The organism is Dysosmobacter sp. (genome assembly GCF_052306735.1).
Classification (GTDB): Bacteria; Bacillota; Clostridia; order Oscillospirales; family Oscillospiraceae; genus Oscillibacter.
This window is the reverse complement of sequence record NZ_DAWBAJ010000017.1, coordinates 1-43,681: the sequence shown is the minus strand read 5'-3', so window position 1 is coordinate 43,681 and position 43,681 is coordinate 1. Positions and strand designations below refer to the sequence as shown.

At 62.4% G+C, this 43,681-nt stretch carries 43 protein-coding genes and 4 tRNA genes; 31 read left to right on the top strand and 16 right to left on the bottom strand.

Annotated features, from left to right (window positions below; all coding sequences use genetic code 11):
- Positions 1–342 precede the first annotated feature (342 nt).
- From ACT67G_RS06285 to ACT67G_RS06230, 12 genes are all read left to right on the top strand, one after another.
- The gene (locus ACT67G_RS06285; protein ID WP_326214936.1) at positions 343–756 is read left to right on the top strand and encodes an EamA family transporter; all 414 of its coding nucleotides are present in this window, start codon (positions 343–345) and stop codon (positions 754–756) included.
- A gap of 51 nt (positions 757–807) precedes the next feature.
- Positions 808–1,572, top strand: a complete 765-nt coding sequence (locus ACT67G_RS06280) for a hypothetical protein (RefSeq protein ID WP_443663541.1) — start codon at positions 808–810, stop codon at positions 1,570–1,572.
- 34 nt (positions 1,573–1,606) lie between these two features.
- Entirely contained in the window at positions 1,607–3,019 is a 1,413-nt protein-coding gene (locus ACT67G_RS06275) for an MBOAT family O-acyltransferase (protein ID WP_443663539.1), read from the top strand.
- Between the two features lie 16 nt (positions 3,020–3,035).
- Entirely contained in the window at positions 3,036–4,229 is a 1,194-nt protein-coding gene (locus tag ACT67G_RS06270; protein ID WP_443663537.1) for an alginate O-acetyltransferase AlgX-related protein, read from the top strand.
- Between the two features lie 7 nt (positions 4,230–4,236).
- Positions 4,237–5,112 (top strand): DMT family transporter, encoded by an 876-nt coding sequence (locus tag ACT67G_RS06265; RefSeq protein WP_443663536.1) that lies wholly within the window; start codon positions 4,237–4,239, stop codon positions 5,110–5,112.
- 3 nt (positions 5,113–5,115) lie between these two features.
- Positions 5,116–5,616, top strand: coding sequence for a Cys-tRNA(Pro) deacylase (gene ybaK / locus ACT67G_RS06260; protein ID WP_326214941.1), 501 nt, complete (start codon positions 5,116–5,118; stop codon positions 5,614–5,616).
- A gap of 84 nt (positions 5,617–5,700) precedes the next feature.
- Positions 5,701–8,529: an excinuclease ABC subunit UvrA gene (uvrA, locus tag ACT67G_RS06255; RefSeq protein WP_443663534.1), complete on the top strand. Its 2,829-nt coding sequence runs from the start codon at positions 5,701–5,703 to the stop codon at positions 8,527–8,529.
- A gap of 69 nt (positions 8,530–8,598) precedes the next feature.
- Positions 8,599–9,498 (top strand): GTPase Era, encoded by a 900-nt coding sequence (gene era / locus ACT67G_RS06250; protein ID WP_443663533.1) that lies wholly within the window; start codon positions 8,599–8,601, stop codon positions 9,496–9,498.
- A gap of 257 nt (positions 9,499–9,755) precedes the next feature.
- Positions 9,756–10,532 (top strand): DNA repair protein RecO, encoded by a 777-nt coding sequence (recO, locus tag ACT67G_RS06245; RefSeq protein ID WP_443663531.1) that lies wholly within the window; start codon positions 9,756–9,758, stop codon positions 10,530–10,532.
- Positions 10,533–10,580: 48 nt separating this feature from the next.
- On the top strand, positions 10,581–11,048 hold the full coding sequence (locus ACT67G_RS06240; protein WP_443663529.1) for a hypothetical protein: 468 nt from the start codon (positions 10,581–10,583) through the stop codon (positions 11,046–11,048).
- A 35-nt stretch (positions 11,049–11,083) separates the two neighbouring features.
- A complete protein-coding gene (locus tag ACT67G_RS06235; RefSeq protein ID WP_443663527.1) occupies positions 11,084–13,477 on the top strand; it encodes an endonuclease MutS2 in 2,394 nt (797 codons plus the stop codon).
- 58 nt (positions 13,478–13,535) lie between these two features.
- Entirely contained in the window at positions 13,536–14,027 is a 492-nt protein-coding gene (locus tag ACT67G_RS06230; protein ID WP_443663526.1) for a GNAT family N-acetyltransferase, read from the top strand.
- A 75-nt stretch (positions 14,028–14,102) separates the two neighbouring features.
- Here ACT67G_RS06230 and ACT67G_RS06225 read toward each other — a convergent pair whose 3' ends face one another.
- The 5 genes from ACT67G_RS06225 to ACT67G_RS06205 are packed head-to-tail and all read right to left on the bottom strand — an operon-like array spanning position 14,103 to position 18,849.
- Positions 14,103–15,539: a DUF4340 domain-containing protein gene (locus tag ACT67G_RS06225; RefSeq protein WP_443663524.1), complete on the bottom strand. Its 1,437-nt coding sequence runs from the start codon at positions 15,537–15,539 to the stop codon at positions 14,103–14,105.
- Entirely contained in the window at positions 15,526–16,242 is a 717-nt protein-coding gene (locus ACT67G_RS06220) for a hypothetical protein (protein WP_443663522.1), read from the bottom strand. The genes ACT67G_RS06225 and ACT67G_RS06220 overlap by 14 nt, the downstream gene beginning before the upstream one ends.
- Positions 16,200–16,982 carry a DUF7088 domain-containing protein gene (locus ACT67G_RS06215; protein WP_443663520.1) on the bottom strand — a complete coding sequence of 261 codons (783 nt, stop codon included), beginning with the start codon at positions 16,980–16,982 and terminating at the stop codon, positions 16,200–16,202. The genes ACT67G_RS06220 and ACT67G_RS06215 overlap by 43 nt, the downstream gene beginning before the upstream one ends.
- Positions 16,982–17,845 (bottom strand): ABC transporter permease, encoded by an 864-nt coding sequence (locus ACT67G_RS06210; RefSeq protein ID WP_325246968.1) that lies wholly within the window; start codon positions 17,843–17,845, stop codon positions 16,982–16,984. Before ACT67G_RS06210 ends, ACT67G_RS06215 begins: the two co-directional genes overlap by 1 nt.
- Positions 17,842–18,849, bottom strand: a complete 1,008-nt coding sequence (locus ACT67G_RS06205) for an ABC transporter ATP-binding protein (protein ID WP_443663518.1) — start codon at positions 18,847–18,849, stop codon at positions 17,842–17,844. The genes ACT67G_RS06210 and ACT67G_RS06205 overlap by 4 nt, the downstream gene beginning before the upstream one ends.
- 202 nt (positions 18,850–19,051) lie before the next feature.
- Here ACT67G_RS06205 and ACT67G_RS06200 point away from each other — a divergent pair, with 202 nt between their 5' ends.
- From ACT67G_RS06200 to ftsH, 3 genes are all read left to right on the top strand, one after another.
- A complete protein-coding gene (locus ACT67G_RS06200; RefSeq protein ID WP_326214953.1) occupies positions 19,052–19,567 on the top strand; it encodes a TetR/AcrR family transcriptional regulator C-terminal domain-containing protein in 516 nt (171 codons plus the stop codon).
- A gap of 147 nt (positions 19,568–19,714) precedes the next feature.
- Entirely contained in the window at positions 19,715–20,170 is a 456-nt protein-coding gene (locus ACT67G_RS06195) for a hypothetical protein (RefSeq protein ID WP_443663516.1), read from the top strand.
- Positions 20,167–21,981, top strand: coding sequence for an ATP-dependent zinc metalloprotease FtsH (gene ftsH / locus ACT67G_RS06190; RefSeq protein WP_443663515.1), 1,815 nt, complete (start codon positions 20,167–20,169; stop codon positions 21,979–21,981). Before ACT67G_RS06195 ends, ftsH begins: the two co-directional genes overlap by 4 nt.
- A gap of 77 nt (positions 21,982–22,058) precedes the next feature.
- Here the strand turns inward: ftsH and bilS are convergent, their stop codons facing one another.
- The 9 genes from bilS to ACT67G_RS06145 all read right to left on the bottom strand — a co-directional run bounded on the left by bilS (position 22,059) and on the right by ACT67G_RS06145 (position 27,141).
- Positions 22,059–22,541: a flavodoxin family protein BilS gene (gene bilS, locus ACT67G_RS06185; protein ID WP_443663514.1), complete on the bottom strand. Its 483-nt coding sequence runs from the start codon at positions 22,539–22,541 to the stop codon at positions 22,059–22,061.
- A complete protein-coding gene (gene bilR / locus ACT67G_RS06180; protein ID WP_443663512.1) occupies positions 22,538–23,650 on the bottom strand; it encodes a bilirubin reductase in 1,113 nt (370 codons plus the stop codon). Before bilR ends, bilS begins: the two co-directional genes overlap by 4 nt.
- On the bottom strand, positions 23,623–24,060 hold the full coding sequence (gene bilQ, locus ACT67G_RS06175) for a bilirubin utilization transcriptional regulator BilQ (protein WP_443663510.1): 438 nt from the start codon (positions 24,058–24,060) through the stop codon (positions 23,623–23,625). The genes bilR and bilQ overlap by 28 nt, the downstream gene beginning before the upstream one ends.
- 110 nt (positions 24,061–24,170) lie before the next feature.
- A tRNA-Leu gene (locus tag ACT67G_RS06170) sits at positions 24,171–24,258 on the bottom strand.
- Positions 24,259–24,326: 68 nt separating this feature from the next.
- Positions 24,327–24,414: transfer RNA gene (locus tag ACT67G_RS06165), tRNA-Leu, on the bottom strand.
- 68 nt (positions 24,415–24,482) lie between these two features.
- A tRNA-Leu gene (locus ACT67G_RS06160) sits at positions 24,483–24,570 on the bottom strand.
- 32 nt (positions 24,571–24,602) lie between these two features.
- Positions 24,603–24,688: transfer RNA gene (locus ACT67G_RS06155), tRNA-Leu, on the bottom strand.
- A gap of 136 nt (positions 24,689–24,824) precedes the next feature.
- The gene (locus ACT67G_RS06150) at positions 24,825–26,198 is read right to left on the bottom strand and encodes a citrate/2-methylcitrate synthase (protein WP_326214959.1); all 1,374 of its coding nucleotides are present in this window, start codon (positions 26,196–26,198) and stop codon (positions 24,825–24,827) included.
- Between the two features lie 226 nt (positions 26,199–26,424).
- Entirely contained in the window at positions 26,425–27,141 is a 717-nt protein-coding gene (locus ACT67G_RS06145) for an NAD-dependent protein deacylase (protein WP_443663508.1), read from the bottom strand.
- Between the two features lie 60 nt (positions 27,142–27,201).
- On the opposite strand from ACT67G_RS06145, the gene ACT67G_RS06140 reads away from it, so the two are divergent.
- The 12 genes from ACT67G_RS06140 to ACT67G_RS06085 all read left to right on the top strand — a co-directional run bounded on the left by ACT67G_RS06140 (position 27,202) and on the right by ACT67G_RS06085 (position 38,163).
- Positions 27,202–27,537 (top strand): arsenate reductase family protein, encoded by a 336-nt coding sequence (locus ACT67G_RS06140; protein ID WP_325244503.1) that lies wholly within the window; start codon positions 27,202–27,204, stop codon positions 27,535–27,537.
- Positions 27,538–27,593: 56 nt separating this feature from the next.
- Positions 27,594–28,466 (top strand): YihY/virulence factor BrkB family protein, encoded by an 873-nt coding sequence (locus ACT67G_RS06135; RefSeq protein ID WP_443663506.1) that lies wholly within the window; start codon positions 27,594–27,596, stop codon positions 28,464–28,466.
- A gap of 103 nt (positions 28,467–28,569) precedes the next feature.
- The gene (locus ACT67G_RS06130; RefSeq protein WP_443663504.1) at positions 28,570–29,802 is read left to right on the top strand and encodes an aminopeptidase; all 1,233 of its coding nucleotides are present in this window, start codon (positions 28,570–28,572) and stop codon (positions 29,800–29,802) included.
- A gap of 51 nt (positions 29,803–29,853) precedes the next feature.
- The gene (locus tag ACT67G_RS06125) at positions 29,854–30,336 is read left to right on the top strand and encodes a gamma carbonic anhydrase family protein (RefSeq protein ID WP_325246099.1); all 483 of its coding nucleotides are present in this window, start codon (positions 29,854–29,856) and stop codon (positions 30,334–30,336) included.
- A 134-nt stretch (positions 30,337–30,470) separates the two neighbouring features.
- Positions 30,471–31,820, top strand: a complete 1,350-nt coding sequence (locus tag ACT67G_RS06120) for an MATE family efflux transporter (RefSeq protein WP_443663503.1) — start codon at positions 30,471–30,473, stop codon at positions 31,818–31,820.
- A 16-nt stretch (positions 31,821–31,836) separates the two neighbouring features.
- The gene (locus tag ACT67G_RS06115) at positions 31,837–33,018 is read left to right on the top strand and encodes an AI-2E family transporter (RefSeq protein WP_443663502.1); all 1,182 of its coding nucleotides are present in this window, start codon (positions 31,837–31,839) and stop codon (positions 33,016–33,018) included.
- Positions 33,019–33,179: 161 nt separating this feature from the next.
- Complete coding sequence (locus ACT67G_RS06110; RefSeq protein WP_325247163.1) at positions 33,180–33,410, top strand: helix-turn-helix transcriptional regulator; 231 nt, start codon at positions 33,180–33,182, stop codon at positions 33,408–33,410.
- On the top strand, positions 33,388–34,167 hold the full coding sequence (locus ACT67G_RS06105; protein ID WP_443663500.1) for a DUF3169 family protein: 780 nt from the start codon (positions 33,388–33,390) through the stop codon (positions 34,165–34,167). Before ACT67G_RS06110 ends, ACT67G_RS06105 begins: the two co-directional genes overlap by 23 nt.
- Positions 34,168–34,275: 108 nt before the next feature.
- Entirely contained in the window at positions 34,276–35,079 is an 804-nt protein-coding gene (locus ACT67G_RS06100; protein ID WP_443663498.1) for an HAD-IIA family hydrolase, read from the top strand.
- Complete coding sequence (locus ACT67G_RS06095; protein ID WP_443663496.1) at positions 35,076–36,386, top strand: MFS transporter; 1,311 nt, start codon at positions 35,076–35,078, stop codon at positions 36,384–36,386. Before ACT67G_RS06100 ends, ACT67G_RS06095 begins: the two co-directional genes overlap by 4 nt.
- The gene (locus ACT67G_RS06090) at positions 36,383–37,216 is read left to right on the top strand and encodes a glycerophosphodiester phosphodiesterase family protein (protein WP_443663495.1); all 834 of its coding nucleotides are present in this window, start codon (positions 36,383–36,385) and stop codon (positions 37,214–37,216) included. Before ACT67G_RS06095 ends, ACT67G_RS06090 begins: the two co-directional genes overlap by 4 nt.
- On the top strand, positions 37,213–38,163 hold the full coding sequence (locus tag ACT67G_RS06085) for a hypothetical protein (protein WP_443663494.1): 951 nt from the start codon (positions 37,213–37,215) through the stop codon (positions 38,161–38,163). The genes ACT67G_RS06090 and ACT67G_RS06085 overlap by 4 nt, the downstream gene beginning before the upstream one ends.
- A gap of 61 nt (positions 38,164–38,224) precedes the next feature.
- Here ACT67G_RS06085 and ACT67G_RS06080 read toward each other — a convergent pair whose 3' ends face one another.
- Positions 38,225–39,679 carry an anti-sigma-I factor RsgI family protein gene (locus tag ACT67G_RS06080; protein WP_443663493.1) on the bottom strand — a complete coding sequence of 485 codons (1,455 nt, stop codon included), beginning with the start codon at positions 39,677–39,679 and terminating at the stop codon, positions 38,225–38,227.
- Position 39,680: 1 nt separating this feature from the next.
- Positions 39,681–40,247: an RNA polymerase sigma factor gene (locus tag ACT67G_RS06075; RefSeq protein ID WP_326214972.1), complete on the bottom strand. Its 567-nt coding sequence runs from the start codon at positions 40,245–40,247 to the stop codon at positions 39,681–39,683.
- 304 nt (positions 40,248–40,551) lie between these two features.
- On the opposite strand from ACT67G_RS06075, the gene ACT67G_RS06070 reads away from it, so the two are divergent.
- From ACT67G_RS06070 to ACT67G_RS06055, 4 genes are all read left to right on the top strand, one after another.
- Positions 40,552–41,421, top strand: coding sequence for a phosphate ABC transporter substrate-binding protein (locus tag ACT67G_RS06070; RefSeq protein WP_326214973.1), 870 nt, complete (start codon positions 40,552–40,554; stop codon positions 41,419–41,421).
- Between the two features lie 227 nt (positions 41,422–41,648).
- Positions 41,649–42,485: a phosphate ABC transporter permease subunit PstC gene (gene pstC / locus ACT67G_RS06065; protein ID WP_325245567.1), complete on the top strand. Its 837-nt coding sequence runs from the start codon at positions 41,649–41,651 to the stop codon at positions 42,483–42,485.
- Positions 42,486–42,488: 3 nt separating this feature from the next.
- Positions 42,489–43,340: a phosphate ABC transporter permease PstA gene (pstA, locus tag ACT67G_RS06060; protein WP_443663491.1), complete on the top strand. Its 852-nt coding sequence runs from the start codon at positions 42,489–42,491 to the stop codon at positions 43,338–43,340.
- Between the two features lie 16 nt (positions 43,341–43,356).
- Positions 43,357–43,681: phosphate ABC transporter ATP-binding protein (locus ACT67G_RS06055; RefSeq protein WP_443663489.1), on the top strand; the 325-nt coding region annotated here is incomplete at its 3' end.

The following is a 43,681-nucleotide window of genomic DNA, read 5'->3' as shown; positions in this document are numbered from 1 at the left end:
GGGGAAAAGTAGCTTCCTTCCCGGACCGGGAGACTCGGGCCACGGACTCGAACCGCCGGGAGTCCGGCGTACAAGCGCTTTGCCGGAGGCAAAGCCTTGAACCGGACGGAATTCACTTCCGGCCGGTTGGTGAAATGACAGGGCTCCCGCCCGCGAAGCCGAGTGGGATGGTACGCAGCTGTGCTGCGTGACCGGATCATTGAGCTGCGGGGGGAGAAGTAAGGGGCTTCCCGGCGGCAGAAAGCGCGCTCCAATGTACCAGTGAAACGCAACCGACCAGGGATCCACGACCGTCCCTCGGGATGGCCCGGAGATAAATAAATCAAACGGGGAGTTGGTATCATGTGGTTCGTATTTGCCATGCTGTCGGCGGTGTTTGCCGCCCTCACGTCTATCCTGGCCAAGATCGGCATTGAAAATGTCAATTCCAATCTGGCCACTGCCATCCGCACCTTGGTGGTGCTGGTGATGGCCTGGGGGATCGTGCTCATCACCGGAAAAATCGGAGAGATCTCCAATATTTCGGGGCGCAGCTGGCTGTTTCTGGTGCTCTCCGGGGTGGCCACGGGTCTTTCCTGGCTGTGCTATTACTACGCCCTCCAGCAGGGGGACGCCAGCAAGGTGGTGCCGGTGGACAAGTTCAGCGTGGTGATCTCCCTGGTGCTGGCCTTTGTGGTGCTCCATGAGCAGGTGGACGCCAAGACCATTCTGGGGGGCGCCCTCATCACCGCCGGCACGTTCGTGATGATTTTGTGAAACAAGCCAGTGTGTTCCCTTGAAATCCAGTGCCCTGATTAGGAGGACGTTATGGAAGAAGAGCGCACCCGATTACAGAAGATCGTTCTGCTGGCCCTGGCAGTCATGGCGGTGGTGTTTGGAATTTTGATGATCGTTTCCAAGCTCCACCCCGGCCTCCTGCTGGACGGCGCCCTTTTAAGACCCACAGAAACTGCGGACACTGTGACTTACGCGGGAAAGCTCCACGGGGAGCAGGTCTCCCTCTCCGTCCGGACCGAGAGCGACACCGTCACCGTCATTAGCTGCGAGACGGAAAGCGGCGGCAGTGACGTCTACCGGATGGAATACCCCCTGGCACCCATTTTGGCGGTGGACGGCTTTGCCCAGGGGGAGATGGTGGACGGCATTCGTATCACGAAAAACGAGGCCGTGCTCTTTACCGGCGGCTATGACCGGAAGGTCAAGCCCAGTGAAGCGGGCTGGTATGATACCCAAGGCCGGTGGGATCAGGGCGCTTTCGGGGAGATCACGGTGGGGAGTGTGGGGCAGAGCAGCCCTCTGGACCTGAACATACAGGACGTGGTGTGGTTAGGCAACGGCCCGGAGCTGACGGCCCGGGGCAGCTGGGCGCTCTATGCCGTGATGCTCCTTTGTTCTCTGGTGCTGGCGCTGGACGCGGCGTTCCCCCTGGCCCTGTTCTACTGGCAGCACATGTGCGACGTCCGGGATCCGGAGCCGTCGGATTTTTACCTGATGATGCAGCGGATCGGCTGGGTGGTTTACCCTGTTTTGATTTTCATCGGCTACATCTGGGCACTGCGGTATCTGCCGTAGGGTCCGCAACCTTCCACAAAGGAGACGCAAAACCATGGCCTTTAACTCAATGGCGTTTTTATTCGGATTGCTGCCGGCGGTGCTGGTGTGCTACTTTCTGCTGCCCGCCCGTTGGCGCACCGGGCGCAACTGGGTGCTGCTGGTGTTCAGCCTGGCCTTCTATGCCTGGGGCGGCGTGCGGATGGTGCCCTTCCTGGTGTTGAGCATCCTGCTCTACTGGGGCGGCGGACTGCTGGTAGCGCCGGGACGATCCCACCGGAAGGGGTGGCTCATGGCCTCCCTGGTGGTGAACGTGGGCATCCTGGCCTACTTCAAGTACACCGGCTTTCTGCTGGAGAATCTGAACGCCCTGGGCCTTGGGGTGACGGTGCCGGAGATCCTGATGCCCGCGGGCATCTCCTTCTACACGTTCCAGGGCATCTCCTACCTGGTGGACGTATACCGGGGCACCGTGGCCGCGGAGCGGAATTTGCCCCGCCTGGCGCTGTACTTCGCCTTCTTCCCCCAGATGATCCAGGGCCCCATCCTCCGCTACGGCGACATGGCGGCGGAGCTGCGGCAGCGGCGGGAGAGCCTGGAGGACGTAACAGCGGGCCTCACCCGGTTCTGCTTCGGCCTTGCCAAGAAGCTGCTGCTGGCGGACGCCCTGGGCCAGGCGGCGGACGCGGCCTTTGCCTCCGGCGACCGGCTGACGGTGGGCCTTGCCTGGATCGGCGCCGTGGGGTACACCCTACAGCTCTACTTTGACTTCTCCGGCTATACGGACATGGCCATCGGCCTGGGCCGGGTGTTCGGCTTCCGCTTGCCGGAAAACTTCAACTATCCCTACATCACCCGCTCCGCCGGGGAGTTCTGGCGCCGCTGGCACATGACCCTCTCCTTCTGGTTCCGGGACTATGTGTACATCCCCCTGGGCGGCAACCGCTGCGCCCGGGGCCGCCAGATCGTGAACATCCTGGTGGTGTGGATGCTGACGGGCCTGTGGCACGGGTCCGCCTGGACCTTTGTGGCCTGGGGCCTCTATTACGCGGCGCTGCTGCTGGGGGAGCGGTTCCTCTGGGGCAAGGCGCTGGAAAAGCTGCCGGGGGCGGTGCGCCACCTCTACGCCCTGGTGCTGGTGATCGTGGGCTGGGTGTTCTTCCGCTCCGCCACCCTCACCCAGGCCGGGCAGATGATCGCCGGCATGTTCGGCTTTGCCCCCGGCGGTGCCTGGAGCGGGGAGACCACCTACTACCTGTTGCAGTTCCGGTGGGAGTGGATCCTAGCCATCCCGGCGGCCCTGCCCGTCAAGCCCTGGCTGGAGGGAAAGCTCACAAAGGCCGATACCGCCCTTACCCGGGGCGTGCTTCTCTGGGGGCCGAAACTCCTGGCGGGGGTGCTGCTGGCATTGTCCATTTTGCGGCTGCTGAGCGCCACCTTTACGTCGTTCTTGTATTTCCAGTTCTAAAGAGGAGGGCCCATTCATGAAACGTTTTGCCCAAGTGGCCTTCCTGGCCTGCTTTCTGGCGGTGATCCTGGCGGTGCCCGCCGGGACGCTGCTCTTTTCCAAAAACAACACCTCCGCCTACTATGAAAACCGCGCCCTGGCGGAGTGGCCGGAGATCACGGCGGAGGGCATCCTGGACGGGAGCTGGGCCCAGAGCCTGGAGACCTGGTACTCCGACCATGCCCCCGGCCGGGCTACCCTCCTGAAGATGGATACCTTCCTCTCCATGGATGTGCTGCACCGTCCGGTGGTCAACGACATCGTCACCACGCAGGATGTGCTCTTGCCCTTCCTGGACTATTCGGAGTACACCCCCGCCGCCTACGAGGCCACGGTGGACTCCATGGCGGTGCCTTTCTCCAAGCTGAACCAACACATCCAGGACTGCGGCGGCAGCTTCTACTTCGTGGGCTTCCCGGAGCAGCGCATTTACTTCGAGGATGAGTTCCCCGACTATCTCAACAACCACGAAAATGAGGCGGAGGCGGCGGACACCATTTTCCGGGAGGCCCTGGAGGACGAGGGCATCGCCTTTTTGGACATGGGGGAGGTCTATGACGACCTGGGCCACCCGGCGGACTTCTACTCCACCGTGGACCACCACTACAATTACTACGGCGCCTACGCCGCCTACCGCTCCATCCTGGACACCCTGGCGGCGGACGGCTGGGAGCTGCCGGTGCTGACGGAGGAGGACTTCACCTTCCGGGAACTGCCCAACCCCTACATCGGCTCCCGCAACCGTAAGCTCTATAACCTCTGGCCCAACGAGGACCGGGCGGTCATCGCGGAGTTGAAAGACCCCATTGCCTACACCCGGTACGATAACGGGGAGCTCTCGGACAAGCCCCTCTACGTGCTCCCGGCGGCGGAGGAGCTGCCCACCACCTACAATCTCTACATGGGCGGGGACTTTGGGGAGACCATCCTGGAGACCAACCGGCCGGAACTGCCGGATGTGCTGGTGTTCGGGGACTCCTTCACCAATGCTCTGGAGACCCTGCTCTACACCTCCTTTGACGAGATGCGCTCGTTGGACCTGCGGCACTATACCGATAAGACCCTCCGGGACTATATCACGGACTACCAGCCGGATATCGTCATCTGCGTCATGAACGACACCTTCTACTACACGCCCACCGGAAACGGCGACGTCTGGCCGGAGGAGTGAGGCGGCCATGGAGACGGAGACGAAAAAAACGCCCCGGGGCGCGGCGGCCAGCATTCTGGCGGCTGCGGCCCTGTGGGGCATCATCGGGGTTTGGAACCGGCGGCTGATGGCCGGGGGCCTCTCCCCGTACTCCATCGTGGTGGTGCGCAACTGCGGCGGGCTGGTGCTGCTCTTGGCGGTGATGGCCCTCCGGGACCGCTCCGTGTTCCATGTGGAGCGGCAGCATTTGAAGTACTTTTTCGGCACCGGGGTGGTGAGCGTGGTGCTCTTCACTGTGTGCTATTTCTCCTGTCAGGAGATCTGCTCCCTGGCGGTGGCGTCCATCCTGCTCTATACCGCCCCGGCCATCGTGGTGGTGCTCTCAGCCCTTTTGTGGCGGGAGCCCGTCACCAAAAAGAAGCTGCTGGCCCTGGGGCTGACATTAGTGGGCTGCGCCCTGGTGTGCGGTGTGTTCTCCGGGGCGCTGACGGTGACGGGAGGCGGCATCGCGCTGGGACTGGGGGCGGGGGTTTTCTACGCTCTGTACAGCATTTTCGGCCGGTACGCCCTGGCCCACTATGGCCCTATGACCGTCACCGTGTGGACCTTCGTCTTTGCGGGCGTGGCCTCCCTGGCGCTGGTGCGCCCGGCGGAGCTTGCCGCCCTGGCCCAGCCCTCCCTGGCTCTGACGGCGGTGGGGCTGGTGGTGTGCTCCACGGTGCTGCCCTACATCCTCTATACCCGGGGACTTGCCCGGGTGGAGGCGGGAAAGGCCAGCATCCTGGCAAGTCTGGAGCCGGTGGTGGCGTCGGTGGCAGGGGTGGTGCTCTTTGGGGAGCCCATGAGCCCCCTCACCGCCGCCGGAATCGTGTGCGTATTGGCCGGCGTGTATATTTTGAGGTAAAGTATGGCAAAGCATAAGGAAGAAAAAACAAACGTCATGCGGGTGCTGGATCAGAAGAAGATCCCCTACACCGCCCATTTCTACGAGGACAGCCAGGGCCCCGAGGGGACCCGGGAATACGGCGTTCATGTAGCCCAGGCCCTGGGGCAGGACCCTGCCCGGGGCTTCAAGACCCTGGTGGCCCGTGGCGCTTCCAAGGGCATCTATGTCTTTGAGGTGCCGGTGGCGGAGAATCTGGATCTGAAAAAAGCCGCCCGGGCGGTGGGGGAGAAGTCCATCGAGCTTTTGCACGTGGCGGAGATCAACGCCGTCACCGGCTATATCCGGGGCGGATGCAGCCCGGTGGGCATGAAGAAGCACTATCCCACCGTGTTTCACAAGACGGTGACGGACTATGAGACCATCTATATCTCCGCTGGAAAGATCGGCGCCCAGGTAGAACTGGCTCCCGGCCCCCTGCTGGAACTGCTGGGAGCCGAAACGGCAGACCTCATCGTGGAGTGAATCGAAACGCACCGGGAGGCGGGAACCTTCAGCTGCCCCGGTATAGCGCGTTTCCATGAAACACAAAAGGAGACAAACACGTATATGCAGGATAAGATCATCGTCAAGGGCGCCCGGGTCAACAACCTGAAAAATATCGACGTCACCATCCCCCGGGACAAGCTGGTGGTGATGACGGGCCTGTCCGGCTCCGGCAAGTCCTCCCTGGCTTTCGACACCATCTATGCCGAGGGCCAGCGGCGGTACGTGGAGAGCCTCTCTTCCTATGCCCGGATGTTCCTGGGCCAGATGGACAAGCCCGATGTGGACTATATCGAGGGACTTTCCCCCGCCATCTCCATCGACCAGAAGACCACCAGCAAGAACCCCCGCTCCACCGTGGGCACGGTGACGGAGATCTACGACTATTTGCGCCTTCTCTGGGCCCGGGTGGGCACGCCTCACTGCCCCAAGTGCGGCAAGGAGATCCGCCAGCAGACCATCGACCAGATCATCGACCAGGTGCTTGCCCTCCCTGAGGGCACCCGCATCCAGGTGATGGCGCCGGTGGTCCGGGGCAAAAAGGGCGAGCACGCCAAGGTGCTGGAGGACGCCAAGCGCTCCGGCTATGTCCGGGTCCGGGTGGACGGGAACCTCTACGAGCTGGACGAGGAGATCAAGCTGGAGAAGAACAAGAAGCACTCCATCGAGGTGGTGGTGGACCGGCTCATCATCCGGCCGGACATCCAGCAGCGCCTGACGGACAGTGTGGAGACCGCCTCCAATCTCTCCGGGGGACTGGTGGTCATCAACCTCCTGCGGGAGGAGCAGGACCTGATGTTCTCCCAGAACTACGCCTGCGAGGACTGCGGCATTTCCATCGAGGAGCTCATCCCCCGGATGTTCTCCTTCAACAATCCCTTCGGCGCCTGCCCCACCTGCACGGGCCTGGGCAGTCAGCTGAAGGTAGACCCTACCCTGGTGGTGCCGGACCCCACCCTCTCCATTCTGGAGGGGGCCATCCAGGCCAGCGGCTGGAACAACATCCGGGGCGACGGCATTTCCCGGATGTACTTTGACGCCCTGTCCAAGAAATACGGCTTCAAGCTCACCACCCCCTGGCAGGAGCTGCCGGAGGCGGTGCGGGATATCATCCTCTACGGCACCGGCGGGGAGAAGCTGGAGCTCCACTACGACCAGCCCCGGGGCAAGGGGGTCTTGCAGCAGCCCTTTGAGGGCATCTGCAACAACGTGGAGCGCCGCTACCGGGAGACCCAGTCCGACGCCAGCCGCAAGGAGCTGGAGGAGCTCATGGGGGAGTGCCCCTGCCCGGAGTGCAAGGGCCGCCGCCTGAAAAAGGAGTCTCTGGCGGTGACCGTGGGAGACTTGGACATCTTCTCCTTTACGGAGATGTCCGTCACCGACGAGCTTGCCTGGTGTGAAAAGCTGGAACTGACAGAACAGCAGATGCGCATTGCCGCCCGGATCTTAAAGGAGATCAAGTCCCGCCTGGGCTTTTTGCAGTCTGTGGGCCTGGGGTACCTGACCCTCAGCCGCTCCGCCGCCACCCTCTCCGGCGGCGAGAGCCAGCGCATCCGCCTGGCCACCCAGATCGGCTCGTCCCTGATGGGCGTCCTCTATATCCTGGACGAGCCCTCCATCGGATTGCACCAGCGGGATAACGACAAGCTCCTGGCCACGCTGAAAAATCTCCGGGACTTGGGCAATACCCTCCTGGTGGTGGAGCATGACGAGGACACCATGCGCGCCGCCGACTACCTCATCGACATCGGCCCCGGCGCCGGCGTCCACGGCGGCGAAGTGGTGGCCGCCGGCACGCCGGAGGAGGTCATGGCAAATCCCAATAGCCTCACAGGTCAGTACCTCTCCGGAAAGAAGAAGATTCCCGTCCCCACGGAGCGCCGGGCAGGCAACGGGAAATTCCTGAAAGTCATCGGCGCGGCGGAGAATAACCTCCGGCACATTGACGTTACCTTCCCCCTGGGGACTTTCACGGTGGTCACCGGCGTCTCGGGTAGCGGCAAGTCGTCGCTGGTCAACGAGGTGCTCTTCAAGCGCCTGGGGGCGGAGCTCATGCGCATGAAGGTCCATCCCGGCAAGTGCGATCGCATCGAGGGCATCGAGCACCTGGACAAGGTGGTGGACATCGACCAGAGCCCCATCGGCCGCACGCCCCGCTCCAACCCCGCTACCTATACGGGCCTCTTCAACGACATCCGGGACCTCTTCGCCTCCACACCGGAGGCCAAGAGCCGGGGCTACGGCCCGGGCCGGTTTTCCTTCAACGTCCGGGGCGGCCGGTGCGAGGCCTGCTCCGGCGACGGCGTGCTGAAGATCGAGATGCACTTCCTGCCGGACATCTTCGTCCCCTGCGAGGTCTGCAAGGGCAAGCGCTACAACCGGGAGACCCTGGAGGTCCGCTACAAAGGCAAGAGCATCGCCGACGTGCTGGAGATGACGGTGGACGAGGCGGTGGAGTTCTTCTCCGCCCTGCCGAGGCTCCGCAACAAGCTCCAGACCCTCCAGGACGTGGGCCTGGGGTATGTGAAGCTGGGTCAGCCCTCCACGGAGCTCTCCGGCGGCGAGGCCCAGCGAGTGAAGCTGGCCACAGAACTCAGTAAGCAGGCCACCGGCCGCACCATCTATATTCTGGACGAGCCCACCACCGGCCTTCACAGCGACGATGTGCGCAAGCTTCTGGAGGTTTTGCAGCGCCTGGTGGACACCGGCAACACCGTGGTGGTCATCGAGCACAACCTGGACGTCATCAAGTGCGCCGACCATCTCATCGACCTGGGCCCCGAGGGGGGCGACGGCGGCGGCACCATTGTCTGTACCGGCACCCCCGAGGAAGTGGCCGCCTGCCCGGAGAGCTTCACGGGCCAGTATCTGAAAAAGGTACTGGAGCGGTAAAAGAAATCGTTTCCAGCTGAAAACTTCATACAAATAATTGCTCAAATCAAAGAAAGTTGAGGATCACCTATGTCTAACATCAAAAACGTCGCCATGATCACCGTCTGCGGACGGCCCAACGTGGGTAAGTCCAGCCTCACCAACGCCTTGGTGGGGGAGAAGGTGGCCATCGTCTCCAACAAGGCCCAGACCACCCGCAACCGGATTTACGGCGTGGTGAACCGGGAGGATACCCAGTATATCCTGCTGGACACCCCGGGCCTCCACAAGCCCCGCTCCGCCCTGGGCGAGTATATGGTGAAGGTCGTCACCTCCAGCCTCTCCGACGTGGACTGCGCCCTGCTGCTGGTGGAGCCCATCGCCCATGTGGGCGGGCCGGAGCTCTCCCTCATCAACCGCATCCGAGAGGAGCACATCCCCTGCATTCTGTGCATCAACAAGATCGACACCGTGGAGCCCGCCGCGCTGCTGCCGGTGATCGCCGCCTACAACGAGGCCTGGGATGGCTTTGACGCCATCATCCCCATCTCCGCCCACAAGGGCTCCGGCCTGGAGGATCTCATGCACGAGCTGCGCAAGTACGCCCAGGAGGGCCCCCAGCTCTTCCCGGACGGCCAGACCAGCGACCAGCCGGAGCGGCAGGTGATGGGGGAGATCATCCGGGAGAAGCTGCTGCTCTGCCTGGATAAGGAGATCCCCCACGGCACCGCTGTGGAGATCAACCGCTTTTCCGAGCGGGATTCCGGCGTCATCGATGTGGACGCCACCATCTACTGCGAAAAGGCCAGCCACAAGGGCATCATCATCGGCAAGCAGGGGGCCATGCTGAAAAAGGTCAGCTCCCTGGCCCGCCACGACATGGAGAAGTTCATGGGCACCAAGGTGTATCTGGAGACCTGGGTGAAGGTCAAGGAAAACTGGCGGGACAACATGAACTATGTCCGCAGCTTCGGTTATCAGGACGAGTAAGGCCGGAGGCGGCGTTATGTTTTGAAGCTGCATCCGCATATTTCCACCCATAGGATTCGACGTTTTTCGGAAGACTATCCCTAAAAGGAGGTCTCAGACATGGACGCCGAATCCTATTGGGAACTGTTCTGTATGACGGGAGAGCCGCTGGCCTACATGCTCTACCGGACGGCGGAGGAGGGCGATCAGCCCCCTGCCGCACAGTGAACCAAACGATCCCGGGGCCTTGTCCCCGGCTACATAGGGAGGGAGCGCACGTGGCGTCCACGCCGTATCTGGTGCTTCGGGGCGTCGTATTGCGGGAGACGCAGACCAAGGAAGCGGACAAAATTTTGACGGTGCTGACAGCGGAGCGGGGACGCATCGCCGTCATCGCCCGGGGCGCCCGCCGCAAGGGCTGTAAATTTGCTGCTGCGGCCCAGCCGCTGGTGTGGTCCGAGTGGACCCTCTACCAAAAGGGGGAGTGGTACTACGCCAACGAGGGCACCACACTGGAGCTGTTCAACGGCCTGCGGGGGGATCTGGAGGCCATGGCCCTGGGCTTTTACTTCGCGGAGCTGACGGAGGCCGTTACCAGTGAGGAGTCTCCGGCGCCGGAGCTGCTGCGCCACCTGCTCAACGGGCTCTATGCCCTCTCCGCCCTGCACCGGCCCCACGCATTGGTGAAGGCGGCCTTTGAGCTGAAGCTATTATGCCTTTCCGGTTACGAGCCTCTGGCAGACGGATGCGCCTACTGCGGCTGCCCGGACCCGGAGGAGCCGCTGCTGGATGTGGTGCAGGGTGTACTGCGCTGCCGCAAGTGCGGCGTGAAGGAGAGTGCCCTCTCCATGCCCCTTTGCCGGGACTCTCTGGCGGCGCTGCGGCATATCGTCTACGGGGATCCCAAACGGCTTTACAGCTTCACCCTGGAGGGCAAGGCCATGGAGCGTCTGGCGGGCGCGGCGGAGGCATTTCTGGCCGCCCAGCTGGAGCGGGGATTCCGGACCCTGGACTTCTACAAGAGCCTCCAGCCCCCGGATTTGCCTGCTCAATAAGATACAATTTGTATTATTTTGATAGAATTATACGATATGGAACGAAACATGACAGAATTTGTCCTGGGCAACTACCGCCTAGCGGTGGATGTGGAAGCCACCCGGGCGTACTACGCCGCCCATCCCGGGCCCTGGATCACCTGCGAGTGCGACGGGTGCCGGAACTTTGCAGCGGCGGTAGGGAAATTGCCTCAGGCGGTGCGGGACTTCTTTGACGCGCTGGGCCTGGACCCGGAGAAGCCGGGGGAGCTTATGTACTACCAGGGCACGGAGAAAGACCTCTCCGGCGGCGGGTGGTACCATCTGGTGGGTACCGTTCTGGAGGGTTCCTCCCGACCCGGGGACTATGAGGTGTTCCCGGCGGGGTGGTACGATCTGGGGGCGGGGTTCTCCGTTGGCTTCAAGAATGACTGCGACCTGCTGCCCGACGACTTCCCCCGGCCCTGCTTCCAGATGGAATTCGAGCACACCATGCCCTGGGTGCTGGAAATCCCCAACCCTTATCTTTATGAATGACCATCCAGTGAAACCCCTTGACAGGAGATAGAGCTATGAGCGAACTGTTTGAAAAATCCATCCGCACCCTGGAGCTGCCCCGGGTGCTGGAGCTTCTGGCGGAGCAGGCCGTCAGCGCAGAGGCCAAGGCCCGCTGCCGCCGCCTGCGGCCGGAGACGGAGCCGGAGGAGGTACTGCGCCTGCTGGATCAGACGGACGCGGCCCGGCAGATGATGGGTCTGCGGGGCAGTCCCTCCTTTTCCGGCGTCAAGCCGGTGGCGGAGGCTCTGGACCGGGCGGACCGGGGCGGCAGCCTCAATCCCCACGAGCTGCTGACCATCGCGGACCTGCTGACCGCCGCCCGCCGGTGCAAGGAGTACTTCAACGTCGACGCGGCAGAGAAAACAGCCATCGACCACCTGTTTTTGTCCCTCCACGGCAACCGCTTCCTGGAGGAGAAGATCAAGCGGTGCCTGCCTGACGAGGACACCGTGGCGGACGCCGCTTCCCCTGAGCTGGCGGATATCCGGCGGCACATGCGCTCGGCCCAGGCCAAGAGCCGCCAGATCCTCCAGCGGGTCATCTCCTCTCCCAGCTACGCCAAGATCCTCCAGGAGACCATCATCACCCAGCGGGACGGCCGCTTTGTGGTGCCGGTGAAGGCGGAGCACAAGGGGGATCTGCCGGGCCTGGTCCACGATATCTCCTCCACAGGCGCCACCCTCTTTGTGGAGCCTATGGGGGTAGTGCAGGCCAACAACGAGTATATCGAGCTCCAGGCCAAGGAGCAAAAGGAGATTGAGCGGATCCTCTCAGAACTCTCCGCCGAGGCCGCTGCCCACCGGGAGGATATCCAGTGGGACTACGACGCCCTGGTGCACCTGGACGTGATCTTCGCCCGGGGCCAGCTGAGCTATAAGATGGAGGCCGCCCGACCGGAGGTCCGCCGGGACGGGGTCATCTACCTGCGCAAGGCCCGCCATCCGCTGCTGGATCCCAAGCAGGCGGTGCCCATCGACATCCAGCTGGGGGACACCTTTGACACCCTGGTCATCACCGGCCCCAACACCGGCGGCAAGACCGTCACCCTCAAGACATTGGGCCTCCTGACCCTCATGACCCAGTGCGGCCTCCACATTCCCGTGGGGGACCGCAGCGTCATCTCTGTATATGAGCGGGTGCTGGCGGACATCGGCGATGAGCAGAGCATCGAGCAGAGTTTGTCCACTTTCTCGGCACATATGGTCAATATTGTGAGCATTTTGCGGGAGGCGGACCGCTGCAGCCTCATCCTCTTCGACGAGCTGGGAGCCGGTACGGACCCGGTGGAGGGCGCGGCGCTGGCCATCGCCATCATCCAGCGGGTGCGCTCCCTGGGGGCCCGGGCCGCCGCCACCACCCACTATGCCGAGCTCAAGACCTTTGCCATGACCACGGCGGGGGTGGAGAACGCCTCCTGCGAGTTTGACGTGGAGACCTTGCGGCCCACCTACCGGCTGCTTATCGGTATCCCCGGCAAGTCCAACGCCTTTGCCATTTCGGCGCGGCTGGGCCTGCCTGCGGACGTCATCGAGGATGCCAAGGCCCAGATGAGCGGCGAGAGCGTCCGGTTCGAGGACGTCCTCACCCAACTGGAGGCCAAGCGCCAGGCACTGGAGAAAAAGGAGCTGGAGGCGGAGCGTCTCTACCGCCAGCGGGAGGAGGACGCCCGCAAGGCCCGGGAGTTCCGGGAGCAGATGGAGCGGGCCAAGGATAATGCCCGCAGCCGGGGCGAGGCGGAGGCCAAACGCATCGTCCGGGATGCCCGGGCCGCCGCGGACCAGGTGTTCCAGGAGCTCTCCGACATGCGCAAGGCCCAGGCCAAGGCGGACCGGGCCCTCAACGACAACGAGGCCCGGGCGGCGCTGCGGCGCAAGCTCAACGAGGCGGAGGACGCCATCAGCAAGCACGATGCCCGGCAGGAGCCCATCCCCAAGCCCAGCCGTCCCATCCGGGAGGGCGATCTGGTGGAGATCCCCGGCGTGCGGACCCCGGCGGAGGTGGTCTCCGTGGGCAAGGACGGCACGCTGCAGCTCAAGGCCGGCGTGCTGAAGATGAAAGCCAAGGCAAATGAGGTCCGGCTCATTGAGGACGACGAACGGGCCGCCCGGAAGAAAAATCCCTCGGTGTCCATCCGGCAGAATGCGGACCGTGCCCTGCGCACTTCCGCCAGCCGGGAGCTGGATATCCGGGGCCTGGAGACCCTGGAGGCGGAGAGCGTGGTGGAGAATTTCCTCTCCGCCGCCGTCATGGGCCATCTGGACACCGTCACCATCATCCACGGCAAGGGGACTGGCGCATTGCGCAAGGCCGTCCACGCTGTCCTGCGGCGCAACAAGGCCGTCAAGGACTTCCGGCTGGGGGTCTACGGCGAGGGCGAGTCCGGCGTCACCGTGGTCACGTTGAAATAACCAATCCACCCCGTCCGCCTGATGGGCGGGCGGGGCGCCTTTGAGAGGGGAGAATCCTATGGAATTGACCTTTCGCTTTGCCCAGGAGGCGGACACGCCCCTGATCCTGCGCTTTATCCGGGATCTGGCGGAGTATGAACACATGGCAGACCAGGTGGTGGCGGATGAGGCCACGTTGAAAGAGCAGCTCTTTGACCGCCGGGGGGCGGAGGTGCTCTTTGCCCTGGAGAATGGGAAAGAGGTGGGCTTTGCCCTGTTTTTCCACAATTTCTCCACGTTCCTGGGTCGGGCGGGGCTGTATCTGGAGGATTTGTACGTCCTGCCGGAGCACCGGGGCAAGGGGTACGGAAAGGCTATCTTCCGCCGTCTGGCCTCTATCGCCCGGCAGCGGGGCTGCGGCCGCATGGAGTGGTGGTGCCTGGACTGGAATGCCCCCAGCATCGCCTTTTACCGCTCCCTGAGCGCCCAGCCCATGGACGAGTGGACGGTGTACCGCCTCACGGGAGAGGACCTGGAGCGCCTGGCGGAGCCGGAAAGCGGCGCGGATTAATTAAACAGCAACGCCCCCGGAACCATGTTGGTTCCGGGGGCGTTTTCTATGTTTGCCGGGCGTTTGTGGAAACCGTCAGTTCAGCACGATGGCGTTGACGGCTTCCACCAGGTCCACCACAGCGCTGCGGGAGACCAGGCAGACGGGCTCTCCATCCACCACTGCCAGGCAGTTGGTGCCGTCGTAGCGGTAGAGGTCGATGGTAACGGTGGGGGCGCCCTCCAGGTCCAGGTGGACCGTCAGGCTGATCTCCTCCTTCTGGGAGGGAGTCTCACTGGTGAAGCTGTCCGCCGTCAGGGCCTCCAGTGCTGTCTGCAGGTCGGCGATGTCCAGCTCTTCCTCCTGATAAGAGTAGGTGCGCTCGTCGGAATCTCCCGCGGAGGTAATGGTGTAGTCCTTGCCCTCCAGGGAGATGTCCATCTGGCTGATATCGGCGAAGTCCGCCGGAAGCACCTCCGGATGGCGCAGGTCGTCATAGCCGCAGGCCATGAGGGACTCGTACTCCTCCCCGGTGATCTGATAGAGGATCTGGGAGCTGCCTACCCGCACATAGGCGGTGATCTCCTCTTCCTCTTCGTCCTCCGCATCGGAGTCATCGGTGCTCTGGCTGTCTGTCTCCGTCTGGGCGGCGGCACGTTCATCGGGATCCCGGCTGACATACAGTGTCACGGAGCCCGACACGTCGTTGCCGTCGTCATCCTCCGTGGTGTAGTCCACCTGGACGGTGGCCTCGGGGTCATCCAGGCCGCAGTTTTGGATCTCCTCCTCCGTTGCGTTGTAGGTGACATAGTTGGTCAGGTCCAGGGACGACATGGTGTACAGATAGTCCTCCACCCGGTCGGTGTCCAGGGGGACCTTGTCTCCACTCCGCTGGGTGAAGTAGACATCATCGCTCCGATAGGTGTCGGTGGTGTTGCCCTCCTCATAGACGGCGGTATAGTCGTCGGGGCCGGAGACGCTCAGCTGGGTGATGGTATCCAGATCGGGGATCTCGTCATTTTGGATCAGCTCGCTGAGCTGGGCGTCAAAGAGGTCCAGGGGGTCGTCTGCTACCAGGTACACGTTGCCATCCCCGATGGAGACATAGCGCTGGGAGTCCATGGTGCTGTAATCCCCCAGGAGGATGGTGTAGTCCGTATCCTCTGTGGAGATGTGGATGGTGCAGGTGGGATCGCTCAGCCCGTACTGGCCCAGATCCTCCGCGTCCTGGATGATAAAGGCGGCGCCGAAGGAGGCAAAGGGATCCAGCAATTCGGCAATCTTGTCCTGATCCACCGGGAAGGCGTCGTCGCCGTCATAGGTCCAGGTGCCGTCCTCCTTGCGGAAGGCCAGGGACTGGCCGTCATACTCCCAGGAGAGGTCGGTGACGGAGTCCGTGGGGAGCTCCAGAACCACCTCGCCGCTGTTTTGGATGTTCTCCTTGCGGGCTTCGTACCGGGTGACGCCGAAAGTCACAAGACACGCCACCACCAGTATGCCCGCCAGGATATAGAGCTTTTTATACCGGTTCATTCTGAAGCCTCCTTCTTCTGATTACCACGCCGATGCCGATGCCAAGATACACCAGCGGGAACACGCCGATCATCATCACCTTCAGAAGAGAGGAGGTGGAGTCGCTGATGGTCAGGTAATTGTAGTTGAGGGACTTGCTGCGGATGGCCATGGCCTCACTCTCGCCGATCAGGGAGGACAGGGCGTTCATGCCCAAATTCACGTTGGCGCCGGAGGAATAGGCGTTGTAGGTGTCGTCCAGAAAGCTGGAGGAGGCGAACCACACCATCCGGCCGCCGCTGTCGGAAACATCCACGGAGACCGCCAGGGAGAAGGGACCGTCGATATCCCCGTCCTCCTTTTCGTAGGTGGACATCTCATATCCCGCCACCTTGCTGAAAGCGGTGTCGGAAGTGGTGAGCAGGCTCGTCACCGTGGCGCCGGAGGGCGCCTCGCCCACCGTCAGGCCCAGGGAGAGGGGCATGATGGGGAAGTAGTGTTCCTCCATCAGCGAGTCCGTAATGTCACTGCTGTTCATGTCCGGCATCAGAGCAAAGGGAGCCTGGAAGGCGTAGTGTTCCCGGTCGCCCTCCACCACAATGCCTTCATTGGCGGTGACGCCGTAGTCGGCAAGGAGGCTGTAGAGGTTTTCCAGGCTGCCCTCCTCCACGGGGCCCGCCATCACCAGCAGCTTGCCGCCGCCGGAGACGTAGTCCGAGAGCATATCCTTCTCCTCCGTGGAGATGTCGCTGGTGGGGCGTAGATCACCACGCAGTCGGCGTCCTCCGGGACGGCGTCCACCGTCAGCAGGGAGAAGGTCTGAAGCTCCATGTTCTCCTTTTCCACCTGGTCGGAGAAGGTGGAGGGCAGATCCGCCTCGCCGTGGCCCTCCAGCACGTAGACCTGGGGCTGGTCTGCGTTGACCACGTAGTCGATGGCGGAGGTGATGGCGCCCTCGCCGTCGAAGGAGGTGTTGTAGGAGTAGGTGGTAAGGTCTGCCTGGGAGAGGTAGATGTCATCATAGGCAATGTAGCGGTAGCGGTCGCCGCACTCCACCACCAGGCTGTTGTTTGCCACCGTTTCGTCGGTGTACTGCTGGGCAAAGGTGGGGTAGATGTCAGGGTTCTTTTTCTCCACCGTAATATGGTCGGAGAGGCTCTCGTACTTGCTCAGCAGGTTTTCGATGACGTCGTCCTCCTCGCCGGACTGGACGATCCAGTAGATGGTGACGTCGTCCTGCAGGGCGTTGACCACCACCTTGGTGTTGCTGGTGATGGAGTAGAGCTTGGAGGCGCTGATGTCGTACTTGGTGAGGTTGGTGGGCAGCGCCGAGACCAGAATGTTCACCACCACCAAAAGAGCCAGAACCACCGCCGTCATCATCAGGGAGTAAGAACCGCCCTGGAAGGCGATGCGGTTTTGCTTGACCCCACCGGAGCGGCGGGGGAGTTTCAGGTCTTTCATCAGTTATACCTCCTCTTCTCCAGGGACTGCACCGATAGAAACAGGAAGAAGACGATCACGGAACCGTAGTACACGATGGCGGTCATGTCGAACACGCCGTTGACGAATCCCGTAAACCGCTCAAAAAGAGACAGGGTCTTCATGATCTGGGGCAGCAGTCCCTCCAGCACCGTGTTGTCCAGCAGGTAGACTGCCACGATGGCAAAGACCAGCACGAAGCTGACCCAATAGGCAAGGTTTCCGTTGCCCGTCACATAGCGGATCACCAGGCCCAGGGCCAGGATCAGCACGATGAGGGCCACCGCGGAGCCCATGGCGGTGGAGGAGACGTACTCGGAGAGGCTGACGCTGTAATAGTTCAGCAAAATCACGGCGATGCCGATGCCTGCCGCCAAGCCCTGGTTGTCCGTCAGGGAGGAGATGAAGGTCCCCAGGGCGATGAGGGCGGCGCCCATGATGAAGAAGGCCAGGATGGAGCCGTAGGAGGTCAGCAGGTACACGTCTCCGAACTGGGCGAAGACCAGGGGATAAAGGGAAATGATGGCCAGGGGAATGAGATAGAGCACCAGCAGCGCCAGGTACTTGCCCAGAATCACCTGGGTGGTGGTGATGGGCAGGGAGTAGAGCAGCTGGTCGGTTTTCTGCCTGCGCTCCTCGGCGATGACCCGCATGGTCAAAATGGGCACGATCACCACGAAGATCAGACTGCTGAAGTTCAGCACCAGCTCAAAGCTGCTGACCGCTGCCTGAATGTTGTAGAGTACCGCGCCGATGCCCACAAAGGCCAGCAAAAACGCCCCGAAGACATACGCCGTCAGGGAGTGGAAGTAATTTCTCAGTTCATGTTTCAAAACCGCAGTCATTGCGCCCTCTCCTCACTTTCCGGAGCCTCCGCTGCTGCCGCGCCTTCCGGGGCGGCGGGGGCTTCCTCGTTCTTTTCCGTCAGCTCCAGGAAGATGTCCTCCAGATTGGCTTTCTTCAGCGACATCTCCAAAAGGGGTTTGTGCTTCTCCGCAAAGGCGAAGAACAGCGTCCGGGACACGGCGTAGATGTCCTCCAGATCCGTTTTGATGTGGGCCGTCACAAGACGGGATTCCTCCGCCGTCACCTGGATCTCGGTGAGATGGGCGATCCGGGAGAGGATCTCCTTGGTCTCCTCCACCGTGGCATCGGTGGTGAGGGTGATCTCATTGGGGGAGAGGAGCTGGTGTTCCAGGTTCTCCGGGGTGTCGAAGGCTACCAGCTGTCCCTTGGAGATGATGAGGATCTTCTCACAGATGGTCTGCACCTCCGAGAGAATGTGGGAGCTGAAGATCACCGTGTGGGTCTTTCCCAGTTCCCGGATCAGGTCCCGGATCTCGATGATCTGGATGGGATCCAGGCCTACGGTGGGCTCATCGAGAATGATGACCCTGGGATTTCCCAGCAGGGCCTGGGCAATGCCTACCCGCTGCTTATAGCCCTTGGACAGGGCGGAGATGCTGCGGTTTTGTACGTCCTCCAGCTTGGTCTGGCGGATCACCTGGGCGATCTGGCCGGTGAGCTCCGTGCCCCGCAGGCCCTTGGCCTCTCCCACGAAGCGCAGGTACTCGGCGGGCGTCTCGTTCATGTAGAGGGGCGGCTGCTCGGGCAGGTAGCCCATGAGCTTTTTGGCCTTTTCCGGCTCTTCGAAAATATCGTGGCCGTCGATCCGCACGTGGCCCTCGGTGGCGGAAAGACAGCCGGTCATGATGTTCATGGTGGTGGATTTTCCCGCGCCGTTGGGGCCCAGGAACCCGTACACATGGCCTTCCCCAATCTCAAAGGAGAGATCGCGGACGGCTGTGAAATCACCATAACGCTTGGTTAAGTGTTGCACCGTTATCATGGTTGACCTCCTCGCTGCTGTGCGTGTCAGCACTCATTTGGAAAGGATTGTAACAGTGCAGTCTGAAATGATGCTGAAAGCCCCGGCAAAAAATGAAGGGCTTTTGGATGGGTCTGCATCCCCGTGGACAGGCGGCTTGAGACGTGGTACAATGAACCAAAACCAGGCGGCTGCAGGATGGAGGAATGGGATGCCCGTTGATATGAAAGTTGTGATCGCCACTGCCTTTGGGCAGATGGCCCGGAAAAAACCCATCGACAAGATCACCGTCAAGGATCTGGTGGAGCAGTGCGGCATCTCCCGGCAGGCTTTTTACTATCATTTTCAGGACATTCTGGAGGTGATGGAGTGGAGCATCCGCCAGATGGTGGAGAGCACCCTCCAGACCAGTCTCCGGGCCGAGACACCGGAGAAGGCCATCGAGGCCTTTGTCAGCGTGGCGGCGGAGCACGGGGAGCTGCTGCTGCGGCTGCTGGACTCCCAGCGCCGGGCCCAGATCGAGCGCGTCTTCGTGGAGGCTCTGCGCTCCAATATGCGCCGGCTGCTGAGCGCCAAGCGGCCGGATCTGGCCGTCAACCATCAGGATCTGGAGGTGGCGCTGAATTTCTGCGCCTACGGCATCGCCGGGGTGCTGTTTGAAAACTGCAAAAACCGGGACTTGAATGTGGAGCAGCTCTCCCGGCAGCTATCCCAGCTGCTCTCCGGAAATCTCATTTGAACGCTTTGGACAGATCCCCCCGGGTGTCAAAATTCTTGACATCCGGGGGGATCTGTCTATACACATGGGCCAAAGTGCAAATGGCGCTTTTGAGAAAAAAACGCTATCATCAAAGCATCTCAAAAAGGCTTTGTGGAGGAAGCAACGATGGAGCAAAGTCCGTTTTTGGTGAAGATCTGCCAGCTGGAGCAGGACTATCAGACCCTGGAGGACTGCCTGCGGGCGTGCCGGGATCTGGAGAAGGCGGATATCGACCTCCAGCTGCGCCGGGTCTGGCGGGCCTACCGTGAGGCGAGTTGCGGACTGGAGGAGGCCATCCGGTCCAGCCGCTCTCCGGCCATGCGCCGTCTGGCCCAGGCTCAGCACACCTATGACCGCACAGTGCAGGCCCTGCTGGAGGAAACCTTGCCGGCGGATCTGCACAGCGAGGGCACCACGCCGGGAGAGGACCGCACGGAGGCCCGGATGCTCTGCGCGGAGTACGCCGTGGATTTCGCCCGGCAGGCGGTGCGCCGGGCCATGCTGGCGGTGCTGTCGGCAGCCGGGGAGGCCCGGCAGCAGGAACAAGACCGGGAAACACACAAGGAGGAACAACCCCAATGAAAGAGGTCAAAACACCGAAAAAACCCCTATTATACTACTATTTCATTGCCATGATCTGTCTGCTGCTCTTTCAGTTCCTGGCCATGCCCTTGCTGGGTCAGGCCCGGATCCAGACGGTGGACTACAATACCTTTATCTCCATGGTGGAGGATGGAAAGGTAGATGCGGCGGAGATCCAGCAGCAGGAGAACCGCATCCTCTTCTCCGACCAGGACCAAAAAGTCTATAAGACCGCCATGGTCCCCGACGACGACCTCACTCAGCGGCTGCTGGATGCCGGTGTCTCCACCAACGGCGTGGAGGTGGAGCAGACGCCCCTGCTGGGAGACATCCTCAGCTGGGTGATCCCCATTGTGATCTTCATCGCCCTGGGCCAGTTCATGTCCCGGAAGATGATGGACCGGATGGGCGGGCCCAACGCACTGTCCTTCGGCAAGTCCAACGCCAAGATCTACGTGAAGTCCTCCGAGGGCATCAAGTTCTCCGACGTGGCCGGTGAGGACGAGGCCAAGGAGAACCTGGCAGAAATTGTGGACTACCTCCACAACCCCGCCAAGTACCAGGAGATCGGCGCCTCCATGCCCAAGGGCGTGCTGCTGGTGGGCCCTCCGGGCACCGGCAAGACCATGCTGGCCAAGGCCGTGGCCGGCGAGGCCAACGTCCCCTTCTTCTCCATGTCCGGCTCGGAATTTGTGGAGATGTTCGTGGGCATGGGCGCCTCCAAGGTGCGGGACCTGTTCCGCCAGGCCAAGGAGAAGGCCCCTTGTATCGTGTTCATCGATGAGATCGACGCCATCGGCAAAAAGCGGGACGGTCAGATGGGCGGCAACGACGAACGGGAGCAGACCCTCAACCAGCTGCTCACGGAGATGGACGGCTTCGAGGGCAACACCGGCGTCATCATTCTGGCGGCCACCAACCGCCCGGAGTCCCTGGACCCGGCCCTGACCCGTCCCGGCCGGTTTGACCGCCGGGTCCCCGTGGAGCTGCCGGACCTCCAGGGCCGGGAGGAGATTTTGAAGGTCCATGCCAAAAAGATCAAGGTGGCGGAGGATGTGGACTTCCAGCAGATTGCCCGGATGGCCTCCGGCGCCTCCGGCGCGGAGCTTGCCAACATCGTCAACGAGGCGGCCCTACGGGCCGTGCGGGACGGCCGCAGGTACGCTACCCAGGCGGATCTGGAGGAGAGCATCGAGGTGGTCATCGCCGGCTATCAGAAGAAGAATGCCATCCTCACGGATCAGGAGAAGTGGACGGTGGCCTATCACGAGGTGGGCCACGCCCTGGTGGCGGCCCGGCAGAACCACTCCGCCCCGGTGCAGAAGATCACCATCATCCCCCGCACCTCCGGCGCCCTGGGCTACACCATGCAGGTGGAGGAGGGGAACCACTACCTGATGACCAAGGAGGAGCTCCTCAACAAGATCGCCACCTACACTGGCGGCCGGGCGGCAGAGGAACTGGTGTTCGGCACCGCCTCCACCGGCGCCTCCAACGACATCGAGCAGGCCACCAAGCTGGCCCGGGCCATGGTCACCCGCTACGGCATGAGCCCCGACTTCGACATGGTGGCTATGGAGACCACCACCAACCAGTACCTGGGCGGGGACAGCTCCCTGTCCTGCTCCGCCCAGACCCAGGCGGAGATCGACCGCCAGGTGGTGGAGATCGTCCGCAAGCAGCATGAAAAGGCCGCCAAGATCCTGGCCGACGACCGGAAAAAGCTGGACGAGATCTCCCGCTACCTCTATGAAAAGGAGACCATTACCGGCAGCGAGTTCATGGAGATCCTGAACCGGGAAGAAAACTGAAACCATCACCCGTGAAAAAAGCCCGGCGGAGCGCCTTGTGCGCTTCGCCGGGCTTTGCGGTGTCGCCAGGGGAACCGTTATTCCCCCACAGCCGCCTGGAGACGGGCAAGATCCTCCTGGTCCGGGTGGCTGAGGGCCTGGTCAAAATTTTCCAGCATGGCGGTGCGCCGGGGGCTCTCCTCCATGGCCGCATAGCGGTCCCGCACCGCCTGGGGCATCTTGCCCTGGCACATGTAGGTGCCGGTCACCTGGACTCCGGGGGCCAGATTGGCCTTCACCCGGTCCAGGATCTGCTGGAAGTAGGCGGGGGCGCCTCCAAACCCGGCGGTGCCGAAGAGGAACACCTTCTGATCCGTCAGGCTCTGCAGAAAGCGGGCGGTGGGCTCGTCGCAGGTGCCCTTGTCCGTCCAGAATCCCACATAGACCGTGTCGGCGGCCAGAGCCTGGGGAGCCGGGGCGCCGAAGTAGCGGCAATCCTCCTGAGGCAGGGCCTCCCGGACGGCCCGGGCCAGCATGGCGGTGTTGCCGGTGCGGCTGCTGTAAACGATGGCGTAGCTCATTTGGTTTCCTTCCTTTCATAGATACAGTGGACGCCCCGGTGGGCCATCATGCCTCCCAGGCACTCCTTGTTGCAGCGGACACAGCGGTGGATGGTTTCCGGATGGCCGGAGCAGACCTTGTTGGGCCACTCCGGGTCGGCGGTGAGCTGGCGGCTCATGGCGGCACAGTCGATCCGTCCGCTTTCCAGCTGTGCCTCCACAAAATCGGGGTCGGTGAGCCCGCCCACACCGCAGATGGGCAGCCGGGTGAGCCGGCGCACCTGATCGCAGAATTTCAAAAAGCAGCCCTCCGCCCCGAACTCCGGATGGCTTTTGGGGGGGATGGTGTCGGTGAGCTCCCCGTGGTTGGCCAGGGTTACGTGGAAGCTGGTGACTCCCGCCTGCTCCAGCAAGGGGACAAAGATGGGCAGCTCATCCTCCAGCACACCGGCGTTGCCGTAGTGGGGATCCTCCTGGCGCACTGCCAGCTTGTAGTCGATGGGCACGTGGGGCAGGCGGCGGCGGATGGCGGACACTGCCTCCACGGCGAAGCGGGCCCGGTTTTCCGGACTGCCGCCGTAGCGGTCGGTGCGGTGGTTGAAGAGGGCGGAGCTGAAGCTGCCGCACATCCGGTCCCCGTGGACCTGCACCATGTCAAAGCCCGCCTGCATGGCCAACTCTGCTGCCTTGCCGAAGGCGTCGGTGATCTCCGCCACCTTTTTCTCCGGCAGGCCGGTGATATAGGGCCCCACCTGCTGGTTCAAGAGGGGCCGCAGTTCCTCCATGGAGATACGCTTGGTGAGCACGCCGGGGATGTACCGGATCATTCCCTTGAGGTTGGAGTCGGACTGGTGGAGCTGGGCGCACAATTTGCACCCGTAGGGATGGACGGCGTCCGACAGAGATTTGTAGAAGGCAAAGCCCTTCTTGGTGTACAGGGAGGGGCCGAAGCCATGGGGCAGCACCGGTACGTCGCCGATGATGATCATGGCGCAGCCTCCGGCGGCGATCTTCTTCATCCGCTCCACCAGCTCCTCCTGGGGAAGGCCCAGGGAGGTGGGGGCAAAGACGATCCGGTTCTTTAGGGTCAGCCCGCCGTAGTTCAGGGGGCTGCAAATGGTTTCGTACATGTGGAATCCGCTTCTTTCCCAGAGACTTTTGCCAAGAGGGCAAAGAGCTGTTCCCGCTCCTTCTGATCCAGAGGGGTCAGGGCGGCTTCATCCCAGTCGAAGAACACCTGGTGGCTCACCTGAAAGGCCTGCTGCCCTTTGGGGCTCAGATCCAGATGGTAGGCACGGCCGGACTTCTCCCGGGTGAGGAAGCCCTCCTCTACCAGCCGGGTGACGGTGCGCTGGGAATAGCCCCAGTCCAGCCCCAGGGCCGCGGTGAGCTGGGCCTGGGTGCAGCCCGGGTGCTTGCCCACGTAGATCACTGGAAACAGCGACCCGAAGTTCAGCCCCAGGGCCTGGAGATGCCGGGAGGTGTAGGCGGTAAAGCTGCGGTGGAAGACGGTGGCGTAGTAGGCCAGGGTCTGGAACATGGAACGGTCAACTCCTTTTTCTTGACTTTGTCAAGTATAACGGCTATACTTGATGAAGTCAAGTATCAAATTCAAAAAAAATCGGAGCAAAGTGAACTTTGCTCCGACGATGGTGCGCGAGGCGGGACTTGAACCCGCACGTCCGTAATGGACACTAGAACCTGAATCTAGCGAGTCTGCCAATTCCACCACTCGCGCGTACAGTATGCAGTTTTTTCCGCCGCCCCAAAAGGGTCCCACCGAAGACACCGTCTTCGGTGGGGATGTGGTGCGCGAGGCGGGACTTGAACCCGCACGTCCGTAATGGACACTAGAACCTGAATCTAGCGAGTCTGCCAATTCCACCACTCGCGCGTACAGTATGCAGTTTTTTCCGCCGCCCCAAAAGGGTCCCACCGAAGACACCGTCTTCGGTGGGGATGTGGTGCGCGAGGCGGGACTTGAACCCGCACGTCCGTAATGGACACTAGAACCTGAATCTAGCGAGTCTGCCAATTCCACCACTCGCGCATACAGCGGACGGTCTTTTTTGGGAACCGAACTGGTGCGGCTGACGGGATTTGAACCCACACGTCGATTCGACACCAGCACCTCAAGCTGGCCTGTCTACCAGTTCCAGCACAGCCGCAAATACATTCCCTAGAAAAGACTGCTTGATTATTATAGCGGGAACCACAGCTGATGTCAACCTTAATTTTTTGTTTTTCCCGAAAAAATTTCCTCCGCCGGGAAGTGCTCCCGGCGGAGGACGGAAGATAGGAACCTCAGCGCTGATCCATGGGGGTATAGGAGCGGAAGGGCTCCACACACTCGTACCGGGGACGGATCAGCTTGCCGCCGGAGGAGAGCTCCTCCATCCGGTGGGCGCTCCAGCCGGAGATCCGGGCCACGGCGAAGAGGGGGGTGTAGAGCTCGATGGGCAATCCCAGCATCTCATAGACGAAGCCGCTGTAAAAGTCGATGTTGGTGGAGAGGACGGACTTGTGCTGGCGCTCCATCAGCAGCTCCTTGCCGATCCGTTCCACGTTGCGGTACAGCGCCAGTTCATCCTCCCGGCCCTTTTCCGCCGCCAGGCGGTACACATAGTCCCGGAAGACCTCGCAGCGGGGGTCGCTCTTGGTATACACCGCGTGGCCCAGGCCGTAAATGAGGCCGCTGCGGTCAAAGGCCTCCTTGTTGAGCATCTTGGTGAGGTAGTCCGCCACACAGCCCTCGTCGTTCCAGTTGGAGACGTTGGCCTCGATGTCCTCCATCATGGCCATGACCTTGCTGTTGGCGCCGCCGTGGCGGGGGCCCTTCAAAGAGGACATGGCTGCCGCGATGGCGGAGTAAGTGTCGGTGCCGGAGGAGGTCACCACATGGTTGGTGAAAGTGGAGTTGTTGCCGCCGCCGTGATCCGCGTGGAGCACCAGGGCCACGTCCAGCACCCGGGCTTCCAGCTCCGTGTAGCTGCGATCCTCCCGCAGCATCCGCAGGAAATTCTCCGCGGTGGAGAGATCCGGCTTGGGGGTGTGGATAAAGAGGCTCTCCCCCTGGCTGTAACGCCAGGCCTGATAGGCGTAGATGGCCAGCACCGGCATGTTGGCCATCAGCTGCAGGCACTGGCGCAGCACGTTTTCCAGGCCGATGTCGTTGGGCTTGTCGTCATAGCAGAAGAGAGTCAGGATGCCCCGCTGCATGGTGTTCATCAGATCCCGGGGCGGAGCTTTCAAAATGACGTCCCGGAAGAAGTTGGTGGGCAGCGTCCGGTAAGAGGCCAGCTGGCCGCAGAAATCCTGCAGCTGGGACTGGGTGGGCAGCTCCCCGAAGAGCAGCAGGTAGGCCGCCTCCTCAAAGGCATAGCGCCGGCCCCGTGAGCCGGTGACCAGTTCCCGGGTATCGATGCCCCGGTAATAGAGCACACCGTCGGTGGGGATGATGTGTTCCCCCTGGGTGACGTTATAGGACTGGATCTCCGCTACCCGGGTCAGGCCTGTCAAAACACCCCGGCCGTCCTCGTCCCGGAGGCCCCGCTTGACGTTGTACTCCTTGTAGAGCTTGGGATCGATGTAGTTCTTCTTTTCCCACTGTTCCTTCAGAGCCAGGATGGCGGGGGTGATCTCGCAGTAGGTGTTCTCGCGGTTCTCTTTCCAAATCATGACGGGGCGCTCCTTTCTGTTTGAACCGGGGTGGCGGCAAATGAGCCGCAAAAAAGATTTTTTGCAATTTTAACATATTGATCTTTCATTTTCAACAGGAAAATAAAAAAATTAAAGAATTTTTTGCATCAAAATTTAGTTTAAATTGCAATTTTACCTGCATACCGGCAAAAAAAGCAGCCGCCGGAAAGGCGGCTGCCGGAGAGAAGGCAAACAGAGCGGAGCGTCAGAGCTGGGCGAGGGTCTCCCCGATGGGATCCGTAATCACCAGGTCTGCCTGGACGTCCCGGGCCACGGCAGATTTGTTGATGAGCACCAGCTTGTGGCCCCGGTAGTAGTTGATAAGGCCGGCGGCGGGGTAGACATTGAGGGAGGTGCCGCCGATGATGAGCATATCGGCCTCGGCAATGGCACGCAGGGCGTCGTTCAGGGTCTTCTGATCCAGTCCCTCCTCGTAGAGCACCACGTCGGGCTTCACCTGGCCCCCGCAGGTGCAGCGGGGGACCCCCTCCGCGTGGAGGATGAAGTCCATGCTGTAGAACTTCCCGCAGCGCTCACAGTAATTGCGCAGGACGCTGCCGTGGAGCTCCAGCACGTTGCGGCTGCCGGCGGCCTGGTGGAGGCCGTCGATGTTCTGGGTGACGATGGCCTTCAGCTTGCCCTCCCGCTCCCACTGGGCCAGCTTGTAGTGGGCGGCGTTGGGCTTGGCGTCCGGAGCCAGGAGCTTTGCCCGGTAGAACCGGAAAAACTCTTCGGGGTTGCTTTCATAAAAGGTATGGCTTAAAATCACTTCAGGCGGATACTTCCACTGCTGGTGGTAGAGCCCGTCGGTGCTGCGGAAATCCGGGATGCCGGACTCCGTGCTGACGCCGGCGCCGCCGAAGAAGACAATGTTGTCGGAGCCCTCCACCAGCTCTTTGAGTTTTTTCACCTGGTCCGTCATATGACCGGATCCCTCCCCTGCAATCTGATAAAATAGAAGTGAACGATAAGGAGCAAATTGATGAACATCCAGATTTTCGGCTCGTCCAAGTCCTTCGACTCCAAAAAGGCGGAGCGCTGGTTCAAGGAGCGGCGCATCAAGTATCAGTACATTGACCTGCCCTCAAAGGGATTATCCCCCCGGGAGTACCAGTCCGTCAAGCAGAAAGTTGGCTTTGAGGCTTTGCTTGACACCAAGTGCCGGGCCTATGAGGCCCTCTACATGCCCTACATCACCCCGGAGGCCCGGGAGGAAAAGCTCCTGGAGCACCCGGAGCTTTTCCGTACCCCCATCGTGCGCAACGGGAAGGAGGCCACCGTGGGCTACTGCCCGGAGATTTGGCAGACCTGGGCGTGAAAACAGGTCGAAAGCGCATATACTAATGGGGCATCCGGAAGGAAAGGAGGCGGCGTATGCCGGAGATCTATCTGCGGTCCCTGCCCAGGAACCGGCTGATCCGGGGGGCATATCTGATGATCCAGCGGTATCTGCGGCACAATGTGGGCTCCCAGGCGGCCGCGTTGGCCTTTTACCTGCTGTTTATGATCTTCCCCTTTTTGATTTTCATCAGCGCCCTGCTGGGCTTGCTGCAGCTGGATGTGGCGGGCATCCTGGCGGGGCTGGAGGAGATCCTGCCCGGGGAAGTGGTGGAGCTCATCGCCATGTACCTCAATCACGTGGGAGAGAGTTCCAACCTGCGGATCCTGCTCTTCGGGCTGTTCTTCTCTTTCTATTTCCCCATGCGGGCCACCAACTCCCTGATGCATTCCGTGCGCATCGCCTATCATCTGGGGCCGCCCCGAGGGCCGGTGCGCCATGTGCTCAAGACCCTGCTCTACACGGTGATGCTGATTTTGGTCATTGCCGTGACGCTGACCCTCATGAGCGTCAGCGACCGGCTTCTGGCCTACGCCGTGGCCAATTTCCAGCTGCCGCCCTTTGTGGCCCGCCTCTGGGGCCAGTTGCGGTTTCCCGTAGCAGCGGTGGCGGGGTACTTTGCTCTGTTCTTTCTCTATGCCCTCTCCCAGGACGGCCGCCAGCCCTGGCGGAACATCTGGCCCGGGACCCTGGCGGCCCTGGCCGCCTGGCTGTGTCTTTCCTGGCTCTACGCGGTGTATGTGGATAATTTCGCCCACTACTCCGTACTCTACGGATCCATCGGAACGGTGATCGTGCTTTTGATCTGGCTCTATATGAGCGCCGCCATTTTGATTCTGGGGGCGGAGCTCAACGGCACCATTATGTCGCTGCGCCGGGAGCAGTGGGACGACGCAAAAAAGTCGTGAACGGTTTTTGAATTCCCACCGCCGTTTCTTTACAACAACCGGAAAAAACGCTACAATATTCCCCGTATACAAACCCTGGAAAGAAAGGAAGCATCCAAGACTGATGGAAGAAAAACTGCGCGAATATGCCCGCCTTCTGGTGCGGGTGGGCCTTAATGTACAAAGGGGCCAGACCCTGGTGATCTCCTGCCCGGTAGAGTGCGCCTTCTTTGCCCGCATGTGCGCTCAGGAGGCCTATGACATTGGCTGCCGGGAGGTGGTCATGAATTGGCACGACGACGCCATGGTCCGGATGAAGTATCTCCACGCTGCCGAGGACGTCTTCGACACGGTGCCCTTGTGGCGGCGCCACTTCTTCAATGACTACGCCCAGGAAGGGGCGGCGTACCTGGCCATCTCCGCCACGGACCCGGAGAACCTCAAGGGGGTGGACTCCGGCCGCCTGGTGCGCTCCCAGCAAGCCAGCGGCAAGGCCCTGAAGGAATTTGACCGGCTGCAGATGTGCAGCGGCTTCCCCTGGTGCATCGCCTCCATCCCCATTCCCAGCTGGGCGGAGCGGGTCTTCCCGGAGGCCCGCGGCCAGGCGGCTGTGGACAAACTCTGGGACGCCATCTTCCGCTGTGTGCGCATCAGCGGGGACGGCAAGGCTGTGGAGCGCTGGCAGGCTCACCTTGATACCCTGGCCAAGCGGGTGGAAAAGCTCAACGCCCTGGATTTCAAGTCCCTCCACTACACCAACGCCCTGGGCACGGACCTCACCGTGGAGCTGCCGGAGGGCCACATCTGGGAGGCCGGCAATGACGTGACTTTGGGAGGCCTTCCCTATATCGCCAACATCCCCACGGAGGAGATCTTTACCTCTCCGTTGAAGACCGGGGCCAACGGCGTGGTCTATTCCTCCATGCCCCTGGTGAACGACGGCAACATCATCGACGATTTCCACATGGTGCTCCGGGACGGCAAAATCACCGAAGTCCATGCCGGGAAGGGCGAGGAGTTCCTCAAGGGCGCCGTCAGTGTGGACGAGGGCGCCGCCTATTTCGGTGAGATCGCCCTGGTGCCCTATGACAGCCCCATCTCCAACCAGAAGACCCTCTTCTACAACACCCTCTTCGACGAGAACGCCGCTTGCCACATCGCCTTCGGCGAGGCCTATCCCTGCCTGAAGGGCGGCCAGCAGATGACCCGGGAGGAGCTGGACGCCCACGGCCTCAACCACTCCATCACCCATGTGGACTTCATGGTGGGCACGGCGGACCTCTCCATCGTGGGCACCACCCGGGATGGCCGTGAGATCCCCGTCTTTGTCAACGGCAACTTCGCACCGGAGTTTTAATACGCTTTGAAATTGTATTGATATTTTAGAGAAAGAAAAGAGGAACCGATTATGGATTACCGGCAGAAAACTTTTGATGAGACCGTCATGGTGGCCCCCGGCGCCGTGGTGGTGGGGGACGTGACGCTGGGCAAGCACGTCAACGTCTGGTACAACGCTGTGCTGCGGGGCGACGACGGCGCCATCACCGTGGGAGAGGGCACCAACATTCAGGACGGCGCCATCCTCCACGAGGAGACCCATGTGGGCGCCGGCTGCACCATCGGTCACGGCGCCATCGTCCACGGCTGTACCGTGGGGGACAACACCCTCATCGGTATGGGGGCCACGATCCTCAACGGCGCCCGGGTGGGCAGCAACTGCATTGTGGGCGCCGGGGCCCTGGTCACCGGTAAGATGGACGCTCCCGACGGGTCCATGATCCTGGGCAGCCCCGCCAAGGTGGTGCGCCCCCTGACGGAGGCGGAGATCGAGGGGAACCGGGGCTCCGCCCGGGGCTATCTGGAGTGCGCGGAGAACTTCCGCAAGGGCTGAGCGGGAAAACCCACAAAACAAGGGCTTGGTGACGGGCCGCTTTTGGCGCTTTGCCGATTGCGCGGCGGGCTGGGGAACGGTATACTCTGTTGCTGTGTTTTTTGATTCTTTTCACCGCAAAGGAGCCATTCGTGATGCCGCAGATCTCTCCCCAGACCCGCCGGGTCTTCTTTTTGTCCCTGCCCATCTTTGCCGAGCTGCTGCTGCAGCTGCTGGTGGGCAACATGGATCAGTTCATGATTTCCCACTTCGGTGCCGCCGCCGTGGCCTCCATCGGCAACGGCAACCAGGTGATGAACGTGGTGGTCATCGTGCTGGAGACCGTGAGTGCCGCCACCACCATTCTGCTGACCCAGCACATTGGAGCCGGGCAGCAGGGAGAGGCGTGCAACGAGATCGCCACGGTGGGCGTAGCGGTGAGCGCTGCCTTCAGCCTGGCGATGGGGCTGGTGCTACTGTGCTTTCCCCAGACTCTTTTCACCCTGCTGCGCACCCCGGCGGAGTCCTTCGCCGGGGCCTGTCTCTATACCCGCATCGTAGGCGGCGCCGTGGTGATCCAGGGGCTGTACATCGAGCTTTGCGCCGTGCTGCGCAGCTACACCCTCCTCAAGGAGGTGGTGGCGGTGTCGGTGGTGATGAACCTTTTGAACGTGGCGGGCAACGCCGTCCTCATCAACGGCTTTTTCGGTCTCCCCCGGATGGGGGTGGCGGGTGCTGCCGTGTCCACCTGCATTTCCAAGGCCGTGGGACTGATCCTGGTGATCTGGATGCTGCACCGCAAGTGCTCCGTGCGCTTTTCCCTGCGCTATCTGCGCCCATTCCCCGTATCCACCTGTAAGCGCCTGCTGGGCATCGCCATGCCCTCGGGGATGGAGTCTCTCTCCTATAACGTCTCCCAAATCTTCATTCTGCGCTTCATCAACGTTATGGGCACCGCCGTCATTGCCACCAAGGTCTACGGCAGCATGCTGGCCAACGTGGCCTATGTTTACGCCATCGCCGTGGCCCAGGCTACCCAGATCATCGTGGGATACATGCTGGGGGCCCGGAAGCTGGACGAGGTGAAATGCCGGGTGTGGTCTACCGTCCGCATCGCCCTGGGGGTGTCGGAGTGCCTGACGCTGGTGATCTTTCTCTTCTGCGACCCCATTTACAGCATTTTTACCGCCGATCCCACCATCCACGCCCTGGGCCGCCAGATCTTGCTGGTGGAGTTCGTCCTGGAGATCGGCCGGGCCATCAACATCGTCATGACCCGGGCCCTCACCACCGCCGGGGACGTGTGGTATCCGGTGACGGTGGGCATCTTCAGCATGTGGACGGTGGCGGTGGCCGGCGGCTGGCTGCTGGGCCAGGCGGCAGGCTTGGGATTGGTTGGCATCTGGATGGCCATGGCCTGCGACGAATCCCTGCGGGGGCTCCTCTTCACTTTGCGGTTCCGCAAGGGCCGCTGGCGGGAAAAGCGTCTGGTGGACCAGCGCTGAAAGGAATGGAAACACCATGGAATGGAACAAACACAATCTGCGCGGCTGGCTGCTGGTAGTGTGCGGCGGCGTGGCTTTTTACTGCGTCCTCCAGAATCTGGGGGTGGTGGCCTCTGCCGTCATGTGGGTGCTGGGGATCCTGACCCCCTTCATCCTGGGCGGGGCCATCGCCTTTGTATTGAATGTCCCCATGCGGGCCATCGAGCGCCACCTCTATCCCACCGCCCGGCGGGGAGGGAAGCTGCGCCGCCCCCTGGCTTTGGTGCTGACGCTGCTGGCGGTGATCGCCGTGCTGACCCTGGCCTCCACTGTCATCGGTCCCGGTATCGCCGAGGCGGTGTCCTCGGCGCTGGATCAGATGCCTGCCGCCTTTGACCGGGCCCAGGAGTGGGTGAATGGCCTTGCCGTGTACCTGCCCCAGCTGCAGGACTTCTTGGCAGAGCTGGCCATTGACTGGGGCAGCGTCTCCCATAAGGCCCTGCAGCTGGCCCAGGACTGGGGCGCGGCGCTGCTCTCCTCCGGGGGAGGGTTCATCGGCGGTGTGGTCAGCGGCGTGAGCACCTTCCTCATCGCCCTGATCTTCTCCTTCTATATCTTGCTGCAAAAGGAGCGCTTGGCCCGGCAGGGCCGCCAGGTGCTCTACGCCCTGCTGCCGGAGCGGGGGGCGGACCGCATTCTGGAGATCCTGCGCCTGACAGGGCGGACCTTCTCCAGCTTCCTCTCCGGCCAGTGCCTGGAGGCGGTGATCCTGGGGACCCTCTTTGTGGTGTCCATGTCCATTTTGCGCATGCCTTACGCCCTGCTGGTGGGCGTTCTCATCGCCCTGACGGCCCTGATCCCCATTGTGGGCGCTTTCATCGGCTGCGCCGTGGGGGCGCTGCTGATCCTTATGGTGGACCCGGTGAAGGCGCTGGTGTTCGTGGTCCTCTTCCTGGTGCTCCAGCAGGTGGAGGGGAACCTCATCTACCCCCATGTGGTGGGCTCCTCCGTGGGCTTGCCCTCCATCTGGGTGCTGTGCGCCGTGACTTTGGGCGGCAGCCTCATGGGCATCGTGGGCATGCTGGTGTTCATCCCGCTGTGCTCCGTGCTCTACGCCCTGTTCCGTACCTTTGTGAAAGAGCGCCTGGTGCGCCGGAAGGTTCCCGCCTCCAAATGGCTGGACCCGCCGCCCCCGGCTCCGAAAAAGACAAAAAAGTGATGCTTCGGCACCTGCCGTTCCCTCCGGGACGGCGGGTGCTTTTTTACGCCGGGGAAAATTTCATATTTCCTATTGACAACTTTCCTTGTCAATGCTACCCTATGAATGACAAGAAAAGTTGTCAACTTGACAGAGAAAGTTGTCAGAGAGGAGGCGGTGAGATGCCGCTGTACAATCGGCTCAAGGAGCACCGGGCCCGGCTGGGGGTCAACCAGCAGGAGATGGGGCGGCTGGCGGGAGTGTCCCGGCAGACCATCAGCCAGATCGAACGGGGGGACTACTCCCCCTCGGTGACGCTGGCGCTGAAGCTGGCGAAGCTCTGCGGAGTCACCGTAGAGGACATTTTTTCCTATGAGGAGGATGGGGAACATGAAAACCAAGCAGAAAAGTGACAACCGCAAGGCGCTGCCCAAATATATCCTGATGCTGCTGATCGCCGCCTTGTTCGGAGGCCTGGCGGGCTTCGGCGCCGGTATCATGGGAGCCGTGAATCTCTCCGGGAGCATCAAGGCGGCGGTGGAGGATGTCCTCACCGCAGCGGCCCCCTGGGGCATCCCCGTTACCAGCGTGGTGTTTCTGGGCCTGGGGTGGTGGTTCTACGCCAAGGCCCGGCGCATCTATCAGACCTGGGACGGGGAGGACGAGGAACGCATCGAAAAGGCCGAGGAGGATCTCAGCTGGGCGCTGCTGATGTCCGCCGTCGCCATGCTGTGGGACTTCTTCTTCGTTTCGGTACTGGTGGTCTGCGAAGGGAATTGGCCCATGGGACGGCTGGGCGGATGGGGAATGTTCTTTGTTTCCATCGCGGCGATCGTGGTGCACCAGCAGAAGGTGGTGGATCTCACCCGCCGCATCAATCCCGAGAAGCAGGGCAGCGTCTATGACACGAAGTTTTTGAAAAAGTGGATGGACAGCTGCGACGAGTCGGAACAGCGCCAGATGGGCCAGGCGGCCTTCAAGGCCTACCGGGCAGCAGTGAACACCTGTTTGTGGATGTGGGCGGCGCTGATCGTGCTGCACTATGCGTTTGATACGGGCCTGCTGCCCATCGTCATGGTGCTGGTGATCTTCGGCGTGCTGCAGATTGTTTACACCCTGGAGTGCATCCGCCTGAGCCGGAGCAGCCAGACCGGCTGCGGCTCCTTGTGAGCCCCGGCCCCTGGCGCCAAATCACGTTTCCTGCAGCCTTAGGGGCCCCGCTTGCCAAGCGGGGCCCTTTTATGGTATGGTTAACAGTGCATGAAAGGATGTGAGCACGTGGACCTTGCCAACAAGCGGCTGTTCTTGCTGGACCTGGACGGGACGCTGTATCTGGAGGAGACGCTGCTGCCCGGGGCGGCAGAGTTTTTAGCCTACGTCCGCAGCCATGGCGGCGCGGTCCGCTACCTCACCAACAACTCCTCCCGGGGGGTGGACGCCGGGCTGGAGAAGATGCACCGGCTGGGGGTTCCGGCACAGCGGGAGGAGTTCCTCACCGCCGTGGAGGCCACGGTGTATTACCTGCAAACTCAGCGGATCCCCTCAGACGTCTATTACGTGGTGGGCACGGAATCCTTCCGCCGCCAGCTGCGTGAGGCGGGTTTCGATATCCGGGAGACGCCGGACGCGGACGTGACGGCGGTGCTGGTGGGCTACGACACGGAGCTGACCTATGGGAAGGTGGAAAACGCCTGCCGGCTGCTGGCCCGGGGGGTGGACTTCCTGGCCACCAACCCCGACTGGGCCTGTCCCACCCTCTTCGGCTTCGTCCCGGACTGCGGGGCCATCTGTGAATTCATCGGCCGGGGGGCCGGGCGGCGGCCCAAATTCATCGGCAAGCCCGACCCCACCATGATCCGCTTGGCACTGGAGCAAACGGGATGCCTCCCGGAGGAGACGCTGATGGTGGGGGACCGGCTCTACACGGACATCGCCTGCGGGGTGAATGCGGGGGTGGACACGGTCCTGGTGCTCACCGGGGAGGCAACGGCGCAGGACGCCGCCGTCAGTGCAACGCCGCCCACCCTCATCTGCCGGGACATGGCGGAGCTATTGGAACGAATCAAGGAGGCACGGGCATGAGACTGGATAAACGACGCACGGTGCTGGTGGGCTTTGCCTTCCTTTCCATCTGCGCTTTCTGGCAGATGTACAACAACGTGGTGCCGCTGATCCTCACCAATACCTTCCATATGAACGAGACCTGGTCCGGCGCCATCATGGCGGCGGACAATGTGGCGGGGCTGTTCCTGCTGCCCCTGTTCGGCGGCCTCTCGGACCGCTGCCGCTCTCCGATGGGACGGCGCAAGCCCTTTTTGATCTGCGGCACTGCCGCGGCGGTGGTGCTGATGCTGGTGCTGCCGGGGCTGGACAACAGCTACGCCGCCGCCCCGACGGTCTGGAAGACGGCGGCCTTTGTGGCGGTGCTGGGGGGTCTGCTGGTGGCCATGGGCTCCTACCGCTCTCCGGCGGTGGCCCTGATGCCGGACGTGACCCCAAAGCCCCTGCGCTCCGAGGCCAACGCCGTCATCAACCTCATGGGCGCCATGGGCGGCGTTTTATATCTGCTGCTGGCGGCGGTGCTCTATTCCAAGGAGCAGCCGGGCCATACGGATTACTACCCCCTCTTTGCGGCGGTGGCAGCCATCATGATCCTCTCCGCCGTGGTGGTGTCCCTGACGGTGCGGGAGCCTTCCCGGGAGGAGGTGCTGCGCCGGGATGCGGAGGAGGCCGCCCGGGAGCAGCGTCCGGCGGGGAACGCGGCCCAGACGGAGGCCATGCCCGCTCCTGTGCGCCGGAGCCTGGGATTTTTGCTCTTGTCCATCGCCTTGTGGTTCATCGGCTACAACGCCGTGGAGACTTGGTTCACTACGTATGCTTCCCAGGTGTGGGGCATGGCGCTGGGGGAGTCCTCGGTGTGTCTCACCATCGCCATGGCGGGAGCCATTGCCTCCTATGTGCCGGTGGGTGCCCTGGCGGGGCGCATCGGCCGGAAGAACACCATCCTGCTGGGAACGGCGCTGCTGACCGCCAGCTTCTTCTGCGCGTTTTTGTGCACCCTGGCTTTTGCCCAGTTCTCCCCGGTGATGTACGTGCTCTTTGTAATGGTGGGCATCGCCTGGGCGGCCATCAGTGTCAACTCGCTGCCCATGGTGGTGGAGATGTGCCGGGCGGGAGACGTGGGCCGTTTCACCGGCTATTATTACACCTTCTCTATGGCGGCCCAGACTATCACCCCCATCGCCGCCGGGTGGCTGCTGCGCCATGTGGGCTATGACACCCTCTTTCCCTATGCCGCCATCTTCTCGGCCTGCAGCATGCTGACCATGTTCTTCGTCCGCCACGGGGACAGCCGCCTGACCCCTAAGGGGGAGGAGGCCCGGGTATGAGGGCGAAGGCAGCGGCGGCCGCAGGGGTTGCTCTGGCGGCCCTGGCAGCAGGGTTTGTGGTCCACGGGCGGCGGGGTGCCCCCGGATGGCGGCGCCTGCCGGGGACACTCTATGCCCACCGGGGGCTCCACGGCCCCGGCGTACCGGAGAACTCCCTGCCGGCCTTCCGGGCCGCGGCCCAGGCCGGGTACGGCGCGGAGCTGGACGTACACCTGACGGCGGACGGCCGCCTGGCGGTGTTCCACGACGGGGACCTTTCCCGCATGTGCGGCGTGGAGGGCACTGTGGAGGCGTTTTCTTCCGATGTCCTCCGGGAATTGCGCCTGGCAGGAACTACGGAGACCATTCCCTTTTTGGAGGAGGTAGTGCCTCTCTTTGCCGGAAAACCCGGCGGGCTCATTGTGGAGCTCAAAAGCGCCGAAGACAACCACGCCGCCCTGGCGGAGGCCACCCTCCGGTGCCTGGATCGCTTCTCCGTGCCCTACTGTCTGGAGAGCTTTGACCCCCGGTGCCTCCTGTGGCTGCGGCGCCACCGTCCGGAGGTCCTGCGGGGACAGCTGATGCAGAATTTCCTGAAGAGGCCGGAGGGGCTTGACCCGTGGAACCGGCTGGCTTTGACAGGCCTTTTTTACAACGTATGCACCCGGCCGGACTTTGTGGCCGTGCGGTTTACCGACCGGAATCTTCCGGCAGTGCGGCTGAGCCGGGCCCTGGGGGTTCAGAAGGCGTTGTGGACGCTGCGCACGCCGGGGGAGATGGAGACCGCCGCCCGGGAGGGTGCGCTGGCCATCTTTGAGGACATCCATCCAAAGGAGGAAGGAACGCAGTGAGAAAAGAGAAGCGACTGGAAAAGAAGCGAGCCAAACAGCTGGAAAAAAAGTCCTTCCGCAAGGCCCTTCAGACGGAGCTGCGGGAGCACAAAAGTTCCTTCATCGTCTTTTGCATCCTGCGGACGCTGGTGCTGGTGGTGCTGGTGCGCCAGGTGATGCTGCGCAGCTATGAGAGCGTGTTCTTCTGCGCATTGACGCTGCTGCTGCTGTATATCCCCAGTTGGGTGCAGGTGAAGCTGCGCATCGAGCTGCCGCCGCCTCTGGAGATCACCATTTTGTGCTTCATTTTCGCCGCGGAGATCCTGGGGGAGGTCAACGCCTTCTATGTGGTGGTGCCCAACTGGGACACCATGCTCCACACCATCAACGGTTTTCTGGCGGCGGCGGTGGGCTTTTCCATGGTGATGCTCCTCAACGACGACGAGCGCCTTACCTTCCACCTCTCCCCGCTGTTTCTGGCGCTGGTGGCCTTTTGCTTCTCCATGACCATCGGCGTGCTGTGGGAGTTTTTCGAGTTCAGCATGGACTATTTCCTGGGCACGGACATGCAGAAGGACACCATCGTCCACGCCCTCCACACCGTGGCCCTGGACACCACCCGCTCCAACAAGGTAGTGACCATCCCCAATATCCAGGAGGTCTATATCAACGGAGAGCCCCTGGGCCTGGGGGGCTATCTGGACATCGGCATCATCGACACCATGAAGGACCTGTTCGTGAACTTCATCGGCGCGGTGGTGTTCTCCGTCACCGGCTTCTTCTACGCCCGCAGCCGGGGCCGCCGGAAGACCCCGGCCCAGAGCTTCGTGCCCCTGAAGAAGAACCCGGAGCACGACTACCTGGCCCAGGCCAAGGAGGAACTGCTGGAGGAAGCCAAGGCCCGGGAGGAGGCCGTCCGGGAAGGGGAGGAGACCCCGCCCCCGGAGGAAAGACCCGGCCAATCGTAAATCAAGAATACAACAAGCCCCGAACCGAGAGGTTCGGGGCTTGTTTGCTTCTTTTCGGGGATCAGTCGTCGATATCCCGCTCGGCCTTGAGGATGGTGCCGTCGGTGCGGATCTCGTACTCGTATTCCGTATTGCCCACCCGGAACTCGATCTCATAGAGTTCCTGGCCGTCGTCCCGGTCCCGCTGGACTTTCAGTCCGCTGACGGAGGAGGCACTGACGCCGGCGTGGCGGAAGGCGGCGGCCTTGGCCTCCTCTTCCGTCAGGGAGGCTCCTGTGGAGGCGGGAACGCTGCCGTCGGTATCCCGGTCCGCCTTGAGGATGGTGCCGTCGGCGGCAAGCTCGTAGTCATACTCCACGCCGCCGGCGCGGAACTCCACCTCGTAGCGGAGCTGGCCGTCGTCCCAGTCCTGTTTGGTCCGGAGGCCCGTCACCTGGGAGCTGGAGAGCCCGGCATCCGCCAGAGCGGTCTGGGCGGCCTTGTCAGCGCCGATGTCCGTGCCGGAGGAGGCGGTGCCGCCGGAACTGCCGGAGCCGCTCCAGCCGCCCTCCCGGCTGTACTTCACCACGTCGCCGGTGCGGGCGTCGATGTCGTACTCGTACTCCATGCCGCCTGCGGTGAACTCCACCTCATAGACCATGACGCCGTCCTCGCTGTCGAACTCCGTTTCGTACCAGGCCACGTCTCCGGCGCTGACACCGGCATGGGCGTAGGCGGCGGCGCGGGCGGCGTCGGCGGTGATGTAGGCCTTGTCGCTGGCGCTGCCGGTCTGGGTGACGGAGGAGGTGGTAAGGCTGCGGGACTGGGCGATGAGGGCGATCTCGTTGACGGAGAGGGGAGCCAGGGAGGCAAAGGTCAGAGTGGAATCCTGGCTGATGACCTCCTGGATCAGGGCCGCCTTGCCAAGGGAAATGCCGTACTGCTCCGCCAGGGCCGTGAGCTGGGCGTCGGCGGTGAGAGACTGGGTCAGCACGGCGCCGTCCAGGTGGTCGGCCTGGAAGGTGCCGCTGATGGTGCTGGAGATCTGCTGCTGGAGCTGGGCGGAGCGGCTTGCGTCGTCATTTTCCACCGTCACCAGAATGGAGTTTTGCAGCTCATCCAGATAGCCGTTTTGCACCATGGAGCCGATGAGGGCGTTCACCGCCACCGTGAGGTCGGTACCGGTGAGGTCCATATCTCCCAAGATGACGGTGGCGTCCTGGTTGAGGGGGGTGACGGAGAGGACCCGCTCCTTGGCGTTCACATCCAGAGAGACGCTGGGGTTGACATCCAGGGTCACAATGGAATCCACAGCGTGGTCGGACTGCCAGCGGACGGCGCCGAAGGAGAGGCCGCAGACGATCACCAGCGCCGCAGCCATGGCGGCGGGGATCCAGCGGCGTTTTCTTTTGGGTGGGGTCATGGGGATCACGGTTCCTTTCTGCTGCGTACAGGAGGCCAGGATCCGCTCCAGGTTGTCCGGGGCGGCGTGCTCCACGGCGGTGCGCAGGCGCTGTTCCATCATGCTCTCGTCCATGTTACTGAGCCTCCTTCCATGCCAGCCGGAGCTTTTTCATGGCCCGGTGATATTTGGATAATACAGTGGGAAGCGGCATCTTCATCATCTCCGCGATCTCCCGGTGCTTGAGGCCGGAGAGGGCGTGGAGCGCCACGATCTGGCGCTCGGTGTCCTCCAGAGCCGCCAGCAGGGCGGAAAGGGCCATGCGGTCTTCGTGGCTGACGGTTTCCCGGTCGGCGAAGCGGTCCTGCCAGTCCTCCATGGTAAGGGGCTCCGTGCGGCTTTGCTGGCGCAGGCGGCTCAGAGCCAGATTGCGGGTGATGGTGAGGATCCATGCCATGGGTTTGCCCTGGCCCTGGTAGGAGCCCGCCGCCTGCCAGATCTGCAGGTAGGCGTCGTGAAGGACGTCCTCGGCGTCGTGCTCGTTTTTCAAAATGGACAGGGCAAAACCGTAGACGGCAGGACGGGTTTTATGGTAGAGATCCGCCAGGGCGTCCTGCTCCCCGGCGGCGATACGGGCAAGGTACCCGTCCAGCACGGCCCCGTCCCCGGGAGACGGTGCCGCCACACTCATACAGAAGATCATGCGCTTCCTCCTCTGTTCACACCATTAACGAATGAGCCGGGCGTTTTATTGCACGCCGTGAAAAGAAATTTCGCCCGGATGGATGTGAATTCCTTTTTTTATCAGTATAGCACATCTGCGGCCAAACTGGCTGTGGTAAAAGCACAAATTCCGGGGCTGCGGCAGTGTTAAATCTGTGGGAAAGGTAAAAAGGGGCACTTTACACAGACTTTACCTGGGGATGGTTTCGGATTTTACCTGCCGCCCTTTATACTATGGCCGTAGCGTAAAGCCACAGACATATGATGAAAAGGAGCAAACAACCATGAAGAAAGTATTTGCCATGCTGATGACGCTGACGCTGGCCCTGTCCCTGCTGGCTGGCTGCGGCTCTTCTCAGGAAACCACTGAGGATACCACCGGTACCGACGACACCCAGACCGAGGAGACACAGCTCAGCGGCAGCGTTTCCACCGACGGTTCCACCTCCATGGAGGAGGTCATCGGCGCCCTGGGCGAGCAGTTCCAGGCCGACACCGGCGTTTCCGTTACCTATAACCCCACCGGCTCCGGCTCCGGCATTGAGGCCGTGAAGAACGGCAGCTGCGACATCGGCCTTTCCTCCCGCGCCCTGAAGGACGAGGAGAAGGCCGCCGGCCTCACTGAGACCACCGTGGCTCTGGACGGCATCGCCATCATCGTCAACGCCGAGAACCCCGTCACCGACCTGAGCATCGATCAGATCGCCCAGATCTACACCGGCGCCGTCACCGACTGGGCCGACATGGGCGGCACCGCCGGCACCATCGCTGTCATCGGCCGTGAGTCCGGCTCCGGCACCCGGGACGGCTTCGAGTCCATCACCGGCACCGAGGACGCCTGTGTCCTGGCTCAGGAGCTGAGCTCTACCGGCGCCGTCATCGAGGCGGTCCGCACCACCCCCGGCGCCATCGGCTACGCCTCCCTCTCCGCTGTGGAGGGCCAGGAGGGCATCACGGTTCTGACCGTGGACGGTGTGGCTCCCTCTGAGGAGACCGTCCTGGACGGCAGCTACGCCATCCAGCGTCCCTTCGTGTTCGTCACCCGCACTGACGAGGCCCTGTCCGATGCGGCCCAGGCCTTCTTCGACTTCGCCACCTCCACCGACGCCAACGACCTCATCGCCGCTGCCGGTGCCGTGCCCGTGGCCCAGTAAAACCGTACATGACCCAGCGCGAACGGCCGGCGTCCCCCAGACGGGGCGGCGGCCGCTTCGCCAAGTCCGGAGGAGTGCGCCTCCTCCACCAAGGAGAACGTGACATGGAGAACAATGCAACCCTGCCCCGGACGGAGGGCGCCTCCGTTTCCGGGAAGAAGGCCGCCGCCGGCGGCCAACAGCCCCGCCTGCGGGTCAACAACCCCCGGGAGGCGCTGGAATTTTTCATGAAGGCGCTGTTTTTCGTCTGCGGCATGATTGCCGTAGCCTTCGTGCTGATCATCAGCATCTACCTCATCATCTCCGGCCTGCCGGCCATTTTGGAGATCGGTCCCATCAACTTCCTCTTCGGCAAGCGCTGGTACGCCTCCACCAATGACTTCGGCATCTTCGCCATCATCCTCACCTCCCTGGCGGGTACCGCCGGGGCCATCATCGTGGGCGTGCCCGTGGGCCTCATGACCGCCATCTTCCTCTCCAAAGTGGCGCCCCCCAAGGTGGCCGTGGTGATCCACACCGCCGTGGAGCTGCTGGCGGGCATCCCCTCCGTGGTGTACGGCCTGGTGGGCATGATTTTGCTGGTGCCTGCCATCCGGGTGATCTTCGACCTGCCCTCCGGCGCAACGCTGCTGGCGGCCATCATCGTGCTGGCCATCATGATCCTGCCCTCCATCATCTCCGTGTCGGAGACGGCTTTGCGGGCGGTGCCCCGGGAGTATGAGGAGGCATCCCTGGCCCTGGGCGCCACCCACATCGAGACGGTGTTCCGGGTCAGCGTCCCCGCCGCCCGCAGCGGCATCGCCACCGCCATCGTCCTGGGCATCGGCCGTGCCATCGGCGAGGCCATGGCCATCATCATGGTGGCGGGCAACGTGGCCAACATGCCGGGGCTTCTCACCTCCGTGCGCTTCCTCACCACCGCCATCGCCTCGGAGATGTCCTACGCTGCGGTGGGCTCCCTGCACCGCAACGCCCTCTTCTCCATCGGGCTGGTGCTGTTTTTGTTCATCATGATGATCAACGTCTTTTTGAACGTCTTCATCAAAAACAGAAAGGAGGAGTGAGCCGTGGAGAACAAGTCCCTTTCCGCCAGCCGCCGCTTCTATGACCGGACGCTGCGGGCACTGCTGTACCTCAGCGGCTTCATCACCTGCGCCCTGCTGGTGCTCATCATCGGCTATATCTTCTACCGCGGGGTGCCCAACATCTCCTGGGAGCTTCTCACAAGCCAGTCCAGCTACATCAAGGATACCATCGGCATCCTGCCCAACATCCTCAATACCCTCTACCTGGTGCTGCTCTCCATGGTGATCGTGCTGCCCCTGGGGGTGGGGGCCGCCATCTACCTCACCGAGTACGCTACCAACCGCAAGCTGGTGACCATCATTGAATTTGCCACCGAGACCCTGACGGGTATCCCCTCCATCATCTTCGGCCTGGTGGGCATGCTGTTCTTCATCCAGATGATGGGCTGGCAGACCGGTGTGCTGGCGGGCTCCATGACATTGGTGGTGATGATCCTGCCCACCATCGTCCGCACCACCCAGGAGAGCCTCAAGACCGTGCCCGACTCCTACCGGGAGGGGGCCCTGGCTTTGGGGGCCGGCAAGTGGCACATGGTGCGCACCGTGGTACTGCCCAACTCCGTGGACGGCATCGTCACCGGCTGCATCCTGGCGGTGGGCCGCATCGTGGGCGAGAGCGCGGCGCTTCTCTACACCGCGGGCTTCGGCCTGGTGCTCAATGACTTTTTCACGTCCCTCCAGTCCTCCTCCGCGTCGCTGACGGTGGCATTGTATGTCTATGCCAGCGAGCGGGGCGAGACCGCCGTGGCCTTTGCCATTGCCACCATTTTGATGCTGCTGACCCTCCTTATCAACCTCTCCGCCAACCTGGTTGGCCGGAAACTCAAGAAATAAACGGGAGAGATTCCAAATGTCTACCATCATTGAAGTAAAGGATCTGAACCTGTGGTACGGCGCACACCACGCCCTCCACGGCGTGAATATGGACATCCCCGCCAACGAGATCACCGCCCTCATCGGGCCTTCCGGCTGCGGCAAGTCCACCTTCCTCAAGACCCTCAACCGCATGAACGACCTGGTCCCCGGCATCCGCATCGAGGGCGAGGTCAACTACGGCGGGGAGAATATCTATGCCCCCAGCGTGGATACCACCTGGCTGCGCAAGCAGATCGGCATGGTCTTCCAGAAGGCCAATCCCTTCCCCATGAGCATCTATGACAACGTGGCCTACGGCC

What these genes read in the sequence shown, in the direction of transcription:
- bilR (WP_443663512.1), bottom strand. Translation starts at nt 23,650, where the DNA reads ATGTACGAAACCATTTGCAGCCCCCTGAACTACGGCGGGCTGACCCTA.
- ACT67G_RS06215 (WP_443663520.1), bottom strand. Translation starts at nt 16,982, where the DNA reads ATGAAAGACCTGAAACTCCCCCGCCGCTCCGGTGGGGTCAAGCAAAAC.
- ACT67G_RS06115 (WP_443663502.1), top strand. Translation starts at nt 31,837, where the DNA reads ATGGAATGGAACAAACACAATCTGCGCGGCTGGCTGCTGGTAGTGTGC.
- ACT67G_RS06095 (WP_443663496.1), top strand. Translation starts at nt 35,076, where the DNA reads ATGAGACTGGATAAACGACGCACGGTGCTGGTGGGCTTTGCCTTCCTT.
- ACT67G_RS06230 (WP_443663526.1), top strand. Translation starts at nt 13,536, where the DNA reads ATGGAATTGACCTTTCGCTTTGCCCAGGAGGCGGACACGCCCCTGATC.
- ACT67G_RS06145 (WP_443663508.1), bottom strand. Translation starts at nt 27,141, where the DNA reads ATGACGGACCAGGTGAAAAAACTCAAAGAGCTGGTGGAGGGCTCCGAC.
- ACT67G_RS06070 (WP_326214973.1), top strand. Translation starts at nt 40,552, where the DNA reads ATGAAGAAAGTATTTGCCATGCTGATGACGCTGACGCTGGCCCTGTCC.
- ACT67G_RS06285 (WP_326214936.1), top strand. Translation starts at nt 343, where the DNA reads ATGTGGTTCGTATTTGCCATGCTGTCGGCGGTGTTTGCCGCCCTCACG.
- ACT67G_RS06080 (WP_443663493.1), bottom strand. Translation starts at nt 39,679, where the DNA reads ATGGACGAGAGCATGATGGAACAGCGCCTGCGCACCGCCGTGGAGCAC.
- ACT67G_RS06110 (WP_325247163.1), top strand. Translation starts at nt 33,180, where the DNA reads ATGCCGCTGTACAATCGGCTCAAGGAGCACCGGGCCCGGCTGGGGGTC.
- ftsH (WP_443663515.1), top strand. Translation starts at nt 20,167, where the DNA reads ATGAAAGAGGTCAAAACACCGAAAAAACCCCTATTATACTACTATTTC.
- ACT67G_RS06150 (WP_326214959.1), bottom strand. Translation starts at nt 26,198, where the DNA reads ATGATTTGGAAAGAGAACCGCGAGAACACCTACTGCGAGATCACCCCC.
- era (WP_443663533.1), top strand. Translation starts at nt 8,599, where the DNA reads ATGTCTAACATCAAAAACGTCGCCATGATCACCGTCTGCGGACGGCCC.
- bilQ (WP_443663510.1), bottom strand. Translation starts at nt 24,060, where the DNA reads ATGTTCCAGACCCTGGCCTACTACGCCACCGTCTTCCACCGCAGCTTT.
- pstC (WP_325245567.1), top strand. Translation starts at nt 41,649, where the DNA reads ATGAAGGCGCTGTTTTTCGTCTGCGGCATGATTGCCGTAGCCTTCGTG.
- ACT67G_RS06275 (WP_443663539.1), top strand. Translation starts at nt 1,607, where the DNA reads ATGGCCTTTAACTCAATGGCGTTTTTATTCGGATTGCTGCCGGCGGTG.
- bilS (WP_443663514.1), bottom strand. Translation starts at nt 22,541, where the DNA reads ATGAGCTACGCCATCGTTTACAGCAGCCGCACCGGCAACACCGCCATG.
- ACT67G_RS06195 (WP_443663516.1), top strand. Translation starts at nt 19,715, where the DNA reads ATGGAGCAAAGTCCGTTTTTGGTGAAGATCTGCCAGCTGGAGCAGGAC.
- ACT67G_RS06235 (WP_443663527.1), top strand. Translation starts at nt 11,084, where the DNA reads ATGAGCGAACTGTTTGAAAAATCCATCCGCACCCTGGAGCTGCCCCGG.
- ACT67G_RS06075 (WP_326214972.1), bottom strand. Translation starts at nt 40,247, where the DNA reads ATGATCTTCTGTATGAGTGTGGCGGCACCGTCTCCCGGGGACGGGGCC.
- uvrA (WP_443663534.1), top strand. Translation starts at nt 5,701, where the DNA reads ATGCAGGATAAGATCATCGTCAAGGGCGCCCGGGTCAACAACCTGAAA.
- ACT67G_RS06225 (WP_443663524.1), bottom strand. Translation starts at nt 15,539, where the DNA reads ATGAACCGGTATAAAAAGCTCTATATCCTGGCGGGCATACTGGTGGTG.
- ACT67G_RS06125 (WP_325246099.1), top strand. Translation starts at nt 29,854, where the DNA reads ATGGATTACCGGCAGAAAACTTTTGATGAGACCGTCATGGTGGCCCCC.
- ACT67G_RS06090 (WP_443663495.1), top strand. Translation starts at nt 36,383, where the DNA reads ATGAGGGCGAAGGCAGCGGCGGCCGCAGGGGTTGCTCTGGCGGCCCTG.
- ACT67G_RS06200 (WP_326214953.1), top strand. Translation starts at nt 19,052, where the DNA reads ATGAAAGTTGTGATCGCCACTGCCTTTGGGCAGATGGCCCGGAAAAAA.
- ACT67G_RS06120 (WP_443663503.1), top strand. Translation starts at nt 30,471, where the DNA reads ATGCCGCAGATCTCTCCCCAGACCCGCCGGGTCTTCTTTTTGTCCCTG.
- ACT67G_RS06130 (WP_443663504.1), top strand. Translation starts at nt 28,570, where the DNA reads ATGGAAGAAAAACTGCGCGAATATGCCCGCCTTCTGGTGCGGGTGGGC.
- ACT67G_RS06280 (WP_443663541.1), top strand. Translation starts at nt 808, where the DNA reads ATGGAAGAAGAGCGCACCCGATTACAGAAGATCGTTCTGCTGGCCCTG.
- ACT67G_RS06220 (WP_443663522.1), bottom strand. Translation starts at nt 16,242, where the DNA reads ATGCTCTCGGACTACGTCTCCGGCGGCGGCAAGCTGCTGGTGATGGCG.
- ACT67G_RS06270 (WP_443663537.1), top strand. Translation starts at nt 3,036, where the DNA reads ATGAAACGTTTTGCCCAAGTGGCCTTCCTGGCCTGCTTTCTGGCGGTG.
- ACT67G_RS06205 (WP_443663518.1), bottom strand. Translation starts at nt 18,849, where the DNA reads ATGATAACGGTGCAACACTTAACCAAGCGTTATGGTGATTTCACAGCC.
- ACT67G_RS06140 (WP_325244503.1), top strand. Translation starts at nt 27,202, where the DNA reads ATGAACATCCAGATTTTCGGCTCGTCCAAGTCCTTCGACTCCAAAAAG.
- ACT67G_RS06105 (WP_443663500.1), top strand. Translation starts at nt 33,388, where the DNA reads ATGAAAACCAAGCAGAAAAGTGACAACCGCAAGGCGCTGCCCAAATAT.
- ACT67G_RS06135 (WP_443663506.1), top strand. Translation starts at nt 27,594, where the DNA reads ATGCCGGAGATCTATCTGCGGTCCCTGCCCAGGAACCGGCTGATCCGG.
- ybaK (WP_326214941.1), top strand. Translation starts at nt 5,116, where the DNA reads ATGGCAAAGCATAAGGAAGAAAAAACAAACGTCATGCGGGTGCTGGAT.
- ACT67G_RS06210 (WP_325246968.1), bottom strand. Translation starts at nt 17,845, where the DNA reads ATGACTGCGGTTTTGAAACATGAACTGAGAAATTACTTCCACTCCCTG.
- ACT67G_RS06240 (WP_443663529.1), top strand. Translation starts at nt 10,581, where the DNA reads ATGACAGAATTTGTCCTGGGCAACTACCGCCTAGCGGTGGATGTGGAA.
- ACT67G_RS06265 (WP_443663536.1), top strand. Translation starts at nt 4,237, where the DNA reads ATGGAGACGGAGACGAAAAAAACGCCCCGGGGCGCGGCGGCCAGCATT.